Below are 56373 nucleotides of genomic sequence, written 5' to 3'. Positions count from 1 at the left end.
CGAAGCCGGTCGTTCTTGGGAGATCGACTCCCGTGGACGGTGCCACGCAATTCATTTGAAGTGAACCGTTCGGGGAAATCGCTACCCCGTATACGAATTCCCCCAGCGTTCGGTGAACGCGATATCGCTCAACGTGGGCCGCTGCCGGGGCGCGTGATCGCGTTCGACGGTCGACTCCTCGGCTCCTTCGTAGCTGTCCAGGACGGGCCCGATCGCGACAACGGCGATGGGCCGCACGTTCTCGGGGATGCCGAACACATCGATCGCGTCGTCGGCTCGGAAGCCGGCCATCGGATGGGTGTGCAGACCGCGGGATCGCGCCTCGACGCCCAGTTGGGCGATCGCTAGCCCGGCATCCACGGCCGCGTAGACCGCGGTGTTGTCGTCATCACCCAGATCGGTACCCACCAGGACGAGGGTCGCCGCAACTTTTGCGTAAGAGTTTCCCCGGTTCAGGACATCGGCCAGGGCCGCATGAGTGGCGTCACCGCGGAGACCCACGAGGTATCTGACGGGGAAGCGTTTACCCCAACTGGCTGCCCAACGACCCGCTTCGAGCAGCGCAGTCAGGGTTTCGGGGGTGAGGTCCGCGTCCGGATCGAAGTTCCGCGGACTCCACCGCGAGGCGATCAGCGGCTGGATCGGAACCGAGGTCTCTGCCATGCGTTCGGTGGGGTTGCCCATGTGGGCCAGGTTATCGAGTTGTCCTAACCCCTTATCCTGATGTCTGAGTCTGACCGAATTGGCCGAACAGCAGGAAGGTATGCCGTGGCGCTCGTCGTCCAAAAGTACGGCGGATCGTCGGTCGCAACGGCCGAGCGCATCCGCAGGGTCGCCGAACGCATCGTCGAGACGAAAAAGAATGGCAACGACGTTGTCGTTGTCGTCTCGGCTATGGGTGACACCACCGACGAGCTGCTTGACCTGGCCCAACAGGTCTGTCCGGCACCTCCGCCCCGCGAGCTCGACATGCTGCTGACCGCCGGTGAGCGCATGTCGAACGCCCTGGTTGCGATGGCGATCCATTCCTTGGGTGCGTCTGCGCGGTCCTTCACCGGCTCGCAGGCCGGAGTGATCACCACTGGCAAGCACGGCAGCGCCAAGATCATCGACGTCACCCCCGGTCGGCTGCGCGCCGCCCTTGATGAGGGTCAAGTGGTGTTGGTCGCAGGCTTCCAAGGGGTGAGCCAGGACAGCAAGGACGTGACCACGCTGGGACGTGGTGGATCCGATACCACCGCCGTCGCGCTGGCCGCCGCCCTGAAGGCCGATGTCTGCGAGATCTACACCGACGTGGACGGAGTGTTCACCGCCGATCCACGGATCGTGCCTAACGCGGCCCGACTGGACAAGGTCAGTTTTGAAGAAATGTTGGAGATGGCTGCGGCGGGAGCAAAGGTGCTCATGCTGCGCTGCGTGGAATACGCCCGGCGATACAACGTTCCCGTTCACGTGCGCTCGTCGTACACCGATAAGCCGGGCACGATCGTCAGCGGATCAATGGAGGACATTCCTGTGGAAGAAGCAATTCTCACCGGTGTCGCACACGATCGTGGCGAGGCCAAGGTCACGGTTGTCGGCATCCCCGACGTACCGGGATACGCCGCCAAGGTGTTCCGCGCGGTCGCCGACGCCGAGATCAACATCGACATGGTGCTGCAGAACATCTCCAAGGTGGAGGACGGCAAGACCGACATCACCTTCACCTGCCCTAAGGAGAACGGCCCCACCGCGGTCGAGAAGCTGGACTCGCTGAAGAACGAGATCGGGTTCTCGCAGGTCCTCTACGACGATCACATCGGCAAGGTATCCCTGGTGGGCGCGGGCATGCGCAGCCATCCGGGCGTCACCGCCTCCTTCTGTGAGGCACTGGCCAAGGCCGGCGTCAACATCGAACTCATCTCGACCTCCGAGATCCGGATCTCGGTGCTGGTCAAGGACGACGAGCTGGATGCCGCCGTGCAGGCCATCCATGGCGCCTTCGATCTCGGCGGCGACGAGGAAGCCACCGTGTACGGGGGCACCGGACGATGACTTCGCTAGCGGTCGTCGGAGCCACCGGCCAGGTCGGCGCCGTCATGCGAAAGCTGTTGGAAGAGCGCGATTTCCCGGCCTCTTCGGTGAGGTTCTTCGCCTCGGCGCGCTCCGAGGGCAAGAAGCTGACCTACCGCGGCCAGGAGATCGAGGTCGAGAACACCGAGACCGCCGATCCGTCCGGGCTCGACATCGCCCTCTTCTCGGCCGGGGCCACCATGTCCCGGGTGCAGGCTCCGCGTTTCGCCGCGGCCGGCGTGACCGTCATCGACAACTCCTCGGCCTGGCGCAAGGATCCGGACGTGCCGCTGGTGGTCTCGGAGGTGAACTTTGATAGGGACGTCCGCGATGCTGTCTTGACGAAGGGCATTATCGCCAACCCGAATTGCACCACCATGGCCGCGATGCCGGTGCTCAAGGTGCTTCACGACGAGGCCGGGCTGCAGCGACTGATTGTGTCGACGTATCAGGCGGTGTCGGGTAGTGGACTGGCCGGCGTCGAGGAGCTGGCAACCCAGGTGCGTGCCGGTATCGACGGGGCTGAGCAGTTGGTGCACGACGGCTCTGCCGTCACCTTCCCGGATCCGGTGAAGTACGTTGCGCCCATTGCTTTTAACGTGATCCCGCTGGCCGGCGCCTTGGTTGAAGATGGCTCCGGTGAGACCGACGAGGATCAGAAGCTACGCAATGAGAGCCGCAAGATTCTGGGTATCCCAGAGCTTTTGGTGAGCGGGACGTGCGTGCGCGTGCCGGTGTTCACCGGTCACTCGCTGTCGATCAACGCCGAATTCGAGCGTGAGCTCACCGCGGCGCGCGCCACGGAACTGCTTGCCGGCGCTCCCGGGGTGGCCTTGGTCGATGTGCCGACGCCGTTGGCCGCCGCCGGCGCCAATGACTCGTTGGTGGGCCGGATCCGTCAGGACCCCGGGGCTCCGGGCAATCGTGGTCTGGCGCTGTTTATTTCCGGAGATAACCTTCGGAAGGGTGCGGCGCTCAACACCATTCAGATCGCCGAACTGCTCGTCTCGAGCTAACTCACAGGAACTTCACGGGTTTTCCGTGGGCAATGGTAAGTCGGTTCGGCCATGCTCGGGGTATGACAACTCCAGACAAACCGGATACCCCGACCCAACCGGTGCCGGCACCCGCGCCTGCGCCGCGTTCGGCGAGTAACACCCTGCTGGTCAAGATCGCCGCAGTCGTCGGCATCGTGGCGGGCGCTTTCGTGATCCTGGGCGTGACCTTCGGTCTTGGCGTCCTGGCCGGTTCGCAGTGTGGAGGTCACGGCGGACATCATCACGATCGCGGTCGCACGATGATGTTCGAACGCGGCGGCATGCCGCCTGGTCCCGGTGTGATCATTCAGCGCGGGCCGGAGATCGGGCCGCCGGACGGCGGGCCACGGCAGGAACGCAGGCCCGAGGTGACTGTGCCGTTGCCGCCCAACGTGACAGTGCCCCGGCCCTGAGCTGAGTCATAGCGATCCGCGCGTCACGGCGTCACTGACTACCCTGACGGGGGACGGTTGGTGACGCTGTGGCTGCATTGCGGCCGGAATAGGAGATGAGGCGTGCGGCGTGTCGCGGCCAGGGTGACTGCGATCATGCTGGTAATCCTTGAATTAGCTTGTGCTCCAGCCGCATTGGCTGATCCGCTCCGACCTGATCCGCCGGCCCTGGATCCCGGCGAGGTGGTGCGCATCGGCCCCGTCGCGGGCACAGGCACTGCGACCTCCGAATACAACCTGGGTGCGACGGACCTGTGCGAGTTCATGGTCTTCACCGGCGGCATGCTGCAGATCTGCGGTGACAGCTTCGCCGGACAGGGGGTGGGATACGGCGGCTGGCACTCCCCGGTGGCGTTACGCGTCGACACCGAAACCGTTCAGGACTCTTCCGGGGTGCGTCACACCGGGGTCCTGGGTACCGACCGTCCGCTGCTGGCGGATCCGGCGCCGCCCGGATACTCGCAGCTGCCGTCCGGTGTGGTCGACATCAACGGGACAAACTGGCTGCTGGTAGCCGTCACCAAGAATTTGATTCCCCAGTCGACGCGGCTGGTGAAACCCGACCCGTTCCGCGCGGGATGGCCCACCGTGCCCGGTTCGGTGCGCCCGGGTGACCAGGACGGCGGACAGCAGACGCAGATCAGCGGCTACTACGACCCGCTCTGGACGCCCGAATCGCCGAAGGGCTGGGTGTATATCGTCAGCGACGCATTCGATCGTTCTCGGCCTGCGGTGCTGTACCGGGCCAAGCCGGATACCTTCACCGACCGCGCGAGCTGGCAGGGATGGGGGGTAGACGCGCAGGGCAAGGGGACCTGGGGCCGACCTCCGACGCCGTTGTTCACCGACCACCTCGGCGAGATGAGCATGAAGCTGGTCGACGGCCAGGCGGTGCTGTCCTACTTCAATCAGACCACGGGCAACGTCGAGGTGCGGATGGCCGACCATCCCACCCGGCTCGGCGCGGTTCCTGCAACCACGGTGGTGACCGCCGGGGCGTGGCCCGAAGTCGCCGACGAATTGCCCGAACCCGGGGACAACACGTTGGCGCAACCGTACGGCGGGTACATCGGACCGGACTCGAGAATCAACCGGCTAAGTATCTACGTCAGTCAGTGGAATACCGACTCGCGTGATCGTGCGCCGTACCGGGTGATCGAATTCGCGGTGAATCCGTTGCGTGCCGGTGTGGGTTAACTAACACTCGGCTGTTACCAGAGTTGTCGACGTGGGCGAGGCGGCTGGTTAGGATAGCCAACAATGATTGCTAGTGGAACCCTTATCGATATTGCCGCCGAGGAATGGATGGCCGGTGGTAAGGGTGCGCGTACCTTAGGTGCGGTGGATGCTGACGAGCTGGCGACTCGCGCCAGCGAGGCGTTAGCGTCCGGAGACGATAGTGAGGCGCTTCGTCTCGCAAACGATGCGCTGGAGTTGGAGCACAAGAATTCGCTGTCCTGGCGAATTGTGTCCTACTGCCTCGGCAGCATGGGGCGGCACTTCGATGCGATCGATTGCGCGCTGTCCGCGGTGCGATACGGCAGCCGTGACGCGATCAACCACTACACCCACGCCTGGGCCCTCCATGGAGCGGAGAAGCCCAACGAGGCGCTGGCTGCCATCGGTGAGGCACTCGACATCGACCCGGACCTGCCCGACGCGCTGTCCATGCGCGCTATCCTTCGCCGCGAGCTCGGCGATCTTGACGGGGCCATCGCGGACATGCGCAAGGCAAAGGACCTCAACGGTCGTACCCACTGAGCGTGAACCATCGCTGGGGAGGGTCTTGTGGTCGACGAAGCCGTCCTTGCCGGCGATACGCCGCTGTCCCGCGCGCTGCTGATCGAGGAGCTGATCGGGGTACGCAAGTACGATGCCGCTCGTACGAATCTTGCTGCAGCTCTGACGAGATGGCCCGACAGCCCGGAGCTGTTGGCCACCGGCGCGTATCTGGATCTGCAGGTCGAGCACTATCCCGGAGCGCGGTGGTACGCGGAGAACGCGCTGCGGCTCGATCCGGGGAACAGTCAGGCGCAGCGGGTTCGCATTCTGGTGCTGGTGCGCAGCTGGAACAAGACGCCGGCCATCGATGCCGCCCGGCATCTGGTGCAGATGCACCCATATCGGGCGTCGAGCCACTACATGCTGGCGTTGGTGCTCTACGCCGCGCATCGCAAGAATGCAGCGCTGGCCGCCATCGACGAGGCGCTGCGCATCGCCCCCGAGGACTCTTCCTACTTGAATCTGCGCGGCCAGATCGTCGGAATGCGGCGTTGGAAAGGTAAGGCGCTCAAAGATTTCCGATCGGCGCTGCGGGCCAACCCCGACAACGCCTATGCGATGGAGAATGTCGGTAAGGCACAGTCGAGACGGTGGCGGCTGTCGAGTGCGCTGCGTGCCTACCTGGACCTGGGTGCCATGGACATCCGGCGAGCCGAGGATGTGCGCGCCGGGGTGTCCGAGGTGTTCAACCGCGCCGTCACCGCGATGAACCCCGTGAACTTCCTGGCGCTGGTGGTGCTCGGTGCCTCCGCGGCGGTCGCCGGCCGGTATGGCAATCACCAGCTGCCCATTCCCGCGCGGGCGATCGGGGCGCTGCTGGCGGTCGCGGTGATCACGTTGCCGGTGTGGCTGGTGCTCACCGTCCCGCGCCGCTCCGAAAGGGCGCTGTGGGCCGCGTTGCGGCGCTCGAAACTGATCAGTTTCTGCGTGGCGCTCTGTATGGCCTGCGCGGTGGGTCTGATCATCGTCGCGATCATCGGATCTGCTGCCGTGGCGGAGAACTTCCTGGGGTTGGTCGCGCTGCCGGTGATGATCGTCTTCGTGCTCCGCCTCGTCGCGGACTTCGTGGGCTAGTCGGGGTGCTTCTTCAGGAACTCGTCGATCAGAACATTGACTTCTTCGGGGCGTTCGAGAGCGGCCAGATGGCCGGTGTTGTCCATGAGCACAAACTCCGCCCCCGGAATGGCGTCGGCCATGAGCCGTGTCTCGGCGGCGGGGAAGGTGGGGTCCTCCTGGCCGGCGATGATCAGCATCGGGGTGGTAATGCGCTCGAACAGCTCGCGTTGATCCGGGCGCGCGGGAACCACGCTGTTGACCGCCCAATAGACCGAATCGACATTGAGCCGGCCGATGGACTGGCGGATGGTCTGCTCCACGTGGGGGCGCTCGCGCAAGATGGTGGGCCCCACGAAGGCCTTCACCGCGCGGGTGGTGAATGGCTCGCGGAAGCGGCCGAGGATCCTGACAATCTCAGTGAGCAGCCGGAATTCGACCATCTGCCGCACGCTGGCACGCGAAGCCGTCGCATTCATCAGCACCGAAGCTCGGGTCCGCTGTGGATACAGCGCGGCGAACGTTCCCCCGATCATTCCGCCCCAGGAATTGCCGACGATGTGGGCGCGCTCGATGCTGAGGCCGTCGAGGATCTGCTCGATGCTGTGCGCGCAGTCCTCGAAGCTGAACAATCGGCTGAGCGTCTGGCTGTCGCCGTGGCCGGGCGGGTCGACGAGGATCACGGTGTACCGAGAGGCGAAGTATCGTGCCTGCTCGGCCCACATAGAACTCGTCATCAGCAGGCTGGGCCAGAAGAGGATCGCGGGCCCCTCGCCGCCTATCCGCACATGCAGTCCACCCAGACAGCTTTGGATGTACTGGTCTCGAAGTGCGGCGCCGCCCATGCGCAGCAGGCTAGCGGCTGGTGGCGCGAAGATGCGCCGAATCGCAGTCGCGGGTACTAAATGGACTCGGATAGCATTCGCCACAACTCGTTAGGGGAGGGCGTCATGGGTGAGGACGCGGTGCTGGTCGAGATGCTGGCGGCGGTCGATGCGAATCCGGAAGTGGTGCCGCTGCGGTTGCGCGTCATCGAGCTGTTGATCGAGCGACGAAAATTCGCAGAGGCACTCAGTCATTGCACGACCGTGCTGCAACAGTCGCCCGGCGACACCAAGGCTCTCGAATACCTGGCACTGTGCTCGGCGGGTCTCAACGCGCCCGCCCATCCGGCGACGGAGAAGCCTCGTTTCGACTGGACGGCCGCCGAGGAGCAAGTTGCCGACATCATTCGGCCGGCATTCGTTGAGGAAGAGCCGGAACCGCTGGGTGCCGAGGACGTAGGCGTCCTTGAGAAGTCCGCCGTGAAACTGTCGGATGTCGGCGGGATGGCCCAGGTGAAGCGACAGCTGGATCTCTCGCTGTTCGGTCCGCTGCGGAATCCAGATCTGGTGAAAGCGTACGGAATCTCGGCGCGTGGTGGTCTGCTGCTGTACGGGCCGCCGGGATGCGGCAAGTCATTCCTGGCCCGCGCGGTGGCCGGTGAACTGGGCGCGAACTTCTACCCGATCGGGATCTCCGACGTGATGAACCCGATGTTCGGCGAGAGCGAGCGTCAGCTACACGACATCTTCGAGACTGCGCGCCGGAACGCCCCGTGCGTGCTGTTCTTCGATGAGCTCGATGCACTCGGTCATCGCCGGTCCCAGCTCTCCGGTGGTTCGGGCCTGCGTCCACTGGTGAATCAGCTGCTGGCAGATCTGGATCCGGCCACTGCGGACAACAATGGCGTCTACGTGCTTGGTGCGACCAACCATCCCTGGGACATAGATGCGGCCCTGCGCCGTCCCGGCAGGTTCGACCGGATGATCCTGGTGGGCCTGCCCGACGAGGAGGCTCGTGTCGAGATCGTCCGGTTCCATCTGAAGGATCGCCCGCTGGAGGGCATCAACCTCAAGACCATCGCCCGGCGAACCGACGGGCGATCGGGTGCGGATCTGGCTCATATCTGCGATAGCGCAACGCAGTTGGCGCTGGCCGACTCGATCTCATCGGGCCAGGTGCGGCCGGTGACCATGGCAGACATGGACTACGCCATGGGTCAGGTGGGCCCCAGCACCGGAAGTTGGTTTGATACCGCACGCAATGTCGTCGAGTTTGCGAACAGCGACGGCACCTACGACGAGTTGGCGAAGTACCTGCGGCGCAAACGATCTCGATGACATTGGAGCGCGACTCGGCCAGCGTCTTGGCAACCGTGCAGGCGTACCTCGACACAGACAGGCCTGAGCGGGCCCGCGAACTGCTGCGCGGGCTGTTGGTGAGCGAACCCGAGAACACCGAAGCGCTCTGGATGTTGGCCCTTGCCGAGTCCTCGTTGAAAAACTACGTGGCCTCGGAACGATGCCTTGATGCTTTTCTCGCCGTCAAACCGGACGCACCGGAGGGATGGAGGTTACGTGCCGCCAACATGATCGAGCTGTCGCATGTCGATCGTGCACTCTCCGCGGCGCGGCGGGCGGTGGAACTCTCGCCGCACTGGGCGACCGCGTACTCGACGCTCTCCGATGCACTATCGAAGAACGGGCAGGAGGGTGAGGCACTCGCGGCCGCCCGGAAAGCTCTGGAACTAGAACCGGACAGTAGCTACAGGTTCGGCGTTGTCGGCGATCGCCTGCCTTCAAAGCAGCGCGCGTTCTACTACCGCAAGGCGCTGAAGGCCGGGCCGGACAGTGCCATCGCGCATTGGGATATGGCGTGGCACCTGTCGCCACCCTTTGCGCCCATGGGTTTCGAAGGCATGCGGCACGCGATGCGCGCGGTCCAGCTCGACAAGTCATACGCGCCGAATGCGTGGAGGCTGATCTCCGAATTCGTGTCACGCGAGTTCTTCTATCAACGGCTCGAAACATTGGCCTTGCTCGTATGCCTGCAGGGATCGTTCCCGGCGCCAGGACACGTCAGTGCACGGCTGGCGGCATTCGTGATCATGGCGTTGATGGGTTGCCGTGTTGGCGTTTTCGTGTTTATCGCGCGCCGGCATAAGGCATTGCCGATAGTTGTTTCGCTGCTCCGACGGCGGCTGTTGCTCGGCAGCCAAGCCGCCTTTCTCCTCGTCGTGACCGTCTCGACGGCAGTGGCCCTGGTGTGGAATCAGGCCCGCCTCGGCGGCTGGTGCGAGACAGCGATCCTTGTCGGTTTCATCGGATTCGGGGCCGCGTCGTTCGCGAGCCGGTGGGGCGGATCGGCCGGCTTCACCCAAAGTGACGGGAAGAACGTCGTCTGGGACAACGGATTCTGGGCGGGCATGTTTCTGCCGCTGCGAATCCGCCGGGGTCTGGCCGCGGAGATCGCCGCGGCGGAGCATTCTGCGCTGCTTGATCGGCGACTGCGGAACAATGTCGCGGCGGTACTTCGCCGAACCTCCACCATCGCCCGGTTGCCAATTCTGCTCTTCATGCTCTTCTCCGCTAACGCGATTGACAGCCTGCCGAGCATGGGACCCTGGCAGATCGCCGGGCTGGCCGCGGTATCCGCTGGCGCGGCCTGGGTGATTGCGTGGCCCCTGATCGCATTGCCACGGGGCGCGCTGCCCATTGCCAGATCCGTCGTGACGAAGAACGGTCGGTACCTGTTCCATGCGGTCGTGATCGCGGCGTTGTTCGTGGCGTCGCTGGTTCGGCTGGGTGGGCTGGGGCACTATGGCTGGCCTGGTGCGGGCATGTTCGTCTTGTGGGTCGTCTTGCTGTTGAGGCCGATTCCCGAGGAACTCACCGACGGTACCGAGCACGGCTAGCCCGTCGAGGAAGCGCGAGTTGACGACGCGGCGCAGGGCGACGCGGACTCGTAGGCGTCAGACTGGTGGCATGCTCGCGGCCCGACTTCTTCCCCCGTTGCTCTTGGTGGTCTCCAACGTCTTCATGACGTTCGCGTGGTACGGGCACCTGAAGTTCAAGGACCACCCGCTGTGGCTGGTCGTGCTCGTCAGCTGGTTCATTGCGTTCTTTGAGTACTGCCTGGCGGTGCCGGCGAACCGACTCGGCAGCCAGGTGTATTCGGGCGCCGAGCTCAAGGCGATGCAAGAGGTCATCACCCTGACGGTGTTTATGGGGTTCGCGGTCTGGTACCTGGGTGAGAAGCTGACCGTCAACCATCTCGTCGGGTTCACGCTGATCGCCGTGGGGGCCTATTTCGTGTTCAACGGCCCTTTCCGGTAACGGGTCTTCGGCGCGAGTGCCTTCCGTATGCTCGGTCTATGTCGAATGAAGCCCTTTACACAGCAGAAGCGACGTCGACCGGGGGAGGCCGCGATGGGCATGTCCGTTCCTCAGACGGCCGCATCGATCTGGACACTCGAATCCCAAAGTCGATGGGTGGCAACGGAGAAGGCACCAATCCCGAGCAGTTGTTCGCGGCCGGATATTCGGCGTGCTTCCTGAGCGCGCTTAATCTGGTGGCCCGCATGGCGAAGGTGCAGCTGGACACCGCCACCTCGATCACCGCCAACGTGAGCATCTTCAAGACGCCCGAGGGTGGCTTCGATCTATCCGCTGAGCTGGACGGATACCTGCCGGGGTTGTCGCAGGAGGTCGCCGATGACCTCCTGGAGCAGGCCCACGAGGTCTGCCCATACTCCAATGCCACCCGCGGCAACATCGCAGTGACGCTGAAGGCGCGCGTCTGATGCGGGCGCTCGCCATCGCCGCAGTGCCGGCGGTTGCCCTGGTGTTCGCGCCGTCGGCGCAGGCGATCGGTCCGGAGACCGTCCTGCTCAAGCCCGCGGCGGTGAGCAAGGTCGTCGGCACCGAACTGCCGGTGTCGCGAACGTTCGACGCGCCGACCCTCGGCTACCGGGTGAGTGATCCCGGCTGCATCAACTTCGTCGACATCGGCGCGGACGAGGTGTTCAACGGGAACGGGGAGCTGGGCGAGTACCGGGGCCAGTCGTCGCAGAAATCCGACTCGGACACAACGTATTACGTGCGGCAGGCGGTCGGGGTCTTCAAGCGCCCGCTGGCGGCAGTGGACCCGGTCGTGGCGGTGCTGTTCATGGACAACTGCTACGGGGTGCCGCTGGAGGTCACCGATGACCAGGGCGTGCACGACACGTGGACCGTCTCCAAGGGCGAGTCCGGCGGTAAGTCGGCTTCCTGGTCGATGACCAATGCAGCCGGACGCACGTGCGACGTGCAGATGCGTGCGAAGCGTGAAGTGATGTTCCAGGTGATGGCCTGCGTGCCGAGCAACGGTAAGAAGATCGCCAAGGCGCTCGCGGATGAGATGGAGGGTGTCTCGTGAGCTTCAAGGTGGCCGTCGTTTCGGCCACGTCGGTGACGGCGGTGCTCGGCATCGCGTGGGCTCCGATAGCGGGCGCGCTTCCCTCCGACCCCGGGGTGGTGAACTACGCCGTGCTGGCACGCGGCTCGGTGAGCAATATCATTGGGGCACAGCTGGGTTCGCATAGTGAGTTCACCGAACCCTTCCAGGCGTTCTCGGTGGACGTGCCGGAATGCAACAACTGGTCGGATATCGGGCTGGATGAGGTGTACGCCGATCCGGATCTGGCCTCCTTCCGTGGGGCGTCGACGCAAGATTCTGCTTCGGATGCAACACATTTGGTAAAGCAGTCGATCGGAGTGTTCGCGAACGCGGACGCTGCGGATCGTGCATTCCATCGGGTGGTCGATCGCACGCGCGGCTGCTCGGGGCAGACGGCCACCCTGATCCTGAACGACGGTCGGCGCGAGGTGTGGACATTTACGGGCCCAGCGGCGGGTGCTGCCGATGCCTCCTGGGTGAAAGAGGAGGCGGGGGTTGATCGTCGCTGCTTCAATCAGACCCGTAAGCGTGAGAATGTGTTGCTGCAGGCCAAGGTCTGCCAGCCGGGCAACGGCAGTCTCGCGGTGAACGTGCTGGCCAACACCATGCAAAACGGCTTGGGGCAGTAGGAGGTTCGTACGTGGGGGGCGTTCTTGCGCTGGTGGCGCTTATTGTTGTTCCGTTCGTGCTGTGGTCGATTTTCGGCCCCAAGAGTCAGTGGCAGGCGCTGTCGTCCTGGAAATACAGGAACCCGGAGGCCAACGAACCCAGCGAGGCCGCCTATGCGATGACGCGCATCGGCGGCGTGGTGGGGCTGGTCGCGCTCGTCGTGGTGGGGGTCAACATGGTGCAGGCGGACCGCAAGTATCAGGACCTGACCGCACCGAAAACCACTGAGCCATATGTGGTTCCCGCACCTAAGGACCTTGGGCCGGTGCCTGTTGTGGACTACTTCGTCATGGACTGGGACGGTAAGCCGTCCTTGCAGGTCACGTTCGTGTTCAGTGGAACGTACTCGCCTAACGATCCCTGCACGCTGATCATTGAGTCCTCGGGTTTAGGCACCGAGGGTGTGACCGTGAACGCGCGTGCGCGGTGGGCGCCGACGAGCCGCGCTGACGAAGCCATGGAGTGGGCCTGCAAGGGCGCTTGGGGTGGCAGTACCTCATGGCGTCGGCTCGGCGAAACACCGCCGAATGTCGTCGTCGTCACCGACGGCCCGGTGTACAACCCGAAGACGAAAGTGCTGACACCAGCCGCGCCGGGGAACCCGTTGCCTGTGCGTGAGCTGAACACTCCGACCCCGCGTTGACCCGTCGAGTGTGCGGATTACGTCGATATTGTGTTGAAAATCAACATAATCCGCACACTCGATCGTGAGCAGTTAGACCGAGGCGGCCTCGTTGAGGTCGTTCAGCGTGGTGGTTGCCTCCAGGTATTCCTGGACCCACCGCTCGATGACGGCCGACGACTTCTCGACCTTAGTGAACTGTCCGACGACCTGACCGATCGGGTTGAATGCGACATCGATGCTCTGATCCGGGTACTTGTTGGTCGCCGCGACGGCCATCCCGGAAACCATGTACTGCAACGGCATTCCGAGCGGTTCGGGGTTGCCTTCGGTCTCCCAGGCAACGGTCCAGTCGTTGCGCAGCATGCGCGCCGGCTTCCCGGTGAAGGAGCGGCTGCGCACGGTGTCGCGGCTGCCCGCCTTCGCGTAGGTGTCGCGCTGAACGTCGGTGGTGTGCGCCTCTTCGACCATCAGCCACTGCGAGCCGGTCCAGGCGCCCTGCGCGCCCAGCGCGAGCGCCGCCGCGACCTGGGCGCCGCTGCCAATACCTCCGGCGGCCAGCACCGGCACCGGGGCGACGGCCTTGACGACTTCGGGCCACAGCACGATCGAGCCGACCTCGCCGCAGTGGCCACCGGCCTCGCCGCCCTGGGCGATGATGATGTCGACCCCGGCGTCGGCATGCTTACGGGCCTGCTTGGCCGAGCCGCAGAGTGCGGCGACCTTGCGGCCGGCGTCGTGGATCCGCTGGATCATGTCGGGCGGCGGGGTCCCGAGCGCGTTGGCGATGAGCGTCATCTTGGGGTGTTTGAGCGCGATCTCGACCTGCGGGGTCGCGGTGGCCTCGGTCCAGCCCAGCAGCTGTAGCGCGTTGTCGTTGCCCTCCTCCATCGGCACACCGTGGTCAACCAGGAGCTTGCGGCCGAAGTCCAGGTGCCCCTGCGGAACCATTTTCTGGAGCATCGCGGTGAGCTCGTCGGCCGACATGTTCGCGTCCATGCCCTCGTACTTGTTGGGGATGACGATGTCGACGCCATAGGTGTGGTCGCCGATGTGTTCGTCGATCCAGTTGAGCTCGATCTCAAGCTGCTCGGGGGTGAATCCGACGGCGCCCAACACGCCGAAGCCACCGGCCTTGCTGACTGCGACGACGACGTCGCGACAGTGGGTGAACGCGAAGATCGGGAACTCGATAGCGAGGTCGTCGCAGATGGGGGTATGCATGGCCACTCCTGATCGGGCGGGTATTGGAGGGAAATGGTACTCCAGAAAACTGGAACGTGTTCTAGTTTAGATCAGGTCGTGCGCGCACGAGCGGCGGCTTCCCTACACTCACGCTGACCTAATCGCACGAGCCGGGAGTAGCTAGCGCATGTTTCCGCATATGGGAGTGCCGGACGGGGCCAATACCGCCTGGGTGTTGATGAGTGCCGCGTTGGTGCTCTTGATGACCCCGGGGTTGGCCTTCTTCTACGGCGGCATGGTGCGCGCCAAGAGTGTCCTCAACATGATGATGATGTGCTTCTCGGCCATCGCCGTGGTGTGGGTGCTCTGGGTGGCCTTCGGGTACTCGATGGCGTTCGGTACCGATGTCGGTGGCGGACTCGTGGGCGATCCGCTGCAGTTCGCGGGACTGCAGCACCTGTTCGAGGGCAATTACAAGGCGCCTTCGGTGCCGCTCTGGGGGCCGACCAACATCCCGGCGCTGGTGTTCGTGATGTTCCAGGCGGGATTCGCCATGGTGACGGTGGCCCTCATCGCGGGTGCGGTGGCCGACCGTATGCGCTTCCTGCCGTGGATAGCCTTCACGGCCCTCTGGGCGACCCTGGTGTATTTCCCGGTGGCGCACTGGGTATTCGCCGTCGAAGGCACCACCGCCGAGAAGGGTGGATGGCTGGCGAACCTCGGTGTCATTGACTTCGCTGGCGGCACCGCCGTGGAGATCAACTCCGGTGCGGCGGGTTTGGTGCTGGCCATCATTCTGGGCAAGCGGCGCGGGTGGCCGCGTGAGGCGATGCGACCGCATAACCTGCCCGCCGTCATGCTCGGCGCCGGACTGTTGTGGTTCGGTTGGTTCGGTTTCAACGCCGGATCGGCCCTGGCGGCCGACGGCACGGCGGCGATCGTCATCGCCAACACCCTGGGTGCGGGTGCGATGTCGATGACGGCCTGGCTCGTGGTGGAAAAGATCCGGCACGGCAAGCCGACCTCCTTCGGTGCCGCTTCGGGTGTTGTGGCCGGACTGGTGGCCATCACGCCCTCGTGCTCGGCGGTGACGCCGATCGGCGCGCTGGTGATCGGCGCAGCGGCCGGCGCGGTGAGCTCCCTCGCGATCGAGTTGAAATACCGTCTGGGGTATGACGATTCACTCGATGTGGTGGGGGTTCACCTGGTCGGCGGTGTGGTCGGGACGTTGATGATCGGCGTCGTCGGCAGCGCCGCAGCCCCCGCGGGCGTCAACGGGCTGCTGTACGGCGGCGGGCTGCATCAGTTCTGGCTGCAGTTGGTGGCGGTGGTGGCGGTGATGGCCTACTCGGTGACGGTGACCGGGCTTATCGGGCTGGGCCTTCGTCATTCGCTCGGCATCAGGTCGCACGCGCAGCATGAATCCGATGGCCTCGACGATGCCGAGCACGCGGAGTCGGCCTACGAGCTGGCCACCACTCGTGGCGGTGGGCTGATCAACCCCGGGCGCTGAAACGCCCGATTCCGGGAACGAAACGTCCGACCCGGGCCCCGTAGTCGCGATATGTTCGGCCGTGTGTCGCAAGCAGATAGGGCTCCTCGACCACGCGTACCTGCAGCTCGATGGAGGCGGCGAGTAGCGCCAAACCGGTGAGAGCCACGGGATTTGGTGTCATGAGTGCAGTACCTGCGGCGAATGTCAGCATCGCGGTGAAGATCGGATTACGCATCCAGTCGAAGACGCCGGTGCTCACTAGAGTCGTGGTCTCCCGGGTGTCGACGCCCACCCGCCAGGACTCGCCCATGGTCTGTTGCGCCCCGATCGTCGCGACGATTCCCAGTACCGCCAGCACGATCCCCGCGATCTGAAGCGGCCGGATATCCAGCGCCGCAAGGGGAGCGATGATCCCGGTCAGCTGCAATATGGGGGCGAGCAGGGCCATGACGATCGCGGCAGTGAAGCCCGCACCCGCGAGCCATTCACGCGAACCCGGACGCCCGTGGAATCCGCGGAACCCCGTGGACCCGGTTGCGCGCCATTGTCGGTAGGTCTTCCAGCCGAGCCCGGCGGCGATAAAGACCAGGTAGAGGACGAGTGCTGCCATGGCCATGGGCATTCCCTTCTATAAATGCATACATTCGCATAGAACAATATTTGAGTGCGAGTGTCAAGGGTGGCCGTAGCCTCGAATGCGTGCCCGACAACGACGGTCTCATCGTCTGCGGCGAGACGCTGGTCGACGTGGTCCCGGCCGCCGATGGACTGTGGCGATCGTTGCCGGGAGGCGGTCCGTACAACACCGCGATCACCGCGGCCAAGCTCGGTACGCGAACGGCGCTGCTCACGCATGTATCCCGGGACGCGTTCGGACGCCAATGCGTCGAGAACCTCATACGTGCGGGCGTCGAGGATTCGTTAGTGATGCAACACGACCTTCCGACGACGCTGGCCGTCGCCGAAGTCGATCACCTCGGGGTCGCGCGGTACCGTTTCTATTGGCAGGGAACAACCAATGATGTTGTGCCACTGTCGCTTCCTGCTCCTTCGTTTACGCCCGTGGCGATCTGGGCAGGCTCGATTGCCAGCGTGCTGTGGCCGGGGCGCGCGGCGCTTCGTGCGTGGATCGTCGAGCGCTATCCGGGCATCCCGCTCACCTTCGATGTGAACGTGCGGCCGACGCTCATCGGCGATCGGGAGGCCTATGCCGAGCGCATCGCGCCATGGCTCGCTATCGCGGAGGTTGCGCGTGCCAGCACCGAAGACCTGGAGTTCCTGTACCCGGGTGAGGCGATCGAGAGCGTGGTCGGTCGCTGGTTCGACGACTATCCAGGTATCGATATCGCCCTGGTGACCTGTGGGTCGGGAGGATCGCTGGCCTTCCGGCGCGGCGTGTTCGCGCCGCTGCGCACCCCGTCCTATGAGGTCACCGTCGTCGACACCGTCGGCGCCGGCGACACGTACACAGGTGCCTTTCTCGACGGGTTTTATCAGCGGCAGTTGGATCTTCCGGATGCGTTACGACGTGCGACGGTGGCATCGGCGTTGGCCTGTACCCGGGCGGGCGCGCGGCCGCCGACCGCGGCCGAGTTGTCCGCAGCATGGCGTGGTGCAGGAGAATCATCTGCTTTTCTTGCGTGAGCGCATCCTCGCCGATAGAAAGACTGCATGCGATTGGCAATGGGGGCCCGACTGGTGGCCATCGGGCTCGTGATGTGTGGCGCCGTGCACCCCGTCGTCGCGCATGCCGAGCCAGAGTCGATCGTGCCGCCGTCGGCGATCGACAGCCTGATGTTCACGCAGCAGGAGGCTGAACGGGTCATGGGCGTCAAGTTGCCCAAGGTGAACCGGCAGAACGCGACCTTCGGACTGGATACCGATCGGCCGGATTGCGGGAGCATCGTGCTGGCGTCCGTGGCGAGTTACGACAGCGCTCCGTATACGGCCGCGCATTCCCAAGCCATGTGGGATCACGACGGCTGGTTCACCCTGGTGGATCAAAGCGTGGCTGTCTTCAGCACGGATGACGAAGCCCGCGATTTCGCGCGCAGCGAGGCCGACCGTTGGCGCAAGTGTGAACATCAGACGGTCAAAGCTTCGGAAATCGCGATCGACGGATCGACGCTCGAGTCCACCGCCGAGATCCGCGGTGTCACGCAGGCGGGCAACGTACTCGCCGTCAGCTACGGACGAACCGACAACGCGTTCGCCTCATGTCAGCATGTGCTTCTCGGAGAACGTAATACAGCCGTCGACATCCGAACCTGCTCGACGGTGTCCAAGCCCGATGGCGAGCGCGCGTTCGAGTTGATGAAGATTGTCGCACCCCGCATCTTGGCGGCCTAGTAATCTAGACACCCACCGCGCGAAGGGGATTGACCGAGGTCTGCAGCGTCGCGATCGCTGGCCCACCGTGTAGCGCCGCGAATCGGTAGAGGTCTGCCATGCTCGCCGTGCTGCCCGCGATCGTGCCGTCCGGCAATCGTGCCTCGCCGGCGGCGACGGTTACCGGCAGCTGGCCCAATTGATAAGCACCGTCTGGCATTCCGGCGGCGCACATGGCGTCGGTGACGAGCGCGATCCGGTCGGGGCCCACCGCCGCCAGCACCATGCGGTAGACCGCGGGGTGGATGTGTACGCCATCGGCGATGAGTTCGATGGTCACCGCCGGACTTTCCAGCAGCGCGGGGATGGGGCCGGGCTCGCGGTGATGGATGGGCCGCATGGCGTTGAACAGGTGCGTGGCGACGGTCGCGCCTGCCGAAATTGCCTGCAGGGTTAGCTCATACGTGGCGTCGGTGTGTCCCACCGCTGCCACCACGCCCCGCTCGGCAAGTAGTTCGATCGCCTGCAGTGCGCCCGGAAGCTCGGGCGCAATGGTGACCATTCGGATGTGCCCGGCGCCGGCGTCCAGGAGCCGTTCCAGCTCGCCGAGGTCGGGCTCGCGCAGCAACCGAGGATCATGAGCGCCGGCGTATCGCGGTGAAAGCCAAGGCCCTTCGAGATGTATCCCGGCGATACCGTTGGATCCAGCCCCGGCCGCCTCGGCGAGTACGCGCACGGCGCGTAACAGGTCATCGGGCGCCAGCGTCACCAGGCTGGCCAGCAGACCTGCCGTACCGTGGGCCCGATGCCACGCGAGGGCAATGCGATTGCCCTCGGGGTCGTCTCCGAAGGATGCGCCGCCACCGCCGTGCACGTGCATATCAAAGAACTCGGGCATATCAGAGCGTTTCAGTCACCTTGGATAGACCTCGTGGTACATCGGGATTCTCGCCACGGCCGATCGCGAGCTGCAGCGCCAACATCTGTAGCGGCAGGATGGCCAGCATGGGGGAGAGTTCTTCGGCGGTCGGCTCCAGCGTGACACCCAGGCCGGTCGCGGCCACCGCGTCGGCCGACCCCACGCAACACACGTCCGCGCCGCGACCCGCCAGTCGATGCAACACATCGTCCATGGCCCGGCCACCGACTCCTGTCGGCACAATCGCGATCACCGGAACCTGCGGATCGATCATCGCCAGTGGACCGTGCAACAGATCGGCTCCTGAGAATGCCTGTGCAGAAAGGTAACTCGTTTCCATGAGCTTCAGGGCGGCCTCACGCGCCGTCGGGTACGAGTAGCCGCGGCCGGTGGTCACCAGTCGCGAGGCGAACCGGTAGCGGGTGGCCAGCTGCTGTACGACGGCGCTGTGCAGCACTTCTTCGCCCCGTTGGGGAAGCAGCTCCGCCGCCGAATTGTCGCGGCCCGCTACATCGGTGAGCAGCAGATACAACGCGAGCAGCTGCGCGGTGTACGACTTGGTGGCGGCCACCGCGAGCTCGGGGCCTGCCAGCACGTCTACGTGGTACTCGGCGGCGGTCGCCAGCGGTGACTGCACGGCGTTGGTGACGGCCACCGTCAGTGCGCCTTGCTGCCGTGCTACCGACAAGGTCTGCACCAAGTCCGGGGAGCCGCCCGATTGGCTGACCCCGATTACCAGCACGCCCGAAAGGTCAGGTCGCGCACCGTAGGTCGTCATGGTCGACGGTGAGGCGAGCCCGGCAGGGACCTGCCAGATGATCTCCGTGAGGTATTTACCGTAGAGCGCGGCGTGGTCACTGGTGCCGCGAGCGACAAAGAGAACAAAGCGGGGCTGATACTCGACAATCTTCGCTGCCACCTCCGCGATGGCGGCCCGGCCCTCGGTCAGCAGCCGTTCCCATACGGCTGGCTGCTGACGAATCTCGTCGGCCATATGTGTCCCCGCGGTCATCGGTTCTCCAATCCTTCGACGTCGACCCCGGCCAGGGCCAATGCTCCGAACACCGGTTCACGTTGCAGCACAGCAATATCCGAAACGCCTGTGCCCCGGGTACGTTCGATGATATCGGTCACCAGGCCGGGTTGGTTGGCCAGCAGCCCGCCGCCGAGCACCACCGGCAGGCCTGGCCCCAATCGTAGGCACACACCCTCGATTAACGCAGCCAAGTCGATCGCGGTTTGCCTGGTTATTACCTGAGCCGCGTCGTTCCCCTGCGCGGCCAGCTCGAACACAAGCCCCGCCATCTTGGCCCAGTACCGTCGTTCGGGCTGGGCATAGAAATGGTCGAGCAACTGTGAGGGGTCGGTGACACCGCACTCGGAGGCGAATCGCTGAGACAGCGCATCGGGAGAATCTCCTCGGTCGGACAGCGAGAGCGCGTGACGCACAGCCGATCTGGACACCCCGTAACCACTACCGTCGTCCCCGAGTAGGTATCCCCAGCCGCCGATGCGGGCCGTCGCGCCGTCGGCGCGTTTTCCCCAGGCGACCGACCCGGTGCCTGATATCACCGCGATTCCGGCGGTTAAACCGCCGGCGGCGAGGATCAGCTGGGTGTCGTGCACGGCGGTGATGACGGCATCGGGTGCGTACGGTCGGAGCAGCCGGATCAGGGCTTGGGCACCCTGTTCGGTGTCCACGCCCGCCGAGCCGGCGCTCACGCGAGTGATGTCGTCGCGGTTGAGTGCAGAGAAGATATCGGCGAAAGCGGTTTTCGCCTGCTCTTCGCTGACCGATTGCAGGTTCGCGCTGCCGGCCAGCGCCTCACCGATGATCTTGCCGTCCGCCACGGCCAACGCGCGGGTCTTGGACCCACCGATGTCGATACCGACTGTCACATCGCTTTTCAGGACGTCCCGGGCCACTTGCCCCCGCTTTCCCAGAAGTGTCGGATGTCTTCGAGATTGTGACCCTTGGTTTCCGGAGCCGTCAGGTACACGAATACGAATGCCGCGATAGCAAGGCAGCCGAAGACCGCGAAGGAGACAGCACCGCCGAACTTGGTGAGCAGCGATAGGAACCAGTAGGCGACAACGGCGTTGGCCACCAGGTCAGAGGTCAGCATGGCGCTGGCGCCGTATGAGCGCAGCCGCGCGGGGAAACTCTCCCCTGCGTAAACCCACACCAAGGAACCGAACCCGAACGTGAAGCCGACAGCCACCAGCACAATGCCGAGAAATCCGAGGACGGTCAGCATGCCGCCGAACTCGGATCCACCCACCGCGAAGACGCCCGCCAGTAGCGCGTATGCCACGACCATGATGGCGATGCCGGTAAGCAGTATGGGCCGCCTACCCATCCGGTCGATGGTCGACATCGAAATGAACACCGCGATTAACGCCGCCACCTGAACCAGCGCGGGTAAGCCCAGTTTCGCGGAGTAGCCCGTCATGCCCATCGCCTCGAAAATGCGGGGAGAGTAATAGACAACGGCATTGATACCGGTGATCTGGATGAAGAAGCCAAGAACGACAACGAATATCGTTGCTCGACGATATGGCGGAGTGATCATGTCACGCAGGCGATGCCGTAGTGAGCCGCCGTTTTCATCCTTCAGCGCCGCAGCGATCTCGTCGAGTTCGTGATCGACGTCGATCTCTGGATCGAGCGTGCCGAGGATTTCGCGCGCACGTTCACGGTCACCGCGCAGCATGTGCCAGCGCGCGGTGTCGGGGAGTTTGAGTAGCGCGATGAGCACCAGTGCCGCCGGTATCGCGGCCAGGCCCAGCATGATGCGCCAGCTACCGGTAGAGGCCAACGCCCACGCGATGAGATATCCGGCGATGATGCCCGTCACGCACGCCACCTGGTAGAGCACCAGCATGGAGCCGCGGATCTTGGTGGGGGAGGATTCCGCGACGAACACCGGGACTACTACCACGGAAATCCCCACCGTCACTCCCAGCAGGAACCGGGCCCCGACCAGCGACGTCAGGTCGAACGCCAGCGCAGACAACAGCGAGAACAATCCAAATGTTGCTGCCACCAACACCATTGACCGCTTCCGGCCGATCCGGTTGGACAGCGGACCGCCGGCGATCGCGCCGGCGATCTCACCGATCACCACAGCGGTGGCGGCGACTTCTTGGTCGTGAGTGGAGAGGTGCAGATCGTTGGCGAGGAACAGTAGGGCCCCCGCGATATTGGAGGAGTCATAGCCGTAGATGACACCCAACGCAGCGGCGGTCGCCGCCACCATCAGACCCAGACGCGATGTTGAGCGGAGGTCGGTGATCAGGCCCATTCGCGAGATCCTATGGTGACACGTGATGTCAGGAGGCCGCTTATGAAGATCGGTGTTGTCGTTCCGGTGGAGCTCGGGATTACCGCCGAACCCGCCAAGATCCTCGAATTCGCGCGTGCCGCAGAGCGGCTGGGGTTCAGCGAGATCTCCGCGGTAGAGCACGCGGTGGTCATCGGGGACACGCAGAGCGCCTATCCGTACTCGCCGACCGGCCAGTCGCACCTCCCCGATGATCTTGATATTCCCGATCCGTTGGAGCTGCTGTCCTTCATCGCGGGTGCCACCACGATGCTTGGGCTGTCCACCGGAGTGCTGGTAATGCCCGACCACCACCCCGTGGTGCTGGCCAAACGTCTGGCCACGCTGGACCGGCTGAGCCGCGGGCGGCTGCGGGTCTGCCTGGGCGTCGGGTGGATGCGTGAGGAGATCGAGGCGTGCGGCGGCGACTTCGATCGCAGGGGGCGTGCCACCGATGAGGCCATCGCGGTGATGCGCGCGCTGTGGTCCGCCGATGGGCCCGCCGCGTTCGACGGTGAGTTCTATCGCTTCCAGAACGCGTACTCGTACCCCAAACCATTCGAACCGCAAGGTGTTCCGCTGTATGTCGGCGGACACAGCAAGGCCGCGGCACGCCGCGCGGGGCGGCTGGGAATAGGTTTTCAGCCACTGGGCCTGGCCGGCGACGACCTGACGGCCGCGGTGCAGGTTATGCGTGCCGCCGCCGACGACGCGGGCCGTGATCCCGCGGGCATCGACCTGGTGCTCGGGCACGGTCTGCATCGGGTGGAGCAGGCGTCGCTGGATCAGGCGGCACAGGCCGGTGCGGGACGGATGCTGCTGTCGGTCTCGCGGCGCGCCACCACGCTGGAGGCCGTGCTCGACGAGATGGCCGCGTGCGCTAGCCGACTCGAACTGGTCGGTCCTCGCTGAACACCACGACCGGCTCGCGACGGGTAAACACCCAGCCGTTCTCACCGCGCGCGTAGCCGTCGACGTACCGCACCGCCATGACGTTGTCATGAAACGAGCCACGGTCTCCGTTCATCTCGCGTAGGTAGATGTGGTGGGCCATGCAGTAGACCTCCCCGGCAGCGGTGTCACCGGTGATACTCACGGTCTGTTGACCGACGAGGTGATACGTCGCGTGCAGCGGTTCGAGCGCCACCACAATCGAATCCGCGATGGTCTCGCGGCCGACGAGCAGGGCATCCTCACCCTTGCGCAGCAGGGCCGGCGGTCGGATGAACTCGGCGTCGGCAGAGAACAGCTCGACTAGCCCGTCGCGATCGCGGCGGTCGGCCGCCACGGCATACCGGGCGACAAGATCCTGGATGGCACGTCGGTCATCGGTCACGAGTACAAGCCTATGTGGCGCTGTAGCCGACCAAAGGATCTCCCAACCAACCGATCGGTTATGGTGCGGCTCATGGATATCAATGGTGTGTCTGCAATCGTCACGGGTGGCGCCTCGGGTCTAGGTGCCGCAACTGTTCGCCTGCTCGCTGAACAGGGCGCCAAGGTCGTCATCGCCGACGTTCAGGACGAAAAGGGCGAGGCTCTGGCCAAGGAACTGGGTGGCGCCTTTGTGCACACCGACGTCACCAGCGAGACCGACGGCATCGCCGCCGTGGACGCCGCCAAGGAGCTCGGCCCGGTGCGCGTACTCATCAACTGCGCGGGCGTCGGCTGGCCCGGGCGCACCATCGGCAAGGACGGGCAGTACGCCTCGGCTCACTCGCTCGACATCTTCTCCAAGGTCATCGCCATCAACCTGATCGGCTCCTTCAACCTCATTCGTCTCGCCGCCACCGCCATCAGCCTGGAAGAGCCTGTCGACGAGTTCGGTGAGCGCGGCGCCATCGTCAACACCGCCTCCGTCGCGGCGTTCGACGGTCAGATCGGCCAGGCCGCCTACTCGGCGTCCAAGGGCGGCATCGTGGGCATGACGCTTCCGATCGCGCGCGATCTGTCGGTTGTGGGTATCCGCGTCAACACCATTGCGCCGGGACTTATCGACACCCCGATCTACGGCGAGGGCGATTCCGCGCAACAGTTCAAGGACCGCCTGGCACCGAACGTGCTGTACCCGAAGCGCCTGGGTAACTCCTCGGAGTTCGCGTCGCTGGCCCTGGAGCTGGTGACCAACAGCTACATGAACGCCGAGACAATTCGCATCGACGGCGGGGCCCGGCTGCAGCCGAAGTAGAGCAACTTGTCGGTGGCTTGTGCAACATTGGATAGATGGCCACCCGGCTTGATGCGTTGCTCTCCGGTGCGGATGAGGCAGCCGAATACATCGCGCGGCACGCGTTCGGCGATGACGAGGTAGGAGCTGTGGGGCTCGAGCTGGAGTCCCACAGCGTTGACCTGGCGCATCCGGACAGGCGTGTCTCCTGGCAGCGGCTGCAAGAGATCGCCGCGTCGATAGGTCCCCTGCCCGGCGCCAGCACCATTACCTTCGAGCCTGGGGGTGCGGTGGAGCTCTCCGGTCCACCGCACCCCGACATTTCCTCGGCGATCACCGCGATGCGCGCGGACCGCCAGATCCTGGCCCGTGCCTTCCGTGCTGCGGGTGTGGCGCTCGCGGCTCTCGGTACCGATCCACTTCGCGCGCCGGAACGGGTAAATCCCAGCCCGCGGTACACCGCGATGGCCCGGCATTTCGACGCCGCCGGTCGCGGCGAACCCGGCGCCCAGATGATGACGTTGACGGCGTCGTTGCAGGTCAATCTGCAGTCGGGGCGCCGCAAGCAGTGGCGGGACCGCTTTGATCAGGCACAGCGCATCGGCCCCACCTTGGTGGCCTTGTCGGCGTCCTCCCCGATGCTCGCTGGGCAGGCCACGGGATGGCGCAACACCCGGCAACGGATTTGGGGTCGTATGGACCCTCGTCGCTGCGGCCCCGTCTCCATCGGCGACGACCCGGCCGAGTCATGGGCCCGGTATGCCCTGCAGGCACCGGTCATGTTGGCCCGGGGAAGCAATGGCGACGCAAATGCCGTTGTTGATGATGTGCCGTTTTCCGCGTGGGTTGAGGGACAGGTGATGGTGGGCGATCGCCGACCAACCACCGAGGATCTCGACTACCACCTCACGACCTTGTTTCCTCCGGTACGTCCACGCGGGTGGTTCGAACTGCGGTACCTGGACGCGGCACCGGATTTCTGGTGGCCGGCCCTGGCGTTCACGGCCACCGCGGTGCTTGACCATCCGGCGGCGGCAGAGATCGCCGCGGAGGCGGTGGAACCCGTCGGCGATGCCTGGGAGACGGCGGCGCGCGTGGGTCTGGCCGATGACGGCCTGCGCAGTGCGGCCTGCCGGTTGGTTGCGGCGGCCTGTTCCGTAGCGCCCGATGCGCTGCTGCCGGAGATGCTCGACCTGCTGGGACGGGCGGAGCAAGGACGATGTCCGGCCGACGATTTCACCGACAATGTCGCTGAATACGGTGTGGTGCAGGCCTTCTCGGGAGTTACCCTGTCGGGAGCTGCGCAGTGACGAGGGCGGCGTTGGCGCGGGATCTGGAAGCGGCTCGGCTGCGCACGCTGATGATCACCGACCACGACGACACGGAGTTGCACCGTCAGTACGACCCGCTGATGAGTCCGTTGGTATGGGATCTCGCGCATATCGGGCAGCAGGAAGAACTGTGGCTGCTGCGCGGCGGTGATCCACGAAGGCCCGGGATGTTGCCCGGAGATATCGAGTCGCTCTACGACGCGTTCCGTCACACCCGCGCGAGCAGGGTGCAGCTGCCGTTGCTCTCTCCGGCGCAGGCGCGGTCGTTTTGTCATGAGGTGCGGGGCCGGGTCCTGGATCGGCTGGACACCGCCGACGAATTCAACCTCGCACTGGTGCTCAGCCACGAACATCAGCACAACGAAACCATGTTGCAGGCGTTGTCGATTCGTAGAGGAGCCGCGCTGCTGGAACGCGTCGACTCGCTGCCGCCGGGACGGTCGGGTGTGGCGGGAACCTCGGTGCTGGTGCCTGAGGGGCCCTTTGTTCTCGGTGTTGGCGCGACCGACGAGCCGTTTTCCCTTGACAACGAACGGCCCGCACATGTTGTGCACCTCAAGAGTTTTCGCATCGGGCGAGTTCCGGTGACCAACGGCGAATGGTCTGCGTTCATTGCCGACGGGGGATATCGTCGCGAGGAATTCTGGACCGATGGCGGGTGGGCGCACCGATGTGCCGAAGGCCTGACAGCGCCCATGTTTTGGAACGAGGGCGGGACGCTTACCCGGTTCGGTCGGGAGGTGGAGATCACGCCCGATGAGCCGGTGCAACATGTCACCTTCCACGAGGCGCAGGCCTACGCCGCGTGGGCGGGTGCGCGATTGCCGACCGAGGTCGAATGGGAGAAGGCCTGCGCATGGGATCCGGAACGCGCTGCGCGACGGCGTTATCCGTGGGGTGAGGATGCCCCGAGCCGTGAGCGGGCGAATCTCGGTGGCGACGCGCTGGGGCCCGCTCCCGTGGGGGCCTATCCGGCGTCCGCGTCGGCGTACGGCGCCGAGCAGATGCTGGGCGATGTGTGGGAATGGACGACGTCCCCGTTGCGGCCCTGGCCGGGTTTCACCCCGATGATCTATCAGCAGTACAGCGAGCCGTTCTTCGAAGGTTCCGGGGCCGGTGACTATCGGGTGCTGCGTGGCGGATCGTGGGCCGTGGCCCCGTCCATCGTGCGCCCCAGCTTCCGGAACTGGGATCACCCGATCCGCAGGCAAATCTTCAGTGGGGTTCGATTGGCCTGGGATGTGTAGACACCTCGGGTGGTTGGGTGCGCCGCGGAGCCTGGCGTCGTTGATCCTGGAGCCACCGCACGGCCTGTTGGTGCAGTCGTATGCCCCACGGCGCCAACAACATGGCCTGGTGAACGCCGACGGCTGGGGTGCCGGATTCTTCGTCGACGGAGGGCCACATAGGTGGCGCGGCGCGCGACCGCTGTGGGGTGATGCGTCGTTTGCCTCGGTGGCTCCGGTGCTGAACAGCGGGTGTGTGGTGGCGGCCGTCCGGTCGGCTAGCGTCGGCATGCCTATTGACGAGTCTGCTGCTGCGCCGTTCACTGACGGGACCTGGTTGTTGTCCCACAACGGAATTGTCGATCGCGACGCGGTGGGGCCGGTGTCGGGTACGGAGTCGGTGGTCGACAGCGCCGTGCTGGCGGCGCGTATCTTCGCCGCGGGGATGGAGAACCTGGGGGAGACGGTCCGGCAGGTCGGCAGCGATGATCCGAAGGCGCGGCTGAACATCCTGGCGGCCAATGGAAATGAGTTGATCGCCACGACGTGGGGTGACACGCTGTCGATTCTGGAGGCCGCCGACGGCGTGGTGGTGGCGAGTGAGCCGTATGACGACGACCCGTCTTGGGTCGATATCCGGGACCGGCGATTGGTGCGGGTACGCGATGGGAAGGTAGAAGTGACGCCGTTATGAGCTTGACGCTGGAAAATCACCTGTCCTCCGGAGCGGCGGCTCAGGCCTTGCGACGTGATGTACGGCAAGGCTTGACGGCAACGTCGAAATCGCTTCCACCCAAGTGGTTTTACGACGAGGTGGGTAGTGATCTGTTCGACGAGATCACCCGTCTTCCGGAGTACTATCCGACGCGCACCGAGGCGGCGCTGCTCCGTGCACATGCCGCCGATATTGCGGAGGCCTCGGGTGCCGACACCCTGGTAGAGCTGGGCAGCGGAACCTCCGAAAAGACCCGGATGCTGCTGGATGCGTTGGATCCCAACACGTTCATCCCGTTCGATGTGGATTCCGGTGTGCTGCGTGCCGCGGGGGATGCACTTGTCGATGAGTACCCGGGGATGCGGGTCCGCGCAGTCTGTGGGGACTTCGAGAAGGACCTCGGCCGGATTCCACGGGAGGGGCGACGGCTGGTCGCGTTCCTGGGTTCCACGATTGGAAACCTGACGACGCAGCCGCGTGCGCAGTTCCTGGCCGACGTCGCCGCGACACTTGATTCCGGTGAAATGCTGCTCCTGGGCACGGATTTAGTCAAGGATACTGAGCGACTGGTGCGGGCCTACGACGACAGTGCTGGGGTGACGGCCGCATTCAATCGCAATGTGCTGGCGGTGATCAATCGTGAGCTCGACGCGGATTTCGATCTCGACGCCTTCGAGCATGTCGCGCTGTGGAATGGCGATGAGGAGCGCATGGAGATGTGGCTGCGCTCCGGGCGTGATCAGCGGGTGAGCATCGAAGCGCTGGACCTTGTGGTCGATTTCGCGGTCGGAGAGATGATGCTGACCGAGGTGTCGTGCAAGTTCCGGCGCGAGGGTGTGGTGGCCGAGTTGGCGGCTGCTGGACTGCGTCAGATTCAGTGGTGGACTGACGATTCCAACGACTTTGGACTGTCGCTGGCGGTGAAGGAATGAACTTGACTGAAGAGTGGAGTCAGGCTCGTCCGCCGGTGCTGGGTGTGCATCTGGATTCGGCCGCCTGTTCACGGCAGAGTGTCGAAACCATCCGCGCGGTGGCGCAGCATGCCGAACATGAGGCGCAGATCGGCGGGTATGTGGCGCAGGAGGCCGCGGCGCCGGTCCTCGACGCCGGGCGCACCGCGGTGCGTCAGCTGACAGGTATGCCCGAGGCCGAGGTGCTCTTCACCACCGGGGCGGCCGACGCGTTGCGCACGCTTCTACAGTCCTGGCCCGCGGAAGCTGGCAAGGTTATCGCCTGTCTGCCCGGGGAGTTCGGCCCGAACTTGATGATTATGAACATCTTTGGGTTCACTCCGGTCTGGCTGCCGGTCGACGGGTCCGGTCGCGCCGACCTTGACGGGATTGAAGGTTTCCTGCGCCGCGAGAAGATTGACCTGGTGCATGTCACGGCGGTGGGCAGCCACCGCGGCACGGTGCAGCCCGCCGCCGAGGTGGTCGCGTTGGCCCGCGCGGCCGGGGTGCCCGTTGTGGTCGACGCCGCGCAGGCTCTGGGGCATGTCGACTGCACGTATGGTGCGGACGCCATGTACGCACCGTCGCGCAAGTGGCTGGCCGGTCCACGTGGCGTGGGTGTGCTCGCCATCAATCCGACGCTCGCGCATCTGATTCCGCAGTGGGCCGGTCACGTCGAAGCGCACATCGCGGGCTGGGTGGGCCTGTCGGTGGCGGTGGGCCAGCATCTCGCCGCCGGTGCAGCGGAGGTACAGGGAGCTCTTGCTGAACGCGGACGGGCTGCTCGAAAGATCCTGGGAGACCTGAAGGATTGGCGGGTGGTGGAATCCATGGACGAGCCAAGTGCCATCACCACGTTGGAGCCCGTCGGCGACGTCGACATCGTCGAGGTGCGGGCTCGCCTCATCGAGGAACACGGGATCGTGACGACAGCCGCAGAGACCATGCGGGCGCCGTTCGAGATGACCAAGCCGGTGCTGCGGATCAGTCCGCATGTCGACGGCACCGATGAGGAATTGGAAGCGCTAGCGAAGGTGCTTCGAGGGTAAGGCGTCGTATGCTACTGCGATGGGTGGGGGTGGGGCAGTATCGGAGTCGAGCGGACCCGAGAATCGGCGATTCATCGACCGCGTCTCGCTGAAGAACCTCGGCCGGGTGGCGCTGGTATCGGTTCTGGCAGTCACCGCCGGATTTGGCGGTCTCGACAAGGGATCCGCCGCCACTCAGGTGACCTTGGGTGAAACCTACGACAACGGGATGCTTCAGCTCACACCGCGTCGGTTTGACGGAATTTGTGACGTCGAACAGCTACGCCGAGGAACGTCAACCTACTCACTCGAAAAGGCTCTGGAGAAGTCGTGGCGAGTGATCGCGCTTTACGTCACTGTCGAGAATCTCGGTAATGAAGCCGTAGAGCTTGGTAGTGCATTCAAATCAAAGAACGCTTCTGAGGCGCCATTCACGCTCGCAGATGCCGTCGAGTATGAGTATTTTGGTGCGTATCGTCCATCCGGGAGATTCAATAATGTATTTGCTTTTCCCCCGGGTAAGAAGCTCGATTTGACGTTGTATTGGGGAGTAGCGCCGGACAAATGGGATACCCCGGGGACCGCCACCATCCGGATGTATGACTTGGAGCTGCGCGAAGACGTAAACGGCACGGTGAGAATCTTTCATACGACGCCAATCGCGCGGTACGGGAACGTGAGCGCTGCTATTCAAGGATGTGGATAGTATGCCGAAAAATGGGCGCATGGTGCGTCTCGCGCAAGTAGCGCTTGCCGTTGCATTCCTCGCGTTGACGGCATTCTTCTTTCGGAGCACTCCTACGAGAAGCGAGTCGTATGCACCGATCGATATTCATGGCTCTGGGAACCAGTGGTTGAGTGGCAGGGACATTAGCGCGAGAGTTACCGCTGTGTATTCCACTCGGATCGTTAGATGGGACCGATACACCGGTGATGCTGAAGCCGCTGCCGGTCGGTGGTTGGTTGTCGAGATGGAATGCGCGTCGATATCGAAAGCGGAGAGCTTTAAGCCAGAATTGCGTGTTGACAATCAGATCTTCCGGACCGAGATCGAGCCGGCTCCGAACTGTGGCCCACCGGGGGTGCCAATAAAGTACACATGCGTGTTTGATGTTCCCCGGAATCTGGGGAATCTTACACTCATGCTTACGTCGAGTCAGTCAAAATTCATTGATCTGACGGTGGAGGGATGGCCCATTGATTCTCGGCTTATGATTGACATGCCGGTGTCGATGCTGATTGACCGCAAATCGGTTGATATTCCTAATTCAGGGGGGCGGATTTGATTGGGCGTATTCCGCGTAATGCGGTCGCGTTTGTCGTGATAGTCGTTGCGATTGCTGTCTTTCTGTGGACTATCGGATATCCTCAATGGCGTGAGCACCTGGGGCGTTGGCATGACGCGACCAACGTCGCGGCCGGGTCAGAATATGTACGTGACGGCGTGCATTGGCGACTCCGGAACGTGCCTATCACGCTGCCGCGTTCCGACCACAACGGACGGCTAGAACTTCCCGAGTCGACGCGGCCTATTGCGGTGGCATTCGATCGCACTAAGAACGGAAATCCGGTCTTGGAAGCCGATATCGGAAACCAGCGATGCAACGCCTGGGCTTACGTCTACGACAGCGAGGGGCGGCGTTGGCGGTCCGGAAATTACCCCACGCGATGGTCGAGAGCCTTGTTAAAAGCGTTGGGAGAAGATTACGATGGCAATTTTTTCTGCACTGGATCCGTGAAGTCTTTGGCGATCGTAGCTCTCGTGCCTACTGACGCAGAAATCGTGGGGGCCGAGGTCCTTTTTCTCCCGAAAGGCGACCGCGAGATCGTTCATTTCGAGCTGGGTAAATGATTTCTTTCGTGAGAAACGACGCTGATGCAGTGCCAGTACATGGCTGCGACCAGGCAGACTCGGATGGGGTCGATGATCGCCCCCAGTGTGGCGCGGATGCTCACCATATAACTTGCCCACCATTCAGTGTCTTGCGGGCCGATGAGTAAGGCCGTCACTCGCCACGCAAGACCGTCGGTAACGTTTGGGTTGTAATAGACACCGGTCGGGAACAGCAGCAACAGCCCGGTGAACGCGGCGACATAGAAGGCGACAACCCACACGCGCGCGTGTAGGACCAGCCGTATCGAATCGCTCAATGAGGACACTATTCCCAGGATGCTGTCGGCGATCTCTGCTCCACGAGACCGAATGCCGTTGACCAGCCACGGACGCCAGCTGCTGAATTCTCGCGTGACGTCCTCGCGCGCGCGGGCTAGCCGCTCGGCTCGGGAGGCGCCCAGTACGTTGAGGCCGACGCTGCGCCAGGTGGCGGGCGGATTGATCGCGAAGATGATTCCTGCGAACGCCACCCAGGTCAGTGCGATCAGGGTGGGCGGTATCGCATCACCCAACCAGCCGGTGGCCCAATCCCATAACGGACCAAGCACCTTGAAACGTGAGAGCAACTCGTCCCGTTGAGCGTGATACCAGATGACGATGCGTCGCTCGCCGATCCAGGTTGGTGTTCCTAACAAGCGACGGCCGGCCGCGGCGACCAGCAGGTAGAGCCAGGTTGCCTGAAGGTAGAGCGTGATGAGCTGCACCCAGGCGGGCATGCGGTCCTGGTATTTGGTGAGCACCATACGTGCAGCAAAGATCGTTACGATGGTCAGATAGATAGGCCATCCGGTTGGTGCGAGAAAGTGGTTTGCGTCCTCAATGGATTTCGTGGAATTCCCGCCCGCGTCTTCGGTCATCGCGAAGTAGCGCTGGGCTTGCACATAGGAAAACTGGTTGTAGTCTTCAAGATTGACTTTCCAGGCGCTGAACAAGACGAATATCGGAACGACCGCGCGCACCAGCGCGTCTAGGCCTACTCGGTAGCTCACCTGCGTACCTACGACATCACGCCTGAGCACCCAGAACATCGCGACATAGGTCAGCATGCGCGCCAGCACCACAAGTGGAAAGACCAGGCCGCCCCAGAGTCCGCCAACGTGCAGACTCACGTACACGGCGAGATGGAGTGCACCGTAACGGGCCAGCCACCCGACGAGGTAAATCGCGACCAGCCAGGGCCCGTGCCGTCGTAGTAGCAGGCCCGTGCGCTTCAGAACATCCAGCACCGTTGACGCCCCCGTTCGGCTCCCCACGCCATCATCAGGCGATTGTAGCTATTCCCCGATGAGATTCGGTATTCAACGAGCCACTCCGGAAGCTACGAAATGCAGAGATCCACTCGAACTTTCACCACAAAAGGCGCATCTCGATGCCGGGAGAACCCTTACAGCAGTTCCCAGGTGTGCACCGGTTCATTGGAATGTATGTGGCGGCAATACATTCGGAGCATCTCGGTGAGCGCCGCAGCGCGATTCAATCCGCGCTCTTCCAGCGCGCCGACTGTGTGGGTCTGCCACGCTGCGCCGTTGATGCCGGACTTCGCTCGCCTCGATGATGCCCAGATAGTGGTCGCACACGTCGGGGGCCCACGCCGCTACGGGTGCCTTCGAGGAAATCTCATGTGCCGCAGAGAAAGTCACCTTGGGCCAGACCGGCCTGTCGTCCTCGGGCAGGGTGCGTAACGGCCCGTATTGGAACGCGGCGTCGGCCATGACATCGATGACAGTCGCTCGAAAGATACTGGGATAATTCAAGATTGGCCTACGGTGGAGGTGTTTGACGAGCCAAGTGTTATCGCTACGCTGGAGCCCAACCCCGTCGCTGGTTGAACAACACGGCTTTGTGTTGTCTCCGGAAGGGAACCGGCTCTTCTAAGGGCGCCTGTTAAAAGGGCGGTGGGTTGGCTTCGGCGTAGGCGGCTTGTTCGGCTTGGCGTTGCAGTCGTTCGGCTCGGTTGTGGTTTCGTTCTGCGGCCCGGCGTTGTTCGCGGTTTTGGGTGCGGGTGCGGGCTCGGGTGAGGTTGGCGAAGAGCAGGCTGCTGGCCGGGGTGGTGGTGTAGAGGTGTCCGGTGGGTGCTTTCCAGATGATGGTGCCGTCGGGTTCCTGGATCTCGCGCCAGCCACCGAAGGTTTTGAGTAGGTGGTGTTTGCGGCACAGTGCTTTGAGGTTGTCGGCGTCGGTGTGTCCGCCGTTGGCATACGAAATGCTGTGGTCGAGGTCGGCTTTGTCGGCGGGTTGCGAGCAGCCGGGGAATCGGCACATCTGGTCGCGGCACCGCACGAAGGCGTCCAGGGCGCGGGTGGGCCGGTAGCGGTCCGTGGCCTCGGACTCGAGGGTACGGATGCGTGTTCCGGGGGTGGTGGCGATCTGGCGGGCTTGTTCGGCGTTGATGACCCCGAATCCGGAGACCTGGGCGGGTTCGACGCTGTCGGGGTCTTCGAGGGTGGTCTGGTTGGCGACCATGTGCACGATTACTGGGGTGTCGGCCATGGCGCGGCCGGCGCAGTCGGGATCGGTGCAGGTGCAGTGCATCTGGTCGTGGCCTTGGGTGAGGGCGCCGATGGCGTCGGCGCGCTTTTGGGCTTTGGTGCGTGGGTCGGCGCCGCAAACGGTGGTGGCGAGTTGATCGAGACGTTTGTCGAGGGCCACCGCATGAGGGGTGTGTAGGACTCCCCAGATTTCGGCGAGTGGGTTCCCGGTGTCCAGGGGTCGGATCTGCAGGTGTCGGTCATCGGTGGCGGTTTTGGTGCGCCGTACCGCGTCGAGATCATGGCGGTAGACGAGGGCGTCCAGGGCGGCGGTGATGCGTTTGATCGACCAGCGTTCCCAGCGGGGTATCGCGGCCACGATCGCGGCGTCCACGGCGGCGACCACGGCGTCATCCTCGAGTAGCTCGGTGCGCCCGATGATGAGGGCGACGGTGCGAAAGTCGATGTGTCCGTCGGTGAATCGGGCCGCCACGGCTTTGAGGCGGTGTCGCAGCACGTAGGCGTAGCGCATCTGGTGAGAGGCCAAGGCATGCGTGATGCCCTGGGCGGCAGCGATTTGGGCGGCCACCCCCATCCCAGCGGTCCACGGCGAACCGGTCCTGGGGTTCTTCCTGGTTGGGGTCGGCGTGCCGGTCCACCAGGGCGCCGATCGCGGCCAGTCGCCGCGCGGCGGCCTGGGCCTCGGCGCGTTGGGCGGAGGTGATCACGTCGATCAGCTCAGCATCCCCCCATGGAGTCGAACATACATTCGAATCTACCGTGACGGATGCTGCCCTGCAAGGGAATCCGCCAACAACTTCAGCCACTCTGGCAACGGGAGAAACTTAGGTCAGCGCGAGGAACAGCTTCTCCAGCTCGGCTTCCGTCAGCGGTGGTGTACTGCCGTCTTGGTCGCAGTCGCACCCCTGCTCGATCATGCCGATTACCCCGGCTAGTTGTCCCTGCGCGCGGCGCAGCCTATTGAGCACCTGGCCCGCGCTGTCCTGATCATCGATCGGTCTCTAGATCTGCTCCCAGGTGTGCACCGGTTCATTGGAATGCATGTGTTCGCAATACATCCGGAGCATTTCGGTGAGCGCCGCGTTGTGATTCAGCCCGCGTTCCTCCAGTGCGCCGACGGTACGTGTCTGCCACACCGCGCCGTTGATGCCCGATTTCGCGCGCGCCTCAATCACACCCAGATAGCGGTCGCGCACCGCGGGGGCCACGCCCCAGCGTCGTAAACCCTCATGGGCCATGGGCAGTAGGTGTCTCAGTGTCAACTCGTCGGCGGCGATCTCCCCGACCCCCGGCCAATACAACCTGGCCGCTGCGCCGCGCCGGGCACCTTCGAGGAAATTCTCATGCGCCGCAGCGAAAGTCATCTTGGTCCAGACGGGCCGGTCGTCCTCCGACAGTGCGCGCAATGCTCCGTAGTAGAACGCGGCATTGGCCATGACGTCGATGACCGTCGGCCCGGCCGGAAGCACCCGATTCTCTACCCGCAGATGCGGGGTGCCGTTGACCACGTCGTAGATTGGCCGGTTCCAGCGGTAGATGGTTCCGTTGTGCAGCCGCAGTTCCTGAAGCCGCGGTGCCCTACCGGCGGCGAGCTCGGCCGCGGGGTCCTCGTCGGAGATCTCCGGCAACAGTGACGGGAAGTAGAGAACATTCTCTTCGAACAGATCGAAGATCGACGTGATCCAGCGCTCGCCGAACCACACCCTAGGGCGCACCCCCTGGATCTTGAATTCTTGCGGACGGGTGTCGGTGGACTGTGTGAACAGCTCCACCCGAGTTTCGGCCCACAACGACTTGCCGAAGAAGAACGGCGAGTTGGCGGCGAGCGCTAGCTGGGGGCCCGCCAGTGCCTGGGCCGCGTTCCAGTTGGCGGCGAAATCGTCGGGTGCCACCTGAAGGTGCAGCTGCATGCTGGTGCACGCCGATTCCGGTGCGATCGACGGTGACCTCACGCTGAGCCGCTCTGTGCCCGCGATATCGATCTGCATGTCCTCGCCGCGGGCGGTGAACACTGCGTCATTGAGCGCTTGGTATCGCGACGACGGGCTCATCCACCGGCCCTCCAGATGCTCGGGCATCACCGTGGGCAGGATGCCGATCATCACGATGTGGGCGCCGAGTTCACCGGCTCGTTCGCATGCGGCGTTGAGACTGGACCGCACCTCGTCCTCGAGTTCAAGTGCCGCGGAACCCGGAAGCGCACGGGGCGGCACATTCAGCTCGATGTTGTAGGCGCCCAGCTCGGTCTGAAATGCGGGATCGGCGATCGAGGCGAGAACCTCGGTATTCATCATCGTGGGCTGGTAGTTGCCGTCAACCAGGTTGAACTCGATCTCCATGCCGGTCAGCGGTCGCTCGAAGTCGAAGCTGGACTCCGACAGCATGGTCTCGAACACGTCCAGACAGTTCTGCACCTTGGTGCGATAGGCCCGGCGGTGTTCGCCGGTGAAATGGGTTCGTGCGACTTCGTCGCCCATGCGTTGCATTCTTCCCAGCTGGACGTTGCGGCACGAAGAATGCTGAAAAAAGGCTGAAAAAGATGGAACCGAATGACGACTAGTGTCGTCGTATCTGTTCAGAGGCACAATTCTGCCGATGAACCGCGCGGTTTCCCCGGGGAGGATACGTATGAACGACATCATGAAGGCCAATGGCGCCGAGATGTCACGACTGGCGAGTCGAGTGGCGGGCCGCGCGAAGGATGCATTCCCCGACGTCGATTTCGAGGCGGCGGCGAACGCGGTCGCCGGCACGGAGTTCGCCGAGGTGCTGCGGGCGGTCAGTGGCGCACTCAAGCGCGCCGGGGGCGGCGCATCCGAGCGCATCGAGGCCATCTCGTCGTATGTCCAGAGCAGCGCGGGTGTGCTCATCGGGCAGGACGCCGTGAACGCCAAGCGTGTGGCCAAGGCCGGGGAGGTCAACCTATGAGGCCGACAATTTCGCAGCTGCGCGGCTGGGACGTTTCCAACCTGGACACTGCCGCGAAAGCCATCGAAGACGCGAGTAAGAATTTGGACCTGTCCATTGACGGCGTGGTCCGTGATCTGGACTCGGCGGAGTCGTACTGGCAGGGCAAGACCTTCAATTCCGCGTACAACCACGCATCGAACGAGCAGTCTTCGACGAACCGGCTCTCGTACGCGATCAGCAGCGTCGCCGAGGCAGTCCGTGGCGGGTACTCATCGCTCACCGCTGCCCGCGACAAGGTGATGGTCCTGGTGGACGAGGCCACTTCCAAGGGGCTGAATGTTGCCGACGACGGCACCGTGACCGCTCCGGAGGGCCGTAAGGATCTGCAGGCGGAGGCCCGACGGCTGACCGACTCGATTCGGCAGGCGCTCAAGGCGCTCGAAGAGGCCGACCGTACTTCGTCCAACGATCTGCGTAAGGCGTCGGAGAACGTCGACCAAGAACACAACTCTGCCAGCACTCAGCCCGCGGCGTTCGTGCCGGCCAGTGCTGGCGGTGGCGCGGCCAGTGGTGCCATGAACGGTGGCTTCGGCGGTGGTCAAGGCGGCGGCCACGGGGGTGGCTTTGGCGGCGGAAGCGGTGGCGGTTTCGGTGGGGGCAGCGGCGGCGGCCATGGCGGTGGGAGCCACGGCACTCCTGACGGCACCTACTCCAACACGGGCGCCCCCTCGATGAGGCCCTCGGGCCCGTCGGTATTCATGAATCTCGATGCCGGTCAGATGGAAGTCGCTCGGAAGATCATCGAGGAAGGTTTGCGTCGCGGGTTGTCGCCCGAGGCCATCCAGATTGCGCTGGCGACGGCGCTCACCGAGTCGGGCCTGCGTAGCCTCGCGAATGGATCGGTGCCTGACTCGATGATGCTCCCCAATGACGGTGTGGGGCAAGACCACGACTCGGTGGGCCCGTTCCAGCAGCGTCAAAGCTGGGGTGCTACAGCCGATTTGATGGATCCCGCGAGGTCGGCCGGTAAGTTCTACGACCAGTTGGTGAAGGTGTCGGGTTGGCAGGACATGAGTGTTGCCCAAGCCGCACAGGCGGTTCAGCGCTCGGCCTTCCCCGACGCCTATGCCAAGTACGAGGCGCAGGCCGGGCAGATCTTCCACCAAGTCACCGGCCGATAGCCACTTTTCGGTTCCGTTGACTGTGGTGCAATGTGGGCATGCCCACGGCACGACGCACCCAGGAGGAACGGTCGGCGGCGATGCGCGCCCGGCTGCTCGAGGCGACCATCGACTGTCTCATCGAGTTCGGTTACTCCGGCACCACCACATCCCGCATCGCGGGGCGAGCCGGTGTCACGCGCGGTGCGTTGATCCATCACTTCCAGTCCAAGTCGGAGCTGATGGCCGAATCGGTGCGGCACCTGGCGTTCAAGCGCACGCAGGCGGTGCTCGAAGAGCTGATGGCGATGGATCAGTCCACCGATCCGATCGACCGGTACCTCGATGTGCTGTGGCGGATTCACCAGGGGCCGATGTTCGTCGCGGTGGTCGAACTACTCATCGCGGCGCGGACCGAGCCCGATCTGCGGGTGCACCTGGATCAGTTCGAGAAGATGGTGCTGCACAATCTGTCGGCGCTCAATGTGCTTGATAACGGCAACGATCCCGAACCGAGCTCGCCCAAGGACCGACGCGATCTCGGCCTGCTCGCCATGGACATCATTCGCGGGATCCTCATCACCAGCCTGACTGCCTCCCAGGAAACCCGGGACCGGCGCTGGTTGCGGGCCAAGCAGATGCTGGAGCTGCGACTTCGCGCGCCGGCGCGTGGCGCACAGAAACAAACCGCACTGTAGGTAAAAGTTCCGTCCGTTTACTGGTGGTTTTGTGGGGCTTCACCACGGGGCGAGCCCGTTCTTCTGACTCTTACATTCAGGATGGAACGTATGTTACGTTGGCGATGCCCCCCATCGAAGTGTGCGCAAAAGGAGCTTGGAAGATGCCCCCAAAGGGTTCGCCAAAGGTTTTGGAAAAGGTCTTCGTGATCGGCGTCGGGATGACGAAGTTCGAGAAACCAGGACGACGCGAAGGTTGGGACTACCCGGCCATGGCCAAGGAGTCGGGCACCAAGGCGCTGGCCGACGCCGGTATCGACTACGACAAGGTGGAGGCCGCCTACGTCGGGTACTGCGCCGGCGAATCCACCTCCGGCCAGCGCGCGGTCTATGAACTCGGAATGTCCGGCATCCCGGTCACCAACGTCAACAACAACTGTTCGACGGGTTCGACCGCACTGTTCAACGCGGCCCAAGCGATCCGTGGTGGCCTCGCGGACGTCACGCTGGCTCTCGGGTTCGAGAAGATGCAGCCCGGTTCCTTGGGTGCGACCTTTACCGACCGCGAGCAGCCCATGCAGCGACACATCGAAGCCCTGGCCGGATTGTTCGATTTCGCGTTCCCGCCCGCGCCCTGGATGTTTGGCGCGGCCGGCCGCGAGCACATGCAGAAGTACGGCACCACCGCCGAGCACTTCGCCAAGATCGGTTACAAGAACCACAAGCATTCGGTCAACAACCCGTATGCGCAGTTCCAGGAGGAGTATTCGCTGCAAGACATCTTGGACGCCAAGATGATCTACGAGCCCCTCACCAAGCTGCAGTGCTCGCCGACCTCCGACGGATCCGGTGCGGCCATCCTGGCCTCCGAGCGGTACGTGGACGAGAACGGGCTCGGTGACCGGGCGGTGGAGATCGTCGGCCAGGCCATGACCACCGATATCCCGGGAACCCTGGAATCGAAGTCGGCGATCACCCTGGTGGGCTACGATATGGCCAAGCTGGCGGCGCAGAAAGTCTATGAGCAGGCGCAGATTTCGGCCGAGGACATCGATGTCATCGAGCTGCACGATTGCTTCTCCGCCAATGAACTGATCACCTACGAGGCGCTTGGCCTGTGCCCCGAGGGCGACGGCGGCAAGCTGATCGATAACGGTGACACCACCTATGGCGGGCGTTGGGTGGTCAATCCGTCCGGTGGCCTGATCTCCAAGGGACATCCGCTCGGGGCCACCGGCCTGGCGCAGTGCGCCGAGCTCACCTGGCAGCTGCGCGGGGACGCGGACCAGCGTCAGGTCGATGGTGCGCAGGTCGCACTGCAGCACAACCTCGGCCTCGGTGGCGCCTGCGTCATCACCGCCTACAAGCCGGCGAATCGCTGAAAGGGGCTGGGAATCATGGCTGATACCAAGTACCCCTTCAACAACGACGGCCTGGATCAGTGGGGTGAAGAGACGACCATCGAGGTCGACAAGGACCGCCTGATCGCCTATGCCGAAGCCACCAACGATCCGATTGAGGAGCATCGGAAGGGAGAGGTGGCGCCCCCGGTCTTCGCGGTGGTGCCTATCTTCCAGTCGCTTGTCGGGACGACGATGAGTGTCGTTCCTTACCAACTGATTCCGCGCGTGGTGCACGGTGAGCAGTTCTTCAAATTTCACCGGCCCATCAAGCCCGGCGACATGCTGGTGGCCAAGTCAAAAATGACCGGCTACGAAGGCATGGAGAACGGCACCCGCGGCACGGTCTATGCCGAAACGCGGGACGCAGCGGGCGATCTGGTTAACGAGCAGTACGTCACGTTCTTCTTCCGCAAGTACGACGTGGGCGAGACGCGCGGCGAGCTGGGTCCCAGCATCGTGCTGGACGAGGCGATCAAGGGCAGTGGCCCGTCGGCGACAGTGACCCAACACGTCGACGACGACCAAACGTTCCGATACAGCCCGGCCTCCGGTGACCCGATGCCGATTCACCTCGACAACGACGCCGCGGTGGCGGCGGGGTTGCCCGGAATCATCGCGCATGGGTTGTGCACCATGGCATTCACGTCATGGGCGGCGCTGACTGAGCTGGCCGATTCACGCACCGAGAGGCTCAAGGAGTTGGCAGTGCGATTCGCTAAGCCGGTGCTGCCCGGGCAGGACATCACCACCAATTTCTGGACCAACGGTGCCGCCGGTACCTACTCGTACGAGACCAATGTCGGCGAGGACCTTGTCATCAAAAACGGCCGCGCCGTAATCGCTTAACGGGAAGGGAAACACAACATGGGACAGCTTGAGGGACGGGTAGCGGTCATCACCGGTGCCGGACGAGGCATCGGTCGCGAGCATGCCTTGCTCTTCGCCAAGGAAGGCGCGTCGGTGGTCGTCAACGACCTCGGCGGAGCCAACGACGGCAGTGGGTCGGATGTGGGGCCCGCACAGGAGGTTGTCGACGAGATCACCGCCGCCGGAGGCAAAGCCGTTGCCAACACCGACAACATCTCCACCTGGTCCGGGGCCGCCAACTTGGTCAACCAGGCCGTCGAGACGTATGGCCGACTGGATTCGGTGGTGAACAACGCAGGCATTCTGCGCGACGGTTTCATCGCCGGGCTCGAGGAGGACCTGTGGGATTCGGTGATCCAGGTACACCTCAAGGGGCATTTCTCGGTGCTGCATCATGCGGCCAAGTACTGGAAGGACCAGTCGAAGGCCGGTGCCGATGTCAAGGCCACCGTCGTGAATACGGCGTCGGATTCTGGTGTGACACTGCCGAATCCGGGTCAGGGAAACTACGGTGCCGCCAAGGCGGGTATCGCGGCGTTGTCCTGTGTCGCGGCCGCCGAGTTGGAGCGGTACGGAGTCAAGGTGAATGCCATTGCTCCCGTTGCCCGAACCAGGCTGACGTTGGCCACCCCGGGTATGGGTGCGATCTTCGCGGCCCCGGTTGATGAGGGTCAGTTCGATATGTTTAGCCCCGCCAACATCTCCCCGCTGGTGGCATACCTGAGCACAGAGAAGAACCCGTGGACCGGACAGGTGTTCAAGGTGACCGGTGGATCCATTCAGCGTCTCAAGGGTTGGTCGGTGACCGATACCGCCGAGACCGACGGACCGTGGAGCATCGACCTGGTGCGCGACCAGGTCGAACCCTGGAAGTAGCTCGTTCTTGTCACGAACAGGCCCTCGCTTGCGGGGGCCTGTTCGGCGTTTCGGGCGTGTCTCTTAGACCCCGCCCCTAGATTCAAAGGCATGAGGCACCTGGGCCAGCTCGCCGCGGAGTTCGTCGGCACGCTGATCTTGATTCTCTTTGGCGTAGGGGTCGTTGCGCAGGTGGTCACGGCGGGCGACCAGGATTACGGCAACCACAACTCCATTGCCTGGGCCTGGGGAATCGGCGTCATGCTGGGCATGTTCACCGCTGGTCGGATATCCGGTGCTCATCTCAACCCGGCGGTCACCGTGGCGTTGGCGACCTTCCGTGGATTCCCTTGGAAACAGGTGCTGCCGTTCATCGCTGCTCAGACCGGCGGAGCATTCGTGGCGGCACTATTGGTGCGGTGGAACTATGGCAGCGTGCTGGCAGCCGTCGACCCCGGACACACCATTGCATCGCAGGGTGTCTTCTCCACGCTTCCGGGTAACGGTGCGCTCGACGTGAGCCTGTGGGGCGGACTACGCGACCAGATTATTGGCACCGCCATCCTGTTGTTTCTGATCTTCGCCATCACCGACCGGCGCAATGTCCGCATGCCCGAGAGTCTCGCGCCGTTTGCGATCGGCGGGGTGGTGGTGGGGCTGGGCATGGCCTGGGGATCGATCGCTGGGTACGCGATTAACCCGGCCCGTGACTTCGGCCCCCGGCTCGCGTCCTATCTCACCGGATATGAGACCGCATTTTTAGACCAGCACGGCGCCCAGTACTGGTGGGTGCCGATCGTCGGACCACTGGTCGGTGGTCTCCTGGGCGCCGCGCTATATCGATACCTTGTGGAACCATTCCTACCTGTAGATGACGATCCAGTGAGCCAATCACCTTCGGATACCGAGGAGTTCGCCAATGGCTGATTTCGTGGCATCAATCGATCAGGGCACGACGAGCACGCGTGCCATGATCTTCAACCACCGCGGTGAGGAGGTGGGCCGTCACCAGCTGGAGCATCAGCAGATCCTGCCGCAGGCGGGTTGGGTGGAACACAACCCGGTGGAGATTTGGGAGCGGGCCTGGTCGGTGCTGGCCACATCGCTCAACGTCACCGGGTTGAGTGCCAGTGATCTCGCCGCGGTAGGGGTGACCAATCAACGAGAGACCGCCGTGGTGTGGAATCGGCATACCGGCAGGCCATATTGCAATGCCATTGTCTGGCAAGACACCCGCACCGACAAGATCGCGACGGCACTGGATCGTGACGGGCGCGGTGACGTCATTCGTGAGAAGGCTGGATTACCTCCTGCCACTTACTTTTCCGGCGGCAAGCTGCAGTGGATTCTGGAGAACATCGATGGCGTGCGCCGCGACGCGGAGAACGGCGACGCGCTTTTCGGCACCCCCGATAGCTGGGTGATCTGGAACCTCACCGGCGGTATCCGCAGCGGGGTGCACGTCACCGACGTGACCAATGCCAGCCGCACGATGCTGATGAACCTGGAGACCCTGGACTGGGATGACGAGCTGCTGTCGTTCTTTTCTATTCCGCGCCGGATGCTTCCTCCGATCAAGGCATCGTCGCCGGTTGAGCCGTTTGGCTTTACGACGCAGCTGGGGCCGCTCGGCGGTGAGGTGCCCATCGCCGGCAACCTCGGTGATCAGCAGGCGGCGATGGTGGGACAGGTGTGCCTGAGCCCCGGCGAGGCGAAGAACACCTATGGCACCGGAAACTTCTTGTTGCTCAATACCGGTGAAGAACTGGTCCGCTCACGCAACGGGTTGTTGACCACCGTCTGTTACCAATTTGGGGACAACAAGCCGGCGTACGCGTTGGAGGGTTCCATCGCGGTCACCGGTTCGGCGGTCCAATGGTTGCGCGACCAGCTCGGCATCATCAGCGGTGCGGCGCAGAGCGAGGATTTGGCTCGCCAGGTGCCGGACAGCGGCGGCATGTACTTCGTCCCCGCATTCTCGGGATTGTTTGCACCGTACTGGCGTTCGGACGCGCGCGGCGCCATCGTAGGCATGTCGCGGTTCAACACCAATGCACATCTGGCGCGCGCGACCCTGGAGGCGATCTGCTACCAGAGCCGCGAGGTGGTTGAGGCCATGGAAGCCGACTCGGGTGTCCGCATGGAGGTGCTCAAGGTGGATGGCGGTATCACCGCGAACACGCTGTGTATGCAAATCCAGGCCGACACCCTGGGTGTGGATGTCGTCAAACCCGTTGTCGCCGAGACCACCGCGCTAGGCGCCGCGTATGCGGCCGGGCTGGCCGTCGGCTTCTGGAAGGACGCCGACGATCTGCGGCAGAACTGGCAGGAAGACAAGCGGTGGAGCTCGTCGATCACCGAAGAGCAGCGCGCCGAAGGATATGCGGGCTGGAAGAAGGCCGTGCAGCGCACACTGGATTGGGTGGATGTTTCATGAGCGCGAAAATGGAACCATTGAGCCCAGCGGGCCGTGCTGCGGCGCTGGCCCGACTGGAGGCCGACGAGCTGGACATTCTCGTCATCGGTGGCGGCGTCACCGGGTCGGGCATCGCGCTGGACGCGGTAACCCGTGGATTGACGACCGGCTTGGTGGAGGCGCGCGACTATGCGGCGGGTACGTCGAGCCGCTCCTCCAAGCTGTTTCATGGTGGGCTGCGCTATCTCGAACAGTTCAACTTCGCGTTGGTGTTCGAGGCGCTGCGCGAGCGGCAGCTGGTGCTCAAGACCCTGGCACCACACCTGGCCCGGCCCGTTCCGTTCCTGTACCCGCTCTCGGCTCCGGTGATCGACAGGGCCTATGCCGGGTTGGGCATCGGGGTGTACGACCTCATGGGTGCCGGTCGCGGGGTGCCGTCGCACATGCGGCACCTGGGACGGCACAAGACGATTGAGGCGTTCCCATCCGTCAACCGCTCCACTGTGCGCGGTGCCATCAAGTTCTACGAAGGGCAGGTTGACGACGCCCGTCACACCATGACGCTGGCCCGAACCGCCGCACGTTACGGGGCACTGTGCGCCACGAGCACCCGCGTGATCGGTTTTCTGCGCGAGCGCGACGAGGTGATCGGCGCCCGGGTCCGTGACCTGGAGAGCGGCCGTGAGTTCGAGGTTCGCGCCCGGCAGACCATCAACGCCGCCGGTGTGTGGACCGACGAGATTCAGCAGATGGTCGGTGGCCGAGGACAATTCAACGTGCGCGCGTCCAAGGGTGTACACATTCTGGTACCCAGGGCGCGCATCAATTCATCGGCGGGCATCATCACCCGCACCGAGAAGAGTCTGCTATTCGTCATCCCGTGGGGCAGCCACTGGATCATCGGAACCACCGACACCGACTGGGATCTGGACCTGGCGCACCCGGCGGCCAGCCAGTCCGATATCGACTACCTGCTGGCGCATGCCAACGCCTTGTTGGCCGATCCGCTGGATCGCGACGATGTGGTGGGCGTGTATGCCGGCCTGCGGCCACTGCTTTCGGGCGAGTCGGATTCCACGAGCAAGCTGTCACGGGAGCATGCCGTCGCCAGTCCGGTGAAGGGGCTCACCATGATCGCGGGTGGCAAGTACACCACGTACCGCGTGATGGCCAAGGATGCGGTCGACCATGCGGTGCACGGCCTGGAGCGCATGGTGCCGCATTCGATTACCGAGCGGGTGCCGCTGGTGGGGGCCGAAGGTTATGGCGCACTGTGGAATGCGCGTGAGCGGGTGGCGGCCCGTACGGGGCTGCGGGTGAACACCATCGAACATCTGCTCGGCCGATACGGATCGATGATCGACGAGGTGCTCGATCTCATCGACAGTGATCCAAAGCTGGGTCTACCGATGGAGGGAGCGCCGTCATACTTGAAGGCGGAGATCGTGTATGCCGCCAGCCATGAGGCCGCGCTACATCTCGACGATGTGCTGGCCCGACGGACACGGATCGCGATCGAGACCTGGGATCGCGGTGATGCCGCGGCCAGGGAGGCCGCCGAGTTGGTGGCCCCGGTGCTCGGCTGGGATGCCGCCGATATTGATCGTGAGGTGGAGCATTATCAGAAACGTGTTGCTGCGGAACGTGAATCGCAGCGTGCGCCGGACGACCTAACCGCCGACGCGGCCCGCCTCGGCGCCCCCGATGTACGAGGGGCCGTGACGGGCCACGTGGGGTGAATTAGGACAGTCTCACTCTGTTTCTCCGAGGATGCCGTAGACCTGCTTGCGGGCAGAGTTCACGATCTCGATGATGCGCTGCTGCTGCTCGGGTGATGCGGCGTGTGCCGACTGCGCGACCGCGCCCATCAGTTGGCCGAGGGCCGAGCGCAGATCGAGCACCGATGGATCGGCGTCGTCGTTGATCTTCTCCCAGGGCGGGGTGTCCAATTTGGCAGCGCCTTCTCGGCCTTCAGGGGTGAGCTCGAACTGCTTGCGGCTCCCGCTGCCGTCGGTCTCGACGATGAGTCCTTCGTCGACGAGCAGTTGCAGCGTCGGGTAGACCGAACCGGGGCTCGGACGCCAGATGTTGTTGCTGCGTTCGGCGATCTCGCGGATCATCTCGTAGCCGTGCATCGGACGTTCGACGAGCAGCGCCAGGATGGCGGCCCGGACGTCGCCGCGCTGGCCGCGTCCCCGGCCGCGTCCGCGGGGCTGGTCACCGAAGCCAAAGCCGAAACCGGGGCCGGGCCCGAATCCGCGTCCGAACCCCGGCCCGAAGCCACGGTCCATGAACGCTCCGGGCCCGCGGCGGCCGGCCCAGACCCGTTCGTGGGACTCGCCATGAGGGTCGCAGTCTCTGTGGTGGCGACGACGGGAATGGCCGGGGTGACCAGGTCCGCGACGGGTGGGGTCGAATCCGAAGCCGAATCCGAACGGTGTGTCGGGCCGAAACTGCTCGGCCCCTTCTTCGTGGGAAGTCATGTGTATCTCCTTGTTGATTTGGGGGAGGCGATCTCGCCTCTCGATACATAACGATATATCGGAAACGATCGTGATGCAACGAAAACTTTCACCGGCGACGCGGCGTCGAATCGGGGGGACGCTCCCAGCTAGGAGTCGTAGGGTGTCCGCCATGACGGTGAACTGGCTCGATGAACCCGAGGACCACGACTACGCGGCGGCGGCCGACTACCTGACGCTTGTCGGTGAGCCGGACACAGTCGCCCGCACGGTTGACGCGCTCCGCGGCGCGCCGGCGGAACACCGCAAGGCCAAGGACATCCTGCGGGCGGCGCGCTTGGACATGCTGCCGAAGACAAACGCCCATGTGGCACGCGACCTGGCGAAGATCGCAAAGGATAAATCGCTCTCACCCATCCTGCTCGTGCGCGGTGATAACCGGACCGATTCGCGGCTGGAGATCGCGGACGGCTACCACCGTGTCTGCGCGAGCTACCTGACCGACGAAAATACCGATATCCCATGCCATCTGGTCTCCTGGAAGTAATTCCATGAGTGGCTTCGGGTTTCCCACCCTGGCGGTCATCGGTGTCGTCGGGCTCGTCGGACCCGCCCTCGCGCTCAACACTCGGTTACGAATCCCGGTGGTCATCGGCGAACTGATCGCCGGAATCGTGATTGGCCGCACCGGATTCGGCTGGATCGACGCCTTCGACCCGACGTTCACGATGTTCGCAGATGTCGGGTTTGTGCTGGTGATGTTCGTGGCAGGGACTCATGTCCCGGTGCGCGACAAAACGATGGTGTCGGCGTTGCCCAGGGCGGCGTTGCGCGCCGTCGTGGTCGGGGTGGTGGCGGCGGTGCTGGGCGTGCTGCTGGCCAATGCGTTTAATACCGGGCATGCGCCGCTGTATGCAGTGCTGATTGCCTCGTCATCGGCGGCGCTGGTCCTGCCGATCATCGACTCACTGGGACTCGAAGGCCCCAAGGTGCTGAGCGCCACGGCGCAGGTGGCCATAGCCGACACCGCATCGATTGTCTTGCTGCCCTTGGTGATCGACCTCAAGAATGCTCCCCGTGCAGCGGTGGGTGCGGTCGCCGTCATCGCGTGCGCGGGCCTCCTGTTCGTCATCCTGCGTGCGCTGGATCACGCCGGGCAGCTCGACCGGTTCCACCACTACTCGAAGCAACGTCAGGTGGCGATGGAGCTGCGCGTCAGCCTGGTGATCGTCTTCGGGCTCGCCGCGCTGGCGGTGGGAACGCACGTGTCGAAAATGCTGGCGGGGTTCGCCTTGGGGCTCGTCGTATCGGGTATTGGTGAGCCGCGCAGGCTGGCCAAGCAGCTCTTTGGCGTTACGGAGGGCTTCTTCGCGCCGCTCTTTTTTGTGTGGCTCGGGGCATCGTTGCACGTGCGCGAGCTCGGTGAGAACCCCAAGCTCATGCTGCTCGGGTTGGGTTTGGGTGCCGCGGCCGTGCTCGCTCATATGGTCAGCCGGCTCTTCGGTCAGCCGCTATCGCTCGGTGCGCTGGCAGCGGCTCAGCTTGGCGTGCCCATCGCCGCGGCCGCGATTGGTGAGGAGCGGCAGTCGCTGTTCCATGGCGAGGCGGCGGCGTTGATCCTCGGTGCCCTCATCACTATTGCCGTGGCGTCCATCGGCGGCGCGCTCTACGCGAAGAAATCCCCCGGGGATCAGCCAGGAGTGGCGAAACCCGAAGAATCCGTGCCAGATTCGGGGGCAGAAGAGACTGCAGGTGACGGTGCCGGCGGACCGGGCGCCGGGGCAGGGAAAGACGTCGGGGGATAGGCCGGCTGCATCTGATCCAACGCGCGACGATGGCGTTCGGCCAGCACCGCGGCGAGCATGAACTGCGGGGGAGTGCCCGGCGGGGGCGGCGGCGCGATGCTGGCGAGCACGTCGGTGGAGATCTGGAACAGCATCTGTTCCCTGGTCTGCGGCGCCAACTGCCCAGCGCGATTGAGGAACTGGCGAGCCAGATTGGCCTGACCGACGCTGAGCCCGGACAGTTGCAGCGTCTGCGCCCAGGCCGCCAACTGCGGCGGCATCACCGGTGGCGGAGGCAGTTTGGGGCCGCGCTCGCTGATCACCATGGTGCCAGCGAAGATATCGCCGAGGCGTTTCCCCTTGGCGGACACCAGGCTGCTGATCACGGCTGGCGCACCCGCGAACATGAAAATCTCCACGACCGCCGCAAGAGCGCGGATGACGGCCTGCCGCAACCGTTCCGGGCCGCCGTCCTCTGACACCACCCGGAGACCCATCGCCATCTTGCCCAGGGAACGTCCGCGGGTGGACATCTCCCAGATGACCGGGTAGCCGACCAACGCCAGCACCACGTAGATGATGCTCAGCGCCCCGAACAGTGCCTCGTCGAACGAGGCCATCGAGAACGCGACGACGAAGACCCCCGCGTACAGCACCACCATTTGGACGAAGATGTCGATGAACGCGGACACGACCCGCACGGGAAGCTGGGCCACCTCGACGTCCAAGACAACGGCGTCCCCCGTCACCAACTCCGACATGACCCGAGAATACTAGTATTTGCCAGATGGACGTGGACGCATTCGTCGCCACCCACCGGGGGACGTGGGATCGGCTGGAGGAGCTGTTCAAGCGCAGACGCCACCTGGCCGGATCAGAGATCGATGAGCTGGTCGAGCTGTACCAGAAGGTCTCGACACATCTGTCGACCGTGCGATCGGCGTCGGGGGATCCGGCGGTGGTAGGGCGGCTGTCGATGTTGGTTGCCCGGGCGCGCTCCGCGGTGACGGGTGAGAGTGCCCCGCTGTGGCGTCATTTCATTCGTTTCTGGACGGTGTCCTTTCCGGTGGTTGCGTACCGCAGTTGGCGCTGGTGGCTCGCCGCGACGGTCGGGTCGATGGCGGTGGCCGTCGCCATCGGCATCTGGGTGGTGCATTCCCCCGAATTGCAGTCGGTGATAGGCACTCCGGACGAGATTGCGCAGCTCGTCAACGAGGACTTCGAGAACTACTACAGCGAGCACCCGGCGGCGTCGTTCGCGCTGCACGTGTGGATCAACAACTCGTGGGTGGCGGCGCAGTGCATCATCTTCGCCGTGGTGCTCGGTATCCCCATCCCGTACGTGTTGTTCATGAACGCGGCGAATGTCGGCCTGGCCGGCGGGTTGATGGTGGCGGCGGGCCGGGGCGACATCTTCTTCGGTCTCATCCTGCCGCACGGCCTGCTGGAACTGACCGCCGTCTTCCTCGCCGCGGGTGCCGGAATGCGATTGGGCTGGAAGGTTATCGACCCCGGCGATCGTCCCCGCGGCCAGGTGCTCGCCGAGCAGGGCCGGGCCGTCATGTCCGTGGCAGGCGGACTGGTCGCGGTGCTGCTGGTGAGCGGTCTCATCGAGGCGTTGGTCACCCCGTCGTCGCTACCGACCTTCGCGCGTATCGGCATTGGCGTGATTGCCGAGGGGTTGTTTCTGGCGTATGTGGTGATCCTCGGACGGCGCGGGGTGGCCGACAACGAATCCGGTGATATCGAAAACGCTCCGGACTACGCGCCGGCCGCGTGACCTTTACAGGCGTCCGGATGCCTTCAACGACAAGTACCGGTCCGCGAGCGCGGGGGCGATTTCCTCGGGCGGGGCGTCGACGACCTCGACACCTTGGCGGCGTAGCAGCGTGACAATGCGGCGACGTTCACCGCGGGTCCGTTCGGCGGCAGCCGCGTCATAGACCTGTTCGACGTCCAATGTTCTTGGATCTGTGGCGTTCTCGGGCGTCACCATGGCCTCGACCCGTGGATCGCTAACCGCGGCCACCAGCAGATGGTGATGGCTGGTCAGCTGGGGAAGCAGCGGGAGCAGGCCCTCATCGAGTGCCGCCGGGTTCAGGTCGGTCAGCAGCACGATGAGGGAGCGGTGACGTGACCGGCGGCGGATGGTGGCCACCAGATCGCGCGCGTCCGACTCGATGAGCGAGGGCTCCAGGGGCGCCATCGCGTTGACCACCAACGGTAGCAATTCATTACGCGACGCCCCGGACACCTGCGACCGCACCGCGCGGTCGTGGGCCAGGAAATCCACCCGATCGCCGGCGCGAGATGCCAATGCCACCAACAGCAATGCGGCATCCATCGACCAGTCCAGCCGCGGCCATCCGGACGGATCACCCGAGGTGGGGTCGACGCCGATGCGGCCCGCCGAGGTGCGGCCGGTGTCCAGGACGACGAGAATCCGGCGATCCCGCTCGGGACGCCAGGTGCGGACCACCACATCGTTGCGTCGCGCGGAGGCACGCCAGTCGATGGAGCGGACATCGTCGCCGACCACATACTCACGCAGCGAATCGAATTCGGTGCCCTGCCCACGGATCAGCACCGGAATTGCGCCTTCCAGCTCACGCAGCTTGGCCAGCCGGGACGGCAGATGCTTGCGGCTCAGGAACGGGGGCAGCACCCGCAGCTGCCACGGGACATCGTGGCGCCCTTGCCGTCCGGCCAGCCCGAGCGGACCCACCGTGCGGACGGTGACTGTCGCGGGTTTGTGGTCGCCGCGGCGCAAGGGGCGCAGCGCGGTGACGACCCGGGCGCGTTCGCCGGTGCGCAGATCCAGCCGATGCGCCCGCGGGGTGGCCCGCATGCTCGGCGCCCAGCTGTCGCGGACCCATCCGCGAACCCGGCGGCCGGGATTCTGGATCTGTAGCGCGATATCGGTGGGCTCGCCGAGCCGGATGGAATCGGGACCCGACCTGACGAAGGTGAGCCGCCGTGGGCTGGCCGCGACGAGGATGTCGATGACTATCAACACAGTGAGCGCCAACAGGAGCAGCCAGAACAGTCGAACCGGCCACGGCGACAACAGAATCAGCAGCGCACCGAGCAGCGCCACCAATCCCGTGCGTCCGGTGAGGATCACTAGCGCGGCACCGGCACCGTGACGAGGATGCCGTCCAGAACCCGGTCCGCGGTGGCGCCTTCCAGCTCGGCCTCCGGACGCAGCCCGATCCGATGGCGCAGGGTAGGGCGGGCCATCGCCTTGACATCGTCGGGGGTGACGTAGTTGCGGCCGGAAAGCCACGCCCACGCACGCGAGGTCGCCAGCAGTGCCGTGGCCGCGCGGGGCGAGGCGCCGAGTTGCAGCGAGGGCGACTGGCGGGTCGCGCGGATGACGTCGACCACATAGGCGAGTACCTCGGGGGCCAGCATCACCTGGGCCACCGCTTTGCGTCCGGCCTCGAGATCGGCGGCAGAGGCCACCGGCGTGACATGAGAGAGGTTGCGGGGATCGAAACCCTGAGCATGCCGCTCCAGGATCGCAATCTCCTGATCACGTTCCGGCAGAGACACATTGAGCTTCATTAGGAAGCGGTCGAGCTGGGCCTCGGGCAGCTGGTAGGTGCCCTCATATTCGATGGGGTTCTGGGTCGCGGCTACGATGAACGGATCCGGCAGCGGGCGCGGGGTGCCGTCGACGGTCACCTGACGTTCCTCCATGGCCTCCAGCAGTGAGGCCTGGGTCTTCGGGGGCGTGCGGTTGATCTCGTCGGCCAGCAGCAGGTTGGTGAACACCGGACCGGCCCGGAATTCGAATGCGGCGGTGCGTGCGTCGTACACCAGAGAACCTGTGACGTCGCCGGGCATGAGGTCGGGGGTGAACTGCACGCGCTTGAAATCCAGCGATAGCGCCGCCGAAAGCGTACGCACCAAAAGGGTTTTCGCGACACCCGGGACGCCTTCCAGGAGAACGTGACCGCGGCACAGCAGCGCGACGACCAGGCCGCTGACCACCGCGTCTTGTCCGACGACCACGGTGGCGATTTGTTGACGCAACGCGGCCAGGGCGTTGCGTGCGGCGTCCTCGGTGATTGTTGCTTGGGTCACGAGTCGCGGACCTGCCTTTCTAGAATATCCAGTTGTCGGGTCAGTTCGGTGAGCTGTTGGTCATCCGAGGGGACGGGGCCGAACAATAGGTAGTGAATCTCGGTGGGATTGCGGCCGATTCGCTGCGCAACCGTGGTGGTGATCACCTGCGGCGTCACGTCAACCGGGAGGCCGAGCCGGCGGACGATCCGGTACCGCGCCGCCTCCCGCAGCGATTCGGAGGCGAGGTCGCGGGCGCGACGTGACCGGTACAGCCGGCCCCGCCCTTCGGTGGTTTCCGAGGCCCGCACGATCACCGGAAGTTTCTCGGTGACAACGGGACCCAAACGGCGACCGCGCCAGATGGCCAGTAGCAGCACCACAATGCAGAGCTGCCAGACGGCCATGGTGACCTGGTCGGGGATCAGGTCGCCCACGGATTTCGGTTGGGCGCTGGTACCCACCTTGGGCCGTTCGGGGACGTACCAGACCAGATGGGAGGAACGGCCGGCGAGGTTCATGGCGAGCGCCGCATTGCCTTGTTTGGCCAGTTGCAGGTTGGCCATGATGGTGTCGTCGCCCAGCACGGTGACGGTGCGGCCCTTCTCGGTGTAGCGCACCACGGTGCCGCCGTAGCAGCTGACCTGGCCGGGCCCCGGGACGGTGAATGTGTAGGTGGGTCCGATGTACCGGCGAATTACCCCGGCACGCTGAGCTTCTCGCAGGTCGCAGTCGGGCTCGGCAATGCTGTCGCCCTTCACGGAGGTCATCCGAACCTGCCCGGCCAATCTGTCCCGGGTGTCGGAAAAGGGAGTCAGCAGCAGGCGATCCCCCGGCAGGTCGACGAGAACGTCCAGTATCTCGTCGGTGATGTTGCCGTTGTCCAGCACCATGAGCTGGCTGTCGGGACGTACCGCGTCGCGCACCTGGTCGATGGTGGTGGCGCGGGTGATAGTGACACCGCGGTCACGCAGCAGCTGCGCCAACGCGTGCCCGCCACGCTGGGTGGTGGCCTCCGGATCTAGATATCCCTCGGGCCGAGGCGGTTTGGACACGAGGAAGGCGGTGATGATGATGCCGGTCAGCGCGGCGAGCGCGAATGCCCAGGTGCGCCAGCGGTCGCGCAGGCGAGGAGATACCGCAGTGTCCTGGATCACCGCACCGCCTCCCATCCCGTAGCGGCGTCTGTTTTGGCGGACCCCACGAGGACTGGTGCGTCGCGGATGTGGTCGTCCAGGTCGGCGATCTGACGGTAGGACTGCAGCGTGCCTGGACGGTCGCCGTAGCTGACGTCATTGAAGATCTCTGCACAGGAACGGAATTCCTGTGACAGGGAGGGCAGCTCGCGGCCCGCGTCGGTGGCCAGCTCGTTGGCAGTGCGGCCCGGAACCGGCGTCAGGATGGTGCGTTCCTCAAGTTGGCGCGCGACCGCACGCAACCGGTGTCGAATGGCCGATGCCCAGTCACCCTGGGAAGCTGCGAGTTCCGCGTCGACCCGGTGCTGTGCCGCGGTGAGCTCGCCGGATTCGAACAGGCCGAAATCGGCGCCCTTGGTACGGACGGACCTGCGGGCGATCCGGACCAGGAGCACCACGACGGCGATCACGATGAGCGTCGTCACCAGGATGGTGAACCAGCCGCCGGGAACGTGACCGGCCCGGAACTCCAAGTCGTCCAGGCGTTCCGCGAGCCAGGTGGCAAAGCGATCCAGCGGCGAGGGATGTTCGTAGATCGGTTTGGCGAGTTCGCGTTGGGCAGCGTCGGCCGCCGTTTCGCGGTCGACGTCGACGGCCGGCATTACACCTGAGCCGGTAGTTGCGCGGGCAGCCACAACAGGTCGGGGTCGACTCCCGGCTGACCTAGGCGTTCGCGCGTCCTGGTCTCGGTCTGCAGCACGAGATCGAATGCCTCGCAGCGCATCCGCTGGTCGGTGTACAGCAGCACCTTGACTGCGGAATTGAAGGGCAGCGTGATGATCTGGGCGATGATGGCGCCGATTGTGGTCAGCGCCAAACCGAGGATCATCGCGCCGCCACTGCTTTTGTCGGTGCCCATTCCCATCGCGACCTGGCCGCCGACGCTGAAGGGAGCCCCCAGGATGCCCGCTATAAAACCGACGATGAACGAGGTGAGTAGCAGGATGCCCAGCAGCCGCCAGAAACCCTTGCGTGCCAACGATACCGACCTACCGAGTGCCCCGAAGACGGTTTTGCGTTCCAGTATCAGTACCGGGGAGGCCAGAGCGAAAACAGGAACCAGATATAGGTACAACGCTATGTAGGCGAACGTCAGCACGAATCCGGCCGGAATCGCGCCCGCGGGTCCGACGCTCAGCGCCAGTCCAACCACCGCGGCGATGCCGAACGCGACGGGCACGACGAGTAACAGCCCGGAGATGAGGGCAAGTCCGATCAGGGCCCAGATCCGCGGTTTTGCGCGATGCCAGGCCTCGCTGGGTGTGGTGCGTTCGCCGAAGACGGACCGCCCGATGGTGACCGTCAGCATGCCGCTGAGCACGATGCTGACCAGGAAGGTGACGGCGAAGCCGATGACCGCTCCGCCGAAGTAGCCGATCCCAAGGGAGGCGGTAAAGGCGTCGTCACTGTCCGGGGCGAAGCCGGCTGCGCCGCTGAGAAGGCCGGCGATGGGCCCGGCCTGCAGGGCGAAGGTGACCAGCTGACTGATGATGACGACGACGGCGGTTAGGCCGACGGTCGCCTTGGGGTTGGCGCGGATCGCCTCGATGGCGCCGTTGTAGAGCGAGGAAAGATCCAGCGGTCGCAGCGGGATGGCGCCCGGTTTCAGCGCGGGCGGTACCGGCGTCACCCAGTAGGGCACCGGCGGCGGATTCTGGTATCCCGGCGGCGCGGGCTGATATCCGGCACCCGGGGGCGGGTATCCGTAGCCGGGAGGAGGGGGATAGCCAGGGGCTGCAGGAGGGTAGGCGGGCGGGGGTCCCGGGGGTAGCGGCGATGGCGTGACGCCCCCCTCGTCATTGCTCATCGCTCCATTTTGGCGGCTGAGGACGTTTCTGGCAATTGCCTTCCAAATTTAATGTCAGTACCCTTGACATATGTCAGTCGGATTGACACTCTGGGGGTATGACTGAGAAGGCCGCTACAGAAGATTTCGATCTTGAGTTTGATGCTGCGTACCGCGGCGAGCGTCCCGACGGATTGGGTGTGCGACCGCCGTGGAGTATCGGTGAGCCGCAGCCCGAAATTGCGACACTGATCGCCGAGGGCAAGGTGCGCGGTGTGGTGCTGGATGCAGGCTGCGGCGAGGCGGCGACCTCGCTGTATCTCGCCGAAGTCGGGCACGCCACTGTCGGGCTGGACTCCTCGCCCAAGGCCATTGAACTGGCGAAAGGCTATGCCGCAGAGCGCGGTCTACCGAATGCGCGCTTCGCGGTCGCCGATATCTCGGCGTTCACCGGGTACGACGGTCGCTTCGACACCATCATCGATTCGACGTTGTTCCACTCGATGCCCGTCGAATTGCGTGACGGCTACCAGCGTTCGATCGTGCGCGCCGCCGCGCCCGGCGCGCGTTACTACGTCCTGGTTTTCGATCGCGCGGCGTTCCCGGCCGAATCACCTGTCAAGGCCGTCACGGAAAACGAACTGCGCGATGTGGTTTCAAAGTACTGGGTCATCGACGAGATCCGTCCGGCGAAGATCTATGCCAACTTCCAGGGGTTCGAGCCGGGTCTCGCGAAGGGCTTCGCGGCGCATGAGGTGGAGCCCGATGGACGCGCGTCCATTGCGGCGTGGCTGCTCTCGGCCCACCTGGCGG

At 64.4% G+C, this 56373-nt stretch carries 57 protein-coding genes and 3 pseudogenes (2 of these 60 cut by a window edge); 39 read left to right on the top strand and 21 right to left on the bottom strand.

Annotated elements, in window-relative coordinates; all coding sequences use genetic code 11:
* Nucleotides 1-64: the final stretch of a hypothetical protein gene (locus FZI91_RS21665; RefSeq protein ID WP_155941129.1), read on the top strand. The gene continues 581 nt to the left of window position 1, outside the view; only the last 64 of its 645 coding nucleotides appear in the window; the start codon falls outside the window, past its left edge; its stop codon occupies nt 62-64.
* Between the two features lie 17 nt (nt 65-81).
* On the opposite strand, the gene FZI91_RS21660 is transcribed toward FZI91_RS21665, so the two are convergent.
* Nucleotides 82-684 (bottom strand): nitroreductase family protein, encoded by a 603-nt coding sequence (locus FZI91_RS21660; protein WP_155941128.1) that lies wholly within the window; start codon nt 682-684, stop codon nt 82-84.
* Between the two features lie 84 nt (nt 685-768).
* Here FZI91_RS21660 and FZI91_RS21655 point away from each other — a divergent pair, with 84 nt between their 5' ends.
* The 6 genes from FZI91_RS21655 (at nt 769) to FZI91_RS21630 (ending at nt 6397) form a co-directional block, all read left to right on the top strand.
* Entirely contained in the window at nt 769-2034 is a 1266-nt protein-coding gene (locus FZI91_RS21655) for an aspartate kinase (RefSeq protein ID WP_162526652.1), read from the top strand.
* Nucleotides 2031-3068, top strand: coding sequence for an aspartate-semialdehyde dehydrogenase (locus tag FZI91_RS21650; RefSeq protein ID WP_155941126.1), 1038 nt, complete (start codon nt 2031-2033; stop codon nt 3066-3068). The genes FZI91_RS21655 and FZI91_RS21650 overlap by 4 nt, the downstream gene beginning before the upstream one ends.
* Nucleotides 3069-3130: 62 nt before the next feature.
* Entirely contained in the window at nt 3131-3502 is a 372-nt protein-coding gene (locus FZI91_RS21645; protein ID WP_155941125.1) for a hypothetical protein, read from the top strand.
* 135 nt (nt 3503-3637) lie between these two features.
* Nucleotides 3638-4738 carry a DUF4185 domain-containing protein gene (locus tag FZI91_RS21640; RefSeq protein ID WP_155941217.1) on the top strand — a complete coding sequence of 367 codons (1101 nt, stop codon included), beginning with the start codon at nt 3638-3640 and terminating at the stop codon, nt 4736-4738.
* A 63-nt stretch (nt 4739-4801) separates the two neighbouring features.
* On the top strand, nt 4802-5302 hold the full coding sequence (locus tag FZI91_RS21635) for a hypothetical protein (RefSeq protein WP_155941124.1): 501 nt from the start codon (nt 4802-4804) through the stop codon (nt 5300-5302).
* 27 nt (nt 5303-5329) lie between these two features.
* Nucleotides 5330-6397 carry a tetratricopeptide repeat protein gene (locus tag FZI91_RS21630; RefSeq protein ID WP_309224200.1) on the top strand — a complete coding sequence of 356 codons (1068 nt, stop codon included), beginning with the start codon at nt 5330-5332 and terminating at the stop codon, nt 6395-6397.
* On the opposite strand, the gene FZI91_RS21625 is transcribed toward FZI91_RS21630, so the two are convergent.
* Nucleotides 6394-7221: an alpha/beta fold hydrolase gene (locus FZI91_RS21625; RefSeq protein ID WP_155941123.1), complete on the bottom strand. Its 828-nt coding sequence runs from the start codon at nt 7219-7221 to the stop codon at nt 6394-6396. The genes FZI91_RS21630 and FZI91_RS21625 overlap by 4 nt on opposite strands.
* Before the next feature lie 105 nt (nt 7222-7326).
* Here FZI91_RS21625 and FZI91_RS21620 point away from each other — a divergent pair, with 105 nt between their 5' ends.
* The 7 genes and pseudogenes from FZI91_RS21620 to FZI91_RS21590 all read left to right on the top strand — a co-directional run.
* Nucleotides 7327-8538, top strand: coding sequence for an ATP-binding protein (locus FZI91_RS21620; RefSeq protein WP_155941122.1), 1212 nt, complete (start codon nt 7327-7329; stop codon nt 8536-8538).
* On the top strand, nt 8535-10112 hold the full coding sequence (locus tag FZI91_RS21615; protein ID WP_155941121.1) for a tetratricopeptide repeat protein: 1578 nt from the start codon (nt 8535-8537) through the stop codon (nt 10110-10112). Before FZI91_RS21620 ends, FZI91_RS21615 begins: the two co-directional genes overlap by 4 nt.
* A gap of 70 nt (nt 10113-10182) precedes the next feature.
* A complete protein-coding gene (locus FZI91_RS21610; protein ID WP_155941120.1) occupies nt 10183-10533 on the top strand; it encodes a DMT family protein in 351 nt (116 codons plus the stop codon).
* Between the two features lie 38 nt (nt 10534-10571).
* Entirely contained in the window at nt 10572-11000 is a 429-nt protein-coding gene (locus tag FZI91_RS21605) for an organic hydroperoxide resistance protein (RefSeq protein WP_155941119.1), read from the top strand.
* Complete coding sequence (locus FZI91_RS21600) at nt 11000-11614, top strand: sensor domain-containing protein (RefSeq protein ID WP_155941118.1); 615 nt, start codon at nt 11000-11002, stop codon at nt 11612-11614. Before FZI91_RS21605 ends, FZI91_RS21600 begins: the two co-directional genes overlap by 1 nt.
* A gap of 8 nt (nt 11615-11622) precedes the next feature.
* On the top strand, nt 11623-12264 hold the full coding sequence (locus tag FZI91_RS21595; RefSeq protein WP_375234395.1) for a sensor domain-containing protein: 642 nt from the start codon (nt 11623-11625) through the stop codon (nt 12262-12264).
* A gap of 11 nt (nt 12265-12275) precedes the next feature.
* A pseudogene (locus tag FZI91_RS21590) lies at nt 12276-12548 on the top strand (DUF6199 family natural product biosynthesis protein); the annotation flags it as partial.
* Nucleotides 12549-13019: 471 nt separating this feature from the next.
* Here FZI91_RS21590 and FZI91_RS21585 read toward each other — a convergent pair.
* Entirely contained in the window at nt 13020-14150 is a 1131-nt protein-coding gene (locus tag FZI91_RS21585) for a nitronate monooxygenase (protein ID WP_155941117.1), read from the bottom strand.
* A 148-nt stretch (nt 14151-14298) separates the two neighbouring features.
* On the opposite strand from FZI91_RS21585, the gene FZI91_RS21580 reads away from it, so the two are divergent.
* Entirely contained in the window at nt 14299-15624 is a 1326-nt protein-coding gene (locus tag FZI91_RS21580) for an ammonium transporter (protein ID WP_155941116.1), read from the top strand.
* On the opposite strand, the gene FZI91_RS21575 is transcribed toward FZI91_RS21580, so the two are convergent.
* Entirely contained in the window at nt 15608-16222 is a 615-nt protein-coding gene (locus FZI91_RS21575; RefSeq protein ID WP_155941115.1) for an isoprenylcysteine carboxylmethyltransferase family protein, read from the bottom strand. The two genes, FZI91_RS21580 and FZI91_RS21575, sit on opposite strands and share 17 nt — an antisense overlap.
* Nucleotides 16223-16305: 83 nt before the next feature.
* On the opposite strand from FZI91_RS21575, the gene FZI91_RS21570 reads away from it, so the two are divergent.
* On the top strand, nt 16306-17250 hold the full coding sequence (locus FZI91_RS21570) for a carbohydrate kinase (RefSeq protein WP_162526651.1): 945 nt from the start codon (nt 16306-16308) through the stop codon (nt 17248-17250).
* A 27-nt stretch (nt 17251-17277) separates the two neighbouring features.
* The gene (locus FZI91_RS21565; RefSeq protein WP_155941113.1) at nt 17278-17955 is read left to right on the top strand and encodes a sensor domain-containing protein; all 678 of its coding nucleotides are present in this window, start codon (nt 17278-17280) and stop codon (nt 17953-17955) included.
* 4 nt (nt 17956-17959) lie between these two features.
* On the opposite strand, the gene nagA is transcribed toward FZI91_RS21565, so the two are convergent.
* From nagA to FZI91_RS21545, 4 genes are read right to left on the bottom strand one after another with little or no spacing between them, the layout of a single operon-like run.
* Nucleotides 17960-18832, bottom strand: a complete 873-nt coding sequence (gene nagA / locus FZI91_RS21560; RefSeq protein WP_155941112.1) for an N-acetylglucosamine-6-phosphate deacetylase — start codon at nt 18830-18832, stop codon at nt 17960-17962.
* A gap of 1 nt (nt 18833) precedes the next feature.
* Entirely contained in the window at nt 18834-19847 is a 1014-nt protein-coding gene (locus FZI91_RS21555) for an SIS domain-containing protein (protein ID WP_162526667.1), read from the bottom strand.
* Between the two features lie 14 nt (nt 19848-19861).
* Nucleotides 19862-20779: a BadF/BadG/BcrA/BcrD ATPase family protein gene (locus FZI91_RS21550; protein WP_162526650.1), complete on the bottom strand. Its 918-nt coding sequence runs from the start codon at nt 20777-20779 to the stop codon at nt 19862-19864.
* Nucleotides 20761-22158: a sugar porter family MFS transporter gene (locus FZI91_RS21545; RefSeq protein ID WP_155941110.1), complete on the bottom strand. Its 1398-nt coding sequence runs from the start codon at nt 22156-22158 to the stop codon at nt 20761-20763. Before FZI91_RS21545 ends, FZI91_RS21550 begins: the two co-directional genes overlap by 19 nt.
* 42 nt (nt 22159-22200) lie before the next feature.
* Here FZI91_RS21545 and FZI91_RS21540 point away from each other — a divergent pair, with 42 nt between their 5' ends.
* A complete protein-coding gene (locus tag FZI91_RS21540; RefSeq protein WP_155941109.1) occupies nt 22201-23088 on the top strand; it encodes an LLM class F420-dependent oxidoreductase in 888 nt (295 codons plus the stop codon).
* On the opposite strand, the gene FZI91_RS21535 is transcribed toward FZI91_RS21540, so the two are convergent.
* Nucleotides 23057-23512 (bottom strand): nuclear transport factor 2 family protein, encoded by a 456-nt coding sequence (locus FZI91_RS21535; protein WP_162526649.1) that lies wholly within the window; start codon nt 23510-23512, stop codon nt 23057-23059. The genes FZI91_RS21540 and FZI91_RS21535 overlap by 32 nt on opposite strands.
* Before the next feature lie 72 nt (nt 23513-23584).
* Here FZI91_RS21535 and FZI91_RS21530 point away from each other — a divergent pair, with 72 nt between their 5' ends.
* From FZI91_RS21530 to FZI91_RS21495, 8 genes are all read left to right on the top strand, one after another.
* Nucleotides 23585-24364, top strand: coding sequence for an SDR family NAD(P)-dependent oxidoreductase (locus FZI91_RS21530; protein ID WP_155941108.1), 780 nt, complete (start codon nt 23585-23587; stop codon nt 24362-24364).
* Between the two features lie 35 nt (nt 24365-24399).
* On the top strand, nt 24400-25653 hold the full coding sequence (egtA, locus tag FZI91_RS21525) for an ergothioneine biosynthesis glutamate--cysteine ligase EgtA (RefSeq protein WP_155941107.1): 1254 nt from the start codon (nt 24400-24402) through the stop codon (nt 25651-25653).
* Nucleotides 25650-26921 (top strand): ergothioneine biosynthesis protein EgtB, encoded by a 1272-nt coding sequence (gene egtB, locus FZI91_RS21520; protein ID WP_162526648.1) that lies wholly within the window; start codon nt 25650-25652, stop codon nt 26919-26921. Before egtA ends, egtB begins: the two co-directional genes overlap by 4 nt.
* A complete protein-coding gene (egtC, locus tag FZI91_RS21515) occupies nt 26914-27594 on the top strand; it encodes an ergothioneine biosynthesis protein EgtC (RefSeq protein WP_155941106.1) in 681 nt (226 codons plus the stop codon). Before egtB ends, egtC begins: the two co-directional genes overlap by 8 nt.
* 2 nt (nt 27595-27596) lie before the next feature.
* Nucleotides 27597-28547 carry an L-histidine N(alpha)-methyltransferase gene (gene egtD / locus FZI91_RS21510; RefSeq protein WP_203448883.1) on the top strand — a complete coding sequence of 317 codons (951 nt, stop codon included), beginning with the start codon at nt 27597-27599 and terminating at the stop codon, nt 28545-28547.
* Nucleotides 28544-29614, top strand: a complete 1071-nt coding sequence (gene egtE, locus FZI91_RS21505) for an ergothioneine biosynthesis PLP-dependent enzyme EgtE (protein ID WP_155941104.1) — start codon at nt 28544-28546, stop codon at nt 29612-29614. The genes egtD and egtE overlap by 4 nt, the downstream gene beginning before the upstream one ends.
* Before the next feature lie 106 nt (nt 29615-29720).
* Nucleotides 29721-30299 (top strand): hypothetical protein, encoded by a 579-nt coding sequence (locus FZI91_RS21500; RefSeq protein ID WP_155941103.1) that lies wholly within the window; start codon nt 29721-29723, stop codon nt 30297-30299.
* A 576-nt stretch (nt 30300-30875) separates the two neighbouring features.
* Entirely contained in the window at nt 30876-31445 is a 570-nt protein-coding gene (locus FZI91_RS21495; protein ID WP_155941102.1) for a hypothetical protein, read from the top strand.
* Here the strand turns inward: FZI91_RS21495 and FZI91_RS21490 are convergent.
* From FZI91_RS21490 to FZI91_RS21470, 5 genes and pseudogenes are all read right to left on the bottom strand, one after another.
* A complete protein-coding gene (locus FZI91_RS21490) occupies nt 31424-32533 on the bottom strand; it encodes a hypothetical protein (RefSeq protein ID WP_162526647.1) in 1110 nt (369 codons plus the stop codon). The genes FZI91_RS21495 and FZI91_RS21490 overlap by 22 nt on opposite strands.
* 338 nt (nt 32534-32871) lie before the next feature.
* Nucleotides 32872-33214, bottom strand: a pseudogene (locus FZI91_RS21485) (glutamate--cysteine ligase); the annotation flags it as partial.
* Nucleotides 33215-33371: 157 nt separating this feature from the next.
* Nucleotides 33372-34544 (bottom strand): DUF222 domain-containing protein, encoded by a 1173-nt coding sequence (locus tag FZI91_RS21480; RefSeq protein ID WP_309224199.1) that lies wholly within the window; start codon nt 34542-34544, stop codon nt 33372-33374.
* Between the two features lie 325 nt (nt 34545-34869).
* Nucleotides 34870-34971, bottom strand: a pseudogene (locus tag FZI91_RS24370) (metal-sensing transcriptional repressor); the annotation flags it as partial.
* Nucleotides 34972-34977: 6 nt separating this feature from the next.
* Nucleotides 34978-36453 carry a glutamate-cysteine ligase family protein gene (locus FZI91_RS21470; protein WP_155941100.1) on the bottom strand — a complete coding sequence of 492 codons (1476 nt, stop codon included), beginning with the start codon at nt 36451-36453 and terminating at the stop codon, nt 34978-34980.
* A 151-nt stretch (nt 36454-36604) separates the two neighbouring features.
* On the opposite strand from FZI91_RS21470, the gene FZI91_RS21465 reads away from it, so the two are divergent.
* From FZI91_RS21465 to FZI91_RS21425, 9 genes are all read left to right on the top strand, one after another.
* The gene (locus FZI91_RS21465) at nt 36605-36904 is read left to right on the top strand and encodes a hypothetical protein (protein ID WP_155941099.1); all 300 of its coding nucleotides are present in this window, start codon (nt 36605-36607) and stop codon (nt 36902-36904) included.
* Nucleotides 36901-38067 (top strand): hypothetical protein, encoded by a 1167-nt coding sequence (locus FZI91_RS21460; RefSeq protein ID WP_155941098.1) that lies wholly within the window; start codon nt 36901-36903, stop codon nt 38065-38067. The genes FZI91_RS21465 and FZI91_RS21460 overlap by 4 nt, the downstream gene beginning before the upstream one ends.
* Before the next feature lie 38 nt (nt 38068-38105).
* Nucleotides 38106-38744: a TetR/AcrR family transcriptional regulator gene (locus FZI91_RS21455; RefSeq protein WP_155941097.1), complete on the top strand. Its 639-nt coding sequence runs from the start codon at nt 38106-38108 to the stop codon at nt 38742-38744.
* Between the two features lie 170 nt (nt 38745-38914).
* Nucleotides 38915-40105, top strand: coding sequence for a lipid-transfer protein (locus FZI91_RS21450; RefSeq protein WP_203448882.1), 1191 nt, complete (start codon nt 38915-38917; stop codon nt 40103-40105).
* A 15-nt stretch (nt 40106-40120) separates the two neighbouring features.
* Nucleotides 40121-40972: a MaoC/PaaZ C-terminal domain-containing protein gene (locus FZI91_RS21445; protein ID WP_155941095.1), complete on the top strand. Its 852-nt coding sequence runs from the start codon at nt 40121-40123 to the stop codon at nt 40970-40972.
* A gap of 18 nt (nt 40973-40990) precedes the next feature.
* Nucleotides 40991-41869, top strand: coding sequence for an SDR family oxidoreductase (locus tag FZI91_RS21440; RefSeq protein ID WP_155941094.1), 879 nt, complete (start codon nt 40991-40993; stop codon nt 41867-41869).
* Nucleotides 41870-41968: 99 nt separating this feature from the next.
* Nucleotides 41969-42775 carry an MIP/aquaporin family protein gene (locus FZI91_RS21435; RefSeq protein ID WP_155941212.1) on the top strand — a complete coding sequence of 269 codons (807 nt, stop codon included), beginning with the start codon at nt 41969-41971 and terminating at the stop codon, nt 42773-42775.
* Nucleotides 42768-44285 (top strand): glycerol kinase GlpK, encoded by a 1518-nt coding sequence (glpK, locus tag FZI91_RS21430; RefSeq protein ID WP_155941093.1) that lies wholly within the window; start codon nt 42768-42770, stop codon nt 44283-44285. The genes FZI91_RS21435 and glpK overlap by 8 nt, the downstream gene beginning before the upstream one ends.
* Complete coding sequence (locus tag FZI91_RS21425) at nt 44282-46003, top strand: glycerol-3-phosphate dehydrogenase/oxidase (protein WP_155941092.1); 1722 nt, start codon at nt 44282-44284, stop codon at nt 46001-46003. The genes glpK and FZI91_RS21425 overlap by 4 nt, the downstream gene beginning before the upstream one ends.
* Before the next feature lie 12 nt (nt 46004-46015).
* Here the strand turns inward: FZI91_RS21425 and FZI91_RS21420 are convergent, their stop codons facing one another.
* Complete coding sequence (locus FZI91_RS21420; RefSeq protein ID WP_155941091.1) at nt 46016-46747, bottom strand: PadR family transcriptional regulator; 732 nt, start codon at nt 46745-46747, stop codon at nt 46016-46018.
* Between the two features lie 151 nt (nt 46748-46898).
* Between FZI91_RS21420 and FZI91_RS21415 the strand changes: the two genes are divergently transcribed.
* Both FZI91_RS21415 and FZI91_RS21410 read left to right on the top strand, forming a co-directional pair.
* Complete coding sequence (locus tag FZI91_RS21415; protein WP_155941090.1) at nt 46899-47273, top strand: hypothetical protein; 375 nt, start codon at nt 46899-46901, stop codon at nt 47271-47273.
* A 4-nt stretch (nt 47274-47277) separates the two neighbouring features.
* A complete protein-coding gene (locus tag FZI91_RS21410; protein ID WP_155941089.1) occupies nt 47278-48531 on the top strand; it encodes a cation:proton antiporter in 1254 nt (417 codons plus the stop codon).
* Here the strand turns inward: FZI91_RS21410 and FZI91_RS21405 are convergent.
* Nucleotides 48417-49202, bottom strand: coding sequence for an RDD family protein (locus tag FZI91_RS21405; RefSeq protein ID WP_309224198.1), 786 nt, complete (start codon nt 49200-49202; stop codon nt 48417-48419). The genes FZI91_RS21410 and FZI91_RS21405 overlap by 115 nt on opposite strands.
* A 95-nt stretch (nt 49203-49297) precedes the next feature.
* Here FZI91_RS21405 and FZI91_RS21400 point away from each other — a divergent pair, with 95 nt between their 5' ends.
* Nucleotides 49298-50290, top strand: a complete 993-nt coding sequence (locus FZI91_RS21400; protein ID WP_155941087.1) for a stage II sporulation protein M — start codon at nt 49298-49300, stop codon at nt 50288-50290.
* A 3-nt stretch (nt 50291-50293) separates the two neighbouring features.
* Here FZI91_RS21400 and FZI91_RS21395 read toward each other — a convergent pair whose 3' ends face one another.
* From FZI91_RS21395 to FZI91_RS21375, 5 genes are read right to left on the bottom strand one after another with little or no spacing between them, the layout of a single operon-like run.
* Complete coding sequence (locus FZI91_RS21395; protein ID WP_162526645.1) at nt 50294-51634, bottom strand: DUF58 domain-containing protein; 1341 nt, start codon at nt 51632-51634, stop codon at nt 50294-50296.
* On the bottom strand, nt 51634-52599 hold the full coding sequence (locus FZI91_RS21390) for a MoxR family ATPase (RefSeq protein WP_162526644.1): 966 nt from the start codon (nt 52597-52599) through the stop codon (nt 51634-51636). Before FZI91_RS21390 ends, FZI91_RS21395 begins: the two co-directional genes overlap by 1 nt.
* On the bottom strand, nt 52596-53750 hold the full coding sequence (locus tag FZI91_RS21385) for a DUF4350 domain-containing protein (protein ID WP_155941086.1): 1155 nt from the start codon (nt 53748-53750) through the stop codon (nt 52596-52598). Before FZI91_RS21385 ends, FZI91_RS21390 begins: the two co-directional genes overlap by 4 nt.
* Nucleotides 53732-54376: a DUF4129 domain-containing protein gene (locus FZI91_RS21380; RefSeq protein WP_155941085.1), complete on the bottom strand. Its 645-nt coding sequence runs from the start codon at nt 54374-54376 to the stop codon at nt 53732-53734. Before FZI91_RS21380 ends, FZI91_RS21385 begins: the two co-directional genes overlap by 19 nt.
* The gene (locus FZI91_RS21375; protein WP_162526665.1) at nt 54376-55416 is read right to left on the bottom strand and encodes a hypothetical protein; all 1041 of its coding nucleotides are present in this window, start codon (nt 55414-55416) and stop codon (nt 54376-54378) included. Before FZI91_RS21375 ends, FZI91_RS21380 begins: the two co-directional genes overlap by 1 nt.
* Before the next feature lie 263 nt (nt 55417-55679).
* Here FZI91_RS21375 and FZI91_RS21370 point away from each other — a divergent pair, with 263 nt between their 5' ends.
* Nucleotides 55680-56373, top strand: the 5' portion of a protein-coding gene (locus FZI91_RS21370; protein WP_155941083.1) for a class I SAM-dependent methyltransferase. Its footprint extends 5 nt past the window's final position; 694 of the gene's 699 nt are visible here — the first part of the coding sequence; its start codon is at nt 55680-55682; its stop codon lies beyond the right edge, outside the window.

The organism is Mycobacteroides sp. CBMA 271 (assembly GCF_009729205.1).
Lineage (GTDB): Bacteria > Actinomycetota > Actinomycetes > Mycobacteriales > Mycobacteriaceae > Mycobacterium.
Note: the sequence above shows the minus strand (reverse complement) of the source record. Positions and strands in the feature narration are given on the sequence as shown.

Bases quoted from the DNA above. Each gene is read 5' to 3' on its own strand.
- FZI91_RS21455 (WP_155941097.1), top strand. From the start codon at position 38,106: ATGCCCACGGCACGACGCACCCAGGAGGAACGGTCGGCGGCGATGCGC.
- FZI91_RS21470 (WP_155941100.1), bottom strand. From the start codon at position 36,453: ATGGGCGACGAAGTCGCACGAACCCATTTCACCGGCGAACACCGCCGG.
- FZI91_RS21540 (WP_155941109.1), top strand. From the start codon at position 22,201: ATGAAGATCGGTGTTGTCGTTCCGGTGGAGCTCGGGATTACCGCCGAA.
- nagA (WP_155941112.1), bottom strand. From the start codon at position 18,832: ATGCCCGAGTTCTTTGATATGCACGTGCACGGCGGTGGCGGCGCATCC.
- FZI91_RS21635 (WP_155941124.1), top strand. From the start codon at position 4,802: ATGATTGCTAGTGGAACCCTTATCGATATTGCCGCCGAGGAATGGATG.
- FZI91_RS21555 (WP_162526667.1), bottom strand. From the start codon at position 19,847: ATGGCCGACGAGATTCGTCAGCAGCCAGCCGTATGGGAACGGCTGCTG.
- FZI91_RS21620 (WP_155941122.1), top strand. From the start codon at position 7,327: ATGGGTGAGGACGCGGTGCTGGTCGAGATGCTGGCGGCGGTCGATGCG.
- FZI91_RS21420 (WP_155941091.1), bottom strand. From the start codon at position 46,747: ATGACTTCCCACGAAGAAGGGGCCGAGCAGTTTCGGCCCGACACACCG.
- FZI91_RS21545 (WP_155941110.1), bottom strand. From the start codon at position 22,158: ATGGGCCTGATCACCGACCTCCGCTCAACATCGCGTCTGGGTCTGATG.
- FZI91_RS21465 (WP_155941099.1), top strand. From the start codon at position 36,605: ATGAACGACATCATGAAGGCCAATGGCGCCGAGATGTCACGACTGGCG.
- FZI91_RS21640 (WP_155941217.1), top strand. From the start codon at position 3,638: ATGCTGGTAATCCTTGAATTAGCTTGTGCTCCAGCCGCATTGGCTGAT.
- FZI91_RS21385 (WP_155941086.1), bottom strand. From the start codon at position 53,750: ATGGGAGGCGGTGCGGTGATCCAGGACACTGCGGTATCTCCTCGCCTG.
- FZI91_RS21445 (WP_155941095.1), top strand. From the start codon at position 40,121: ATGGCTGATACCAAGTACCCCTTCAACAACGACGGCCTGGATCAGTGG.
- FZI91_RS21615 (WP_155941121.1), top strand. From the start codon at position 8,535: ATGACATTGGAGCGCGACTCGGCCAGCGTCTTGGCAACCGTGCAGGCG.
- FZI91_RS21415 (WP_155941090.1), top strand. From the start codon at position 46,899: ATGACGGTGAACTGGCTCGATGAACCCGAGGACCACGACTACGCGGCG.
- FZI91_RS21610 (WP_155941120.1), top strand. From the start codon at position 10,183: ATGCTCGCGGCCCGACTTCTTCCCCCGTTGCTCTTGGTGGTCTCCAAC.
- FZI91_RS21580 (WP_155941116.1), top strand. From the start codon at position 14,299: ATGTTTCCGCATATGGGAGTGCCGGACGGGGCCAATACCGCCTGGGTG.
- glpK (WP_155941093.1), top strand. From the start codon at position 42,768: ATGGCTGATTTCGTGGCATCAATCGATCAGGGCACGACGAGCACGCGT.
- FZI91_RS21410 (WP_155941089.1), top strand. From the start codon at position 47,278: ATGAGTGGCTTCGGGTTTCCCACCCTGGCGGTCATCGGTGTCGTCGGG.
- FZI91_RS21625 (WP_155941123.1), bottom strand. From the start codon at position 7,221: ATGGGCGGCGCCGCACTTCGAGACCAGTACATCCAAAGCTGTCTGGGT.
- FZI91_RS21530 (WP_155941108.1), top strand. From the start codon at position 23,585: ATGGATATCAATGGTGTGTCTGCAATCGTCACGGGTGGCGCCTCGGGT.
- FZI91_RS21645 (WP_155941125.1), top strand. From the start codon at position 3,131: ATGACAACTCCAGACAAACCGGATACCCCGACCCAACCGGTGCCGGCA.
- FZI91_RS21605 (WP_155941119.1), top strand. From the start codon at position 10,572: ATGTCGAATGAAGCCCTTTACACAGCAGAAGCGACGTCGACCGGGGGA.
- FZI91_RS21440 (WP_155941094.1), top strand. From the start codon at position 40,991: ATGGGACAGCTTGAGGGACGGGTAGCGGTCATCACCGGTGCCGGACGA.
- egtA (WP_155941107.1), top strand. From the start codon at position 24,400: ATGGCCACCCGGCTTGATGCGTTGCTCTCCGGTGCGGATGAGGCAGCC.
- FZI91_RS21650 (WP_155941126.1), top strand. From the start codon at position 2,031: ATGACTTCGCTAGCGGTCGTCGGAGCCACCGGCCAGGTCGGCGCCGTC.
- FZI91_RS21565 (WP_155941113.1), top strand. From the start codon at position 17,278: ATGCGATTGGCAATGGGGGCCCGACTGGTGGCCATCGGGCTCGTGATG.
- FZI91_RS21380 (WP_155941085.1), bottom strand. From the start codon at position 54,376: ATGCCGGCCGTCGACGTCGACCGCGAAACGGCGGCCGACGCTGCCCAA.
- FZI91_RS21600 (WP_155941118.1), top strand. From the start codon at position 11,000: ATGCGGGCGCTCGCCATCGCCGCAGTGCCGGCGGTTGCCCTGGTGTTC.
- FZI91_RS21660 (WP_155941128.1), bottom strand. From the start codon at position 684: ATGGGCAACCCCACCGAACGCATGGCAGAGACCTCGGTTCCGATCCAG.
- FZI91_RS21575 (WP_155941115.1), bottom strand. From the start codon at position 16,222: ATGGCCATGGCAGCACTCGTCCTCTACCTGGTCTTTATCGCCGCCGGG.
- FZI91_RS21490 (WP_162526647.1), bottom strand. From the start codon at position 32,533: ATGCTGACCTATGTCGCGATGTTCTGGGTGCTCAGGCGTGATGTCGTA.
- FZI91_RS21460 (WP_155941098.1), top strand. From the start codon at position 36,901: ATGAGGCCGACAATTTCGCAGCTGCGCGGCTGGGACGTTTCCAACCTG.
- egtC (WP_155941106.1), top strand. From the start codon at position 26,914: ATGTGTAGACACCTCGGGTGGTTGGGTGCGCCGCGGAGCCTGGCGTCG.
- FZI91_RS21585 (WP_155941117.1), bottom strand. From the start codon at position 14,150: ATGCATACCCCCATCTGCGACGACCTCGCTATCGAGTTCCCGATCTTC.
- FZI91_RS21425 (WP_155941092.1), top strand. From the start codon at position 44,282: ATGAGCGCGAAAATGGAACCATTGAGCCCAGCGGGCCGTGCTGCGGCG.
- egtE (WP_155941104.1), top strand. From the start codon at position 28,544: ATGAACTTGACTGAAGAGTGGAGTCAGGCTCGTCCGCCGGTGCTGGGT.
- FZI91_RS21400 (WP_155941087.1), top strand. From the start codon at position 49,298: ATGGACGTGGACGCATTCGTCGCCACCCACCGGGGGACGTGGGATCGG.